Here is a 56,455-nt window from a genome sequence, read left to right on the forward strand (position 1 = left end):
ACTCCAGCAAGGTGATCAAGGACATCCTGCACGCGGCGGGCGCCCAGGACGTGCTGCCGATCCAGCGGTTCGCCCACCTGCCCGGCGGGGCGCCGGTCGGCCACCCCCCCGGCGATCCCGCGGGCGTCGCCCGCCCCCCCGGGCGGTGGGTGCCCACACAGGTTTCCACTGCCGGCCCCCTGCGGCCCTCGCAGCGCTTCCCCACCCCCGCGCCGCCGCCGGCGCCCGAGCGCACCATCGAGATGCTGATCGAAAAGCGCAACGCCGCCGACAACGGCTTCAACCTCTGGACCATCAACGGCACGCCGTTTTCGATGAACGCCAACCAGCCCGTCGTGGACCTGCAGCGCGACAAGCGTTATCGGCTGCGTTTCCGCAACGCCAGCGACGACCTGCACCCCATGCACCTGCACCGGCACACGTTCGAGATCACCCGGTTCGCCGGCACCCCGACATCCGGCGTGCGCAAGGACGTCGCGATGCTGGGCGGTTACCAGACCATGGAGGTCGACTTCGTCGCCGACCAACCCGGCCTGTCGCTGCTGCACTGCCACCAGCAGATCCACATGGACTACGGGCTCATGTTGCTGGTCAACAGCCGCTGACCGTCCATCTACCATGTGCCCATGCCGCTCGAGGCCGGTCACGTGTTCGCCGGTTACACCATCGTGCGGGCGCTCGGCTCGGGGGGAATGGGCCAGGTGTTTCTGGCGACGCATCCGCGCCTGCCGCGCCAAGATGCCCTCAAGGTGCTGCCGGCCGACGTGACGGCCGACCCCCGCTATCGCGAGCGGTTCGAGCGCGAGGCCGAGTTGGCCGCCGAGCTCTCGCATCCCCACATCGTCGGCGTCCACGACCGCGGCGAATGCGAAGGCCGGTTCTGGATCTCGATGGATTACGTCGCGGGGACCGACGTCGCCCGCCTGCTGCGCGACCGATACCCGCACGGCATGCCGGTCGAGGACGCGATGGCGATCATCGCGGCGGTCGCGTCGGCGCTCGATCACGCCCATCGCCGTGGGTTGCTGCACCGCGACGTCAAGCCGGCCAACATCCTGCTCGCCGAACCCGACGGGCAGGCGCCGCGGGTTTTCCTGGCGGACTTCGGGATCGCGCGGCGCATCGACGACACCGCGGAGATCACCGCCACGAGTATGGCGGTGGGCACCGTCGCCTACGCCGCGCCCGAGCAGCTGATGGCCGGTGCTGTCGACGGGCGCGCCGACCAATACGCGTTGGCCTGCACGGCCTTTCACCTCCTGGCCGGCGTCCCGCCCTACGGCGGCCCGAATCTCGCGGTGGTGATCGGCCAACACGTCAGCGCCACCCCGCCTTCCATCGCGGCGCACCGCCCCGAGTTGGCGGCCTTGGATCCCGTCTTCGCGACCGCGCTGGCCAAGGATCCGTCCGACCGGTTCGGCAGCTGCGGCGAATTCGCGGCCGAACTGCGCAGCCACCTCACCGCGGCCGGCGGCCCGCGCTCGTCGCGCCCGGAGCCGCTGCCGGCCCCGGCCCGACGGAGGACGCGGCGGGCCGTGCTGCTCGGCGCGATCGGCGCCACCGCGGCGCTCGCCGTCGCGGGCGTCATCGCGGTTGTCGAACGGACCGGCCGCCCCCACGAGACGGTGGCGGTAGGGCCGCTCACGGGCACCTACCGCACCGATTTCGGCCCGACGATCGCGGTCGACGACGTCCCGGATGCCGGGGCGCCCCCGGCGCAGACGAGCACCTACGGCCTTCGGTCGGTGTGCCGGGCCAGCGGTTGCGTGGCGACGGCGGCGCGCCTGGGCGGCGAGCCGGTCGCGGCGCCGGCGATGGTGTTCGACCAGGTTGGGGGGAGCTGGCTCGCCGTGGCCGTCGCCCCCGACAAGTGCCGCGACACAGACGCCGAGTTCTGGCAGGTGTTCCGGCTGCAACCGCGGCCCGACGGCACCCTGGCCGGCGAATACACCGAGAGTTCCGCGAACGTGTGCGCCGACAAGCGATCCGTGACCTTCACCCGCACGGGTGACGTCGACGCCGGACGGGTTCCCGACCCGGCGACCCAACCGCCGCGGCTGACGTCGTCGGCCCAGGGACTGCACGGCCACTACCGGGTCAGCCGGGCGCTCGCCGACGGCCAGCCGGAACAGCAACTGAGCGCGGCCGTCACCACCGACTGCCTGCGCACCGGCGACCGCTGCATGAGCTACTTTCACGAACCGTCCGGGGACATACCGCTGGTGTTCGGGGGCGGAAGCTGGACCGCCGACATCGACGTCGACATCAGGTGCGTCGGACACGCCGAACCCGTCCGGCTGAAGATGACCGGGCGCTACCCGCTGCCGCAGCCCGCCGGCGATCCCATCCCGCGGCTCACCGGGCACGGGCATCAGCAGCAGGCCGCGCCGTGCCCTCTCGACTCCGATTTCGACGAGACCATCACGCGCACGGGCGATTAGCGCCCGCCTGCGAAAGTGCGGGTACATCCGGTGCCCAGGATCTACCATCGTGGCCATGTCGCTCGACGCCGGTGAGGTCTTCGCGGGATACACCATCCTGCGAAGGCTGGGGGCGGGCGGAATGGGAGAGGTGTATCTCGCATCCCACCCGCGGCTTCCCCGCGAGGACGCGCTCAAAGTCCTGCCGGAGAACCTCACCGCCGACGCGGAGTTCCGGGCGCGATTCCTGCGCGAGGCGGAGCTCGCGGCCGGGCTGACCCACCCGCACATCGTCGGCATCCACGACCGCGGGGAATGCGATGGCCGCCTGTGGATCTCGATGGACTACGTGGCCGGCGCCGACGCGGGACGGCTGCTCAGCGACCACCCGCGGGGGATGCCTGTCGATGAGGTGGCGGCGATCGTCACCGCCGTCGCCGAAGCGTTGGACTATGCCCACCACCGGGGCCTGCTGCACCGCGACGTCAAGCCCGCCAACATCCTCCTCGGCCGGCCCGATGACCTGGAACGGCGAATCTTCCTCAGCGACTTCGGGTTTGCGCGGCACATCGACGATGCCACCGCGTTGACCGCGACCAACATGACGGTCGGCACGGTGGCCTACGTGGCGCCGGAACAGTTGCGCGGCGACCCGGTCGACGGGCGTGCCGATCAATACGGGTTGGCGTGCACCGCCTTCACCCTGTTGACCGGCACGCCCCCGTACGACGACCCCAATCCCGCCGTGGTGATCAGTCAGCACGTCAGCGCCCCCGTGCCCTCGATCGGCGCCCGCCGCCCCGAACTGGCCGGGCTCGACCCCGTGTTCGCCGCCGCGATGGCCAAGGAGCCGGCCGACCGATTCACGAGCTGCGGGGAGTTCGCCGACCACTTGGCCCGGATCCTGGGCCCCGGTTCCGACGTCGCGGATACGGACACCACCGCGGCGCTCGCCGCAACCCGCCCGGGCCGCCGCCGTGTCCTGGTTGGCGCCCTGGCCGGCGTCGGCTTGTTGGTGGTCGCCGGCGGCGTCTTCGCCGGTATCACGCTGAGCGGGCACCCACATCCGGAGACCACCGCAAAGCACACCACCGCCCCCGGGCCCAGCGGCGTGGCCCCCGCGCCCAACACCGGGCCCCTCACCGGGATCTACCGCATCGACTTCGGGCCGGGCACCACGCTCGACGACGTCCCGGGCAAGGGGGTGCCGCCGGTCACGGACACCTACGCGATCCGGTCGGTATGCCGGCCCACCGGCTGCGTGGCCACCGCATCACGCCTCTCCGGTGAACTGAAGCTCGCGCCGAACCCCGTGTTCGACCAGGTCGACGGACGATGGGTGGCCGTCACCATCGGCTCGGACAAATGCCGGGACGCCCCCGCGGAAGTCTGGCAGGTGTTGACCCTGCAGCCGCGGCCCGACGGCGGACTAGCCGGCGAGTACCGCGGGGCGTCCGCGAACGCCTGCAACGAAAAGCGAATGGTGACCGTCACCCGCACCGGCGACGTCGACGTCAACACACTGCCCGACCCGGCCGGCCTCCCGCCTCGGGCGGGATCGCCCGCGGAGGCGCTGCACGGCCGCTACCACCTCACCCGGAAATTCGAGCAGGGGATTCCGCCGCAGCAGGGGGACCAGGCCGTCACGACCGACTGTCTGCGCACCGGCGAGCGGTGCATGAGTTACTTCCACTCGAAAGTCATTGACACCCCGCTGATCTTCGCCGCCGGCGGGTGGACGCTGCACGTGGAGCACGACGACAACGACCCCGGATGCGGCGGACTGGTCTACGCGAAGGCGACCGGAAACTACGCCCTGCCCCAACCCCCGCAGGACCCCATCACCTCGCTCACCGGCCACGACCACCTGGACGAATCGTCGGGCAAGCCGACCTGCATGTGGAGTGTGAACTTCGTCGAAACCTACACGCGCATGGGCGATTAGCTGCCGCCGCTGGGATAGCACGAATCCTTCGCCCGTCAATTCGTTTGCACGTCCGGGTGATTCGCGCAAATCCCGGTGCGTTGCGCCGTTGCCGGGTCCGTGAAGATCCTGCAATCCACCGGTGACTCATTCCCGTTGCCGACCGGTGATGCGAATTCAGGCGACGTGCAACAACCGCGGGCCTTAGAGTGAGGCATGTCGTATCCTTCGGGCCCGGGTATGCCGCCCCCGCAACCACCGCAACCTCCCCAGGGCGGATACCCGCCCGCTCCGTACCAACCCCCCTATCCACCGCCCGGCTACACCCAGCCGCCACAGAACCAGACCACCAGCGGGTTCGCCATCGCGTCACTGGTCCTCGGGATCCTCGGCGGCGTCCTGCTCAGCGTCATCTTCGGCATCATCGCCCTCGGCAGGACCAAGCCCGGGGGCCAGCGCGGCCGCGGAATGGCGATTGCTGGACTCGTGCTCTCGGGCGTCTGGGTGGCCGTCATCGCTGTCGCCGTCGTGTTCGCCGCGCTGTCGCCGAACCACACGGTGAGCGTGCAGAACATCAAGGCCGGCGACTGCTTCGCCGACACCCCCAGCGGCGACCGGGTCGCCTGGGTCAACACCACCAGTTGCGACCGCCAGCACTCGGCCGAGGTGGTCGCCGTGTTGACGATGCCCGACGGGTCCTTCCCGCCCGACTCGGTCTTCGACGACTACCGGCAGCGGTGCCGGGACGCGCTGTCGTCCTACTCGTCCACGGCGATGCAGGACCCCAACGTCGACCTGGCCGTCATGCCGCCGTCGCGGGATTCCTGGAAGCACGGCGACCGGGACATGGTGTGCATCGCCACGTTCAACGAGAAGAGAACCGGGTCGATCAAGGGCTGAGGACGTCACCGAGCGGGTTGTTCGCCCGCACCCCGCCGTACATGCCGCGCCGGACGATCAACGGCATCACCACCCGGTCCACCGCCCACGACGGAAACCGGAACGCGTGACCGGTGGGCAAGAACACCTCCAGCCCATCGGGCTGAGAGCCCAGCACCGACCCCCACCGTCGGGTCGGCGCCCGGTAGCGACGCAGCGGCCGACCGGCAAACTCCGCCAACACATTTCGGGCGACGAGCGCATCCCCGCGATTACGAGCGGAGCTGCGCAGGGGATCGGTGGCCGCGATATCCCCGACGGCGAAGACGCCGCGGTGCCCGGGCACCCGCAGCTCCGGCGTGACGCGGACGAAGCCGCGCTCGTCGAGCAGTTCGGGCGGCAGCCACCCGGTGTTGGGACGCACGCGGCCGATCGCCCACAGCACGGCGTCCGCACGCGCCGGGGGTTGTCCGGTGGACCAGGAGACCGGTTCGCCGGTGACCTCGTCACCCAGGAAGCCTTCCGGCGCGACGGCCCGGTGGCCGGGATGGACGCCGACGCCCAGGCGCTCGAGCCGCCCGTGGACACGGTTCCAGATCCGGGCGTGATACTCGCCCAGCGCACGGTCGCCCGGGAAGTACAGGTCGATCCGCTTGTCCGGCCAGGTGGTCGCCATGTTCACGGCGCTGCTGACCGCGGCCGCCCCGCCGCCCACCACAATCACCGACCGGGCGCTGGCCAACCGGTCGTGCGCCGCGCGCAGCTCGGCCTCCACCTCGGCCGCCGACTGCAGCGTCGGCCTGCGCCAGAACCCGTTGCTGACCCCGGTCGAGATCACCAGTGCGTCATACCCCTCGGCGAACGGTGCCCCGTCGTCGCGCCGCCCGCACACGGTTCGGGCCGCCAGGTCCACGTCCGTCAGCGTGCCCTGCACGGTCCGAACCCCGTCCAGCCGTCGGAACCGGTCGAAGGGGATCCAGTAGTCGCGGGCCCAGTCGTGCGGGCGCGAAAGGCGAATGCCGAGCTCCTGGCCGCTCACCAGCCCCGGCTTGGCGGAGATGCCGACGACGTCGGCGTGGCCCGAGAGACGGATCGCGGTCAAGACGCCGACGTCCCCCAATCCGGCGATGACGACTCGTTTGCGGTTCATGGCTCCGTCCCTGGCTGCTGCCTTCGCCCAACACGCGGTGGAGTTGCGCAAAGGTGGCGAGATGCCTTGCTGGCACAGGTATCGTGCCACGAGAAATGGTTCAGATTCACACGCCGATGAACCCTCGTGTGCACGCCGCGTTGCGCGCGGCCGTTCGGGCGTCGTCGCCCCGCCCCGCCGCGGCCAAGCGGGCCGCCCGGGACTTTCGGCAGCCGTTGTGGTCGGCGGTCGGCGCGGAGATCCGCTGGGCGTTCACCCCGCCGCGCACCTGGTTGATGGGGGTGGTGGCCAACGTGGTCTTCGCGGCGGCGTGGTTGCTCGTGCAGCCGCTGCGTCCACTCGGCCCCCATCACAACGACTGGGTTGTCCTGGTGGGGACGTACTTCTCTTCGTGGGTGCTCGCGGACGTCACCACCACCAACGTCCTGGGCGCCGACCACTACCGGGTTCGGCAAGCGCTGGCCGACGGCGTGCCGTTCTGGCGGATACTCGTGGTCAAGAACCTGGCCCTGCTCGCGATCGTGGGGCTGCCGACGCTCGCCGCGGCGATGGTGCTGACGCTGTACCTGGAAACACCCGCGCGCCTGGGCATCACGGTCCCGACGGTCGCGGTGCCGATCGTCTCCTGGCTGGGCGTGGGCAACCTCGTCTCCGCGCTGCATCCGGTGAGTGCCGAGCCGCTGATCCGGCGCTGGCGGCAGCGCAACGATCGTCGCCGCACGGCGGGGTGGCTGGCGGCCCTGACGCTGCCCTACGCGCTCTACTACGTCGCCGACCCCATGAACGGGGTGGAGCATCGCGTGCTCTGGACGCAGGTGCCCAAGATGATCTGGCCGGTGTTCGGGCGCGACACCAAGAGTTTCGTGCATCTTGCGATCGCCGCCGCGGTGTGGCTGGGCGGAACCGTCGCGGCGGTGGTGTGGGTCCACCGGCGTGGCCGATTGCAATTCGGATGAGGCAGAGCTGGGGGAGTCGCGCCCTGCCGGTGATTCTTCGCCTCACGCGGGGGCGCACGTACCGCAGCGCCCAGAGCGCCCGCGACCATGTCGAGCAGCGGGCGTTGCACCCCCAGCCCTTCGGACCGCCGCCGCGATTGCGGCGTGACGTCACCGTGAGCATGGAACGCCGTTCGGGCTGGCCGGTGTACGTGCTGTCGGCCGAGGGCGCCCAGGCGGCGCACCGCACGGTCGTCTACCTGCACGGCGGCGCCTGGGTCAACGAGATCGCCGTGCCGCACTGGCGGCTGGCCGCTCAGCTCGCGGCCGAGTCGCGGACGCGGGTGGTCGTCCCGATCTATCCGCTGGTGCCGTTCGCCACGGCGGCCGACGTGGTCCCGGCGGTCGCGGACCTGGTGGCCCAGCAGGCGTCGACCGATCACGACGTCTGCCTCGCCGGGGATTCCGCCGGAGGGCAGATCGCGCTGTCCGCGGCGCTGTTGCTGCGCGACGAACACCGCCTGATCCTGCCGCGTACCGTGCTGATCTCGCCGGTGCTCGACGTCTCGCTCAACAATCCCGCGATCGGCGCCGTGCGGGACCCGTGGCTGACGCGGGACGCGCTCTGGGAGTTCGCCCAGCGCTGGTGTGGTGACCTGCCGATGACCAACCCGCTGGTGAGCCCCCTACGCGCCGATCTGGCCGGGCTCGGACCCCTCATCGTCTTCAGCGGCACCCGCGACATCCTCAACCCCGACGCCCGGCTGCTCGCCGAGAAGGCCGCGGCCGCGAATGTCGCCGTCGATTTCCACGAAGCGCCCGGCCTGGTGCACGTCTATCCCCTCACGCCGACGAAGGAAGGCCGCGCGGCGCGCGCCGCCATCGTCGAAGCGCTGGGGGACCGATGATTTCGGATGTGCACGCCGCCGGACGCGACAATGGCGGTTCGGCGGTGTCATGATTATCCGCATCACCTGGGCTGCGGCGCAGCACATTTCGGCTCGGCGAAACCACCCACCTTCAACAGAGAGGGAGAAAGATGACAAATCCAGCTCCGGCGGCCGGTTGGTACCCGGATCCCAACGGCGGTCCCGGGCAGAGGTATTGGGATGGCACCCAGTGGCAGGCTGAGGGTCCGGGCTTTTCCGGGGCGCCGCAGCAGGCGCCGTACCCCATAACGCCTTACGGCGGCGCGCAGTACGGCGTCGACGCCTACGGCAACCCCTTGTCGGACAAGAGCAAACTGGTGGCGGGGCTGCTGCAGATCTTCCTGTCCACCTTCGCCGTCGGGCGGTTCTACCTCGGCTACACGAACATCGCCATCGCCCAGCTCGCGGTGTCCGTCCTCACCTGCGGGATCGGGTCCGTCTGGCCCTTGGTGGACGGGATCATGATCCTCGCCGGCAAGGTGCCCGATTCCGAGGGGCGCACGCTGCGCGAGTGACGCAACGGCCCGTATCCGGAGGCGGTGCCGTCGACTGAGCCCGCCGCAGGGGTGCGACGGGGCCATCCGCCGGCCTTCGCCGTCGGCGATGGCCGCGCGTCCACAAAATGCCGTCCCGCCCCGTGGTCTACAACGCACGACACGCCTTCCTCTGTTGCTAACCTGGCGAAATGGGCGAGTCGAGCGAAAACCCGACGAAGGCGCCGTTGGCGGCCACCAGTTGGGCGCTGCTGGGCATGATGTCCTACGAAGAAGAGGTTTCCGGCTACGACCTGAAGAAGTGGATCGACTGGAGTGTCGACCTCTACTACTGGAGCCCGTCGTACAGCCAGATCTACACCGAGCTGAAAAAGCTTGAGGGCCTGGGACTGGTCACCTCACGCGTCGAGCATGATGAGGGCGCCCGCAGCCGCAGGCTGTACAAGATCACGCCCGCCGGAATGGCCGCCGTGACCGAATGGACCAATGACGCGCCCGTTGACCCGCCGGTGCTCAAACACAGTGTGCTGCTACGGGTTACGTTCGGACACCTCAGCAACCCGGGCCGGCTCAAGGAGTTGCTCCAGGAGCACGTGGCTTACGCCGAAGCGAGGCATCGCAAAGCGGTCGAGGACGCGGACGGTGCCGAGGCTCAACCCGCCTGGGCGTACTCGGTGATCGCGCTTCGTTGGGCGGCCAAGTACTACGCCGCGGAGCGCGAGTTCGCGCTCGAACTCATGAAGGACATCGACGAGGCCGACGCCATCTTGAAGAAGGCGGCCAAAGGGGCAGCCGGGCAACCGCGCCCCATGCCCGGGTATTGGCGCGAAGTGGAGAAGCAGGTCGACGCCAAACGAAAAGGGGACTAGCCGGCGGCGTCCTGAGCCGCGATGTAGCCGTAGACCAATCCCTGTGCGATCGTCGCGCCCGCACCGGGATACGTCGTCCCGAACGCGTTCGCCGCGGTATTGCCGACCGCATACAGCCCTGCGATCACATCACCGTCCTCGCGCAGTACGCGCCCGCGCTCGTCGGCCTTCAGCCCGCCGCAGGTGCCGAGGTCGCTGAGCACCATTTTCACGGCGTAGAAGGGGCCGTTGACCAAGGGACGCAGGTTGGGATTCGGCTTGACGGTCGGGTCCCCGTAGTATCGGTCGTAGGCGCTGCGGCCCCGTCCAAAGTCGGGATCCACGCCGGCAGAAGCGTTTTCGTTGAAGCGCGTCATGGTTCCGCAGAAGTCCGGCACCGGAATTCCCATCCGGTCACCGAGTTCGCCGAAGTCGTCCGCCCGCACCGCAATGCCGGCGTCGTACCAGGCCTGCGGTACGCGCATGCGCGGGAACAGTTCTGCGCCAAAGACGTAGCTATTGCGGTACCGCTGGTCGAATACGATCCACATCGCTTCCACGGGGTCACCCGACCGCTCCAGCTCGAGCAGTCGCTGACCGAACGACATGTAATCACCGGCTTCGTTGGCGAATCGGTGGCCGTGCTGATCGACGATCACGCAGCCCGGCAGCGATCGCTCGGCCAGCATCACCGCCGGCGCCTTGCCCGGCAACGGCGCGATGGCGGGGAACCACCATGCCTGGTCCATCAAGGCGATACCGGCACCGAGTTCCTGCCCCGCACGGATTCCGTCACCGGTGTTGGTCGTGGCGCCGAGGCTGAGGTTGTCGCCCAGCGACTCGGTTTGGAACTTCCGCCGCATGCTCATGCTGTGGTCGAATCCCCCCGTCGCCAGGACAACCCCCCGGCGAGCCGTGACCGTCACTTCGCGTCCGTCGTGGTCGAGGACCGCGCCGGTCACCCGCCCACCGTCGGCTGGACTACTCAACAGGTGCAGAAGGGTCGTTTCGGTCCACACCGGGATCCCCGCGCGCAGCACCCCGGCGAACAAGCCGGCCATCAGGCCCTGGCCGCCCGCCGCGTAGCGCCGACCGATCAGCCTCCCGCCCAGCCCCTGCGCAAGCCGTTTGCCAAACGTCGGAATGCCCTTGCGTGGCACTCGCGCAACCAGATTCATCCACCGGTAGTCGGCGCCCGTCGTCGGGATGGAGACGCCGGCCTCCAGCACGCCAGGTCGTAGCCGGGTGCGGTACGGGCCGAGCACCGACGTGTCGAACGGGTGGCACTCGCAGGTGCGGCCCGCCGCGCTGCCGCCCGGCTCCTCCGGGTGGTAGTCCGAATAGTCGCGGGCCCAGAACAGCCTCAGGGGAGTCATTCGGCGCAGCATGTCGACCATCGCGGGGACGTGCTCGACGAAACCCGCCGATCGCTCCGGGGGCGCGGAGCCCGCGACCACCGAGTCCAGATAGGTGGCGGCGCGCTCGGCGGTGTCCCCGGCGCCGGCCTCGCGCAGCACGGGGCTTGCCGGCAGCCACAGGGCGCCGCCGGAGCGCGCGGTCGACCCGCCCACGTAGGGCGACTTCTCCACCACGAGCACCGACAGTCCGCGTTCGTACGCGGCCAGCGCCGCTGCGAGGCCGGTCCCGGAGCCGACGACCAGCAGATCGACGGTGGTGTCGGCCACGTGAAGCCCGGCCGGAATCGTCGCGCTCTGGGGGGTCACGCCCAGAACGGTATGCCGGGCGCGCCGGGCAACGGAAGAGCCGTCCTGATCAGTGGAACAAGGCGCTCCCGCAGGCCGTGCTCGCGGAGTTTAATCATCCTCATGACGTCGCAGTCCGAGGTCGACGAAGTACGGCAGATCGAAGCGCAGGCGGCGCCGGCGCGGTTCGCCCGCGGCTGGCACTGCCTGGGCCTGATCCGGGAGTTCGGGGACGGCAAGCCGCACACGGTCAACGCCTTCGGGCAGAAGCTCGTCGTCTTCCGCGGGGCGGACGGCCGCATCAACGTGCTCGACGGCTACTGCCGACACATGGGCGGTGACCTTTCGCGCGGCGAGGTCAAAGGCAACGAGATCGCCTGCCCGTTCCACGACTGGCGCTGGGGCGGCGACGGTCGCTGCAAGCAGGTTCCGTACAGCAGGCGCACACCCAAGTTGGCCCGCACGGCGGCCTGGCCCACCCTGGAGCAAGACGGCATGCTGTTCGTGTGGAATGACCCCGAGCGCAAACCCCCGCCGCCCGAGGTCACCATTCCGCGAATCGACGGCGCCACCAGCGACGAGTGGACCGATTGGCATTGGTACACCACCGTCGTGAACAGCAACTGCCGCGAGATCATCGACAACGTCGTGGACATGGCGCACTTCTTCTACATCCACGGGTCCCTGCCCACGTATTTCAAGAACATCTTCGAAGGGCACGTGGCGACGCAGTACATGAACGGCGGCAGCCGCCCCGACATCGGTAGCCCCGAGGGAACCACGATGCTCGGCACGACGTCGGTGGCCTCCTACTACGGTCCGTCCTTCATGATCGACGACCTGACCTACCACTACACAAACGGCGACGCCAAGACGATCCTGATCAACTGCCACTATCCGATCGACGCGAATTCCTTTGTGCTGCAATACGGCATCATCGTCAAGAAGTCGGACTCGCTGCCCGGCGACGAGGCCCTGAAGACCGCGATCGGTCTCGGTGACTTCGTCAAGATCGGGTTCGAGCAGGACGTGGAGATCTGGCGGCACAAGGCGCGCATCGACAACCCGCTCCTCGTCGAGGAGGACGGACCGGTCTACCAACTGCGCCGCTGGTACCAGCAGTTCTACGTCGACGCCGCCGACGTGCAACCCGACATGGTGGACCGTTTCGAATTCGAGCTCGACACCACCCGGCCGTACGAGGCGTGGATGAAAGAGGTCGAGGAGAACATGGCCGCACAGGCCGCGGGCTCTGTCTGATGTCGCTGGATTCTTCTGTGGCAGGAGATAATCGGCTCGATGACATGCCGATGCGACCGGTGGCATGCCGCAGGTGCGGGGCGCGAGTGCTCGCGCGCAAGAGCAGCTGGAATCAGACCAGCGTGCAATGGAATGCCGACGCGACGGCCAAGTGTGCCGAGCGCGCGGAAGCGGGAAAGATTTCGACCCCCGGCGGTCGGGGGGTGTTTCTGATGTGCTCGGCCCTGGGTGAGTCGGTGATCGAAGCGGTACGACGCGGCGACTTGCCCATCGTCGACGAGGCCGACCGCTGACCCGTCCGACGTCGAAATGTTCTGGCGCGAGCCTCCGGCGGCGCCGCGGCACCTGTCACGCCAGCTGGAATGCGCTGATCGGTGCCTCCTCGGGGTAGACGGTGGGTCCACCCAAGTCGAAGGCGGCGTTGAGCGCGTTGATGAATGCCGAGTCGTGCAACGGTTCGCTCGGGATGTCGAGCTTGATGCCCCTCGCGTTGATGTCGTCGACCATGATCTCGATGGCTTTCTCGATCGTCAGGTCGTCGGATCCCTCCATGTTCTTCTTCAGCTCGTCGTAGTCGGTGAACACCTCGGCCGACCAGTGCACCAGGAATCGCAGTTGGTCGGTGTGATGGCGCGCGATCACCTCGTCGCCGTTCTTGAGCAACCATTGGTCGCGATCGGCGGGATCGCCGGTGAAGACGGTGTCGAAGGACAAGCCGGCCGGAATCTGTTGATCCAACGGCCCATTCGCCTCGCCCCGGTGCACCATCATCTCGTTCTGCACCACCACCCCGCGGTTGTTGATCGGGGGCAGCACGCGTTTGGGCGCCTTGAGCGGTCCGTCTGGCCAGTAGGTGAACCCGCTGCCGGCGTCGAGTGAGAACCAGGTGATCACCTGCGCCATCTTGATCAGGTAATCCTTGAACAGGCCCGACTTGCCCATCACGCTCGTGAGCCACGTCGGCGCGTTCTCGTGGCGCACCCCGCGAAAGCTCGGTGAATCCAGGTGTCCCGGATCGCGGTTGGCGCACGGCCCGTTGATGTTGAAGAGCATCATCTGGGGCTTGGCGTACTCCGCTTTCCAGTACTCCTTGGCCAGTTCGAGGAAGTGCGCGTTGTAAAAGCAGTCGTGCAGCTGCGGGTAGAGCAACGCGCCGTAGTTGGCGAGGTAGCCGCGGAACGTGGGCGTGAGGAACAGGTCCAGCGAGGGCGTGAAGCCCTCGGGAAAGAGGCCGCTCATTGTCGCGATCAGTTCGTCGGGTGACGCGAAGTGCTGCGCGATGATCAGCCGCCACGGCCCCTGGGTGCGCACCACGTCGAGCAGGCGCTCGCGTTGGTCGTCGGTGTAGACGTCGTCGATCTGCCGTGGGGGTGCGGCGGGCCGCAGCACGTTCGAAAGCTCCAACCGCCGTTCGTCGGTGAGCATCAGCTGTCTCCTTTTGCAGTTCGTGTCGTCCGATTGTGCGGGTGACGGTTGAGGAACCCAGGCCGGCGGTCCGGTGACCGGGACGTCAAAACGGGACCGGACTGACGAACTTCGCCCGCAGCAGCGCGCCGATCTCGGCAATTGCCAGCCGACCGCGGGCGGTGGCATCCGCACGCATCAGAAAGCCGTGGCACATCCCGGGATAGCGGGTCGCAATCGCATGAACACCGGCGTCGCGCAACCGCTCCGCATACCGCTCACCCCAGTCCCGGATCGGGTCACACTCCGCGGTGACGACGATCGCCGGCGGCAGACCGGAAAGGTCGGACGCGTAGGCCGGAACGAGGTACGGGTCGCGGGGTGGTCCCGCCTCGCCGTCCACAAGGCCGTGCAGGTACTCGATGTCGTCGCGGGCGAGCATCGGCGCATCGCCCAACTCGGCGATCGACGGCACCGACATGTCGCGGTCGAGGCCGGGATACAGCAGCACCTGCGCGAAGATCGCCGGCCCGCCCCGGTCGCGCGCGGCCAGCGCCACGCCCGCCGCCAGCGAGCCGCCCGCGCTGTCGCCGATCACCACGAGCCGTTCGGCATCGACGCCGATGTCTCGGGCGTGCCTCGACACCCACTCCGTGGCCGCGTAGGCGTCGTCGAACTGCGCCGGCGGCGGCGACTCCGGCGCCAACCGATACTCGATGGCCACGACGACGGCTGCCGACGCCGCGGCCAGCTCACGCGCCAACGGTTCGAACGAGCGATTCGACCCCATGACGAGCCCGCCGCCGTGGAAGAACACCAGCACCGGCCCTCCGGTCTCGGCGGTGGGACGGTAGAGCCGCGCCGGGATGTCACCCGCGGGACCGGGTATGGCGACCTGGCTGGCGGCGGCCATCTCGGGCATCGCCTCGGGGGGCGGCGCGGACTCCAGGGCGGAGCGCACGGACGCGAGCCCGCGCTGCCGCATCGGGGGGATGTCACCGAACGAAGCAATACGGGCGGCGGCATCCGGATCGAGCCTGGGTGTCGCCATGTCAGAGCCGGCCGGCACCGAACCGGCGTTCGCTGCGCAGCAGGGGAGGTCGTTGTGAGGCAAGCACTTCCGCGCGCTCGGCCATCGCCGCACCGATCGACTCGGGGTGCGTGAGCAGATAGAACCGGCCCTCGGCGGCTTGCTCGAACAGTGTTTCCGCGGCCGTCAACGGGTCCATCGCCATGGCTTTGATGTCGAGCATCGCCGAGCGATGTGACTCGGCGGCGGCGGCATCGGTGGCGTCGGCGGGGTCCACCCCGCCCGCGGATTCGAAGATCTTGGATACGACCGGTCCGGGCAGCACGGCCTGCACGTGCACGTGGTTGTCGTGACCCGCCAACCGGACCTCGGCGTACAGGCATTCGGTCATCGCGAGCACCGCGTGCTTGCTCACGATGTAGGGCGTCTGCAGCGGCATTGTCACCACACCGCCGACCGACGAAAGGTTCCACACCCACGCCCGCTCGTCGCGGGCGATCATCTCGGGCAGGAAGGCGCGCACGCCATAGAAGACGCCACTCACATTGACGTCGATGATGCGTTGCCAGTTGACGACCGGGGTGTCCCACAGGAAGCCGAACTGCTCGATGCCGGCGTTGTTGACCAGCAACCGCACCGGGCCGATGTCGTTGTAGGTGCGCGCGGCGAGCTGGTGGACGGCCTCGGGATCGCGTACGTCGCACACCATGTCCACCGCCGTGCCACCGGTGGCGGTGATTTCGTCACGTAGCGCACCGACAGCGGAAGCGTCGATGTCCGCCAGCACGACCGTCATGTCCAGCCGGCTGGCGTGCCGGGCGAGGCCCGCACCGATGCCCGAGCCGGCCCCGGTGATCACGGCGACCCCACCGGAGAAGAGTTCTTGCGCGCTCACAACGTCAGGAACCGGCGGCGCTGTCGGCGGTCAGCTCCGACAGCAGGACCGAGTTCGTCGCATCCAGGACGACGTCCATCTCGGTGAATTCCAGCCCATCCGCGCCGCGCCGGACGCCGACGTTGACGACCCCGCTGGACACCGCGAACGGCACGAAGTTGGCGATCTGGTTGACGAGGATGTAGAACCGCGCGCGGGTGACATCACCCTCGACGCCGGTGCGGTGGATGTTGGTGGCGTGGTGGCGCAGCGGGTACGGGCTCTGCTTGCGGTGCTCGGACAGCCAGTCCATGACCGCGTCGCGGCCGATGAGTTCGGGCGACATCAGTTCCTCGAAAGGGCTTGCGCCCGAATCGCTTCTGGTCACGTAGCGCACGTCGTCGGCGTATCTCACCGCCAGCTCGTCGTAATGCGCCTCGTCGTAGTGAAACCAGAACCCGCCGATGAACTCCTGCAGCTCGGGCAGGGAGATCTCGTTGCTCATGGCATCGAATGAAACCCCACCGTGGGCGCGGCGGCACCGCGACCGCCCGATCAGTGGAACACCGTCCGTGTCACTCGGTGATCAGGCCCCACAGGCCCCCGGCGCTCGCCTGCATTGCGGTGTCGGTGACGACGTCGTCCCAGTGACGCATCGAACCGAACTCCGATCGCCACGCGAGCGCGGCCCGGGTGAATTCATGCAGGCGGTGCTCACGGGTGGTGCCGATGGCGCCGTGCACTTGGTGGGCGTTCCTCACCACGACGGATGTCGCGTGGCCCGCACACGAACGCGCGGCCGCCACGAGGAATTCCAGCGTCGGGCTCGACCACTGTGTCGTGACGCCGGCCGTCAACGCCGCCTCGGTTGCGGCCCTGGCGAGCGCGGCCTCGGCGGCAACGTCGGAGACCAGGTGCTGAACCCCTTGGAATTTCGACAGCGGGCGCCCGAACTGGGTTCGTGAGGTGACGTGCTCGATGCAGAGTCGCAGTGTCTCGTCCAGGGCGGCGCACACCTGGATCGCCCGCACCAACCCTGACTTCAGCCGCAGCTGGCGCAACAGGGTCGGGCCGATGGGCGTGCCCTCCAAGCCCGCGAGCTCCGCAGCCACGGTGTCGCGCGGTTCACCGATCACATTGACGCCGGGGGTGATGGTGAGCCTTTCGGGTGCGATGTCGGCGACGTGATATTGCCCGTCGGCGCGCCATACGACCACCACCCGTTCGGCCGTGCTCGCCCACGGCACGTCCGTCGCGACGCCGTGCGTGTCGACCACGCAGACCGTCCGCGCCGCGCCGTCCACGGCCGACCCGCTGGCCTCCAGAAGCCAGCAGGCCAGCAAGTCGTGCTCCGCCAGCGGGATCCGGACACCGCTGCGCACCGCCGCCTGCAGGAGTTCGGCCGCCTCGTACCACCCGGCCCCGCTGCCGCCGTGCTCGACCGCACCGGTGAGGCGCAGCAGACCCAGCTCAGCGAGCTGCCGCCACAGGTCGGAGCGCCGATCGACGATCGTTGCGCCCGAGAGCTTTTCGCGGTGACCGGCAAAGACGGCACCCATCATGTCGGAAAGGGCTTCGTCGACGGACGGCCGGCCGCTCACCGCAGCCCCAATCCGCGGGCGATGACTCCGCGAAGCACCTCGTTGGTGCCGCCGCGCAGGGTGAACCCCGGCCGCTGGTCCACGGCGGCACGCACCAAGTCCTCGAAGATCCGATCGGGGGAGTCCTGCAGGTCGGCGAACTCGGCAATGTCCCCCTCGGCGATGGTGCCGAGCACCTTGACCAGGGCGGCGGGGACGTCGGCCGGTTCGCGCCGTTCCAACGCGCCGGCCACCGCGGTGGACATGTGGTGCAGACCGGTGATACGCGCGACGAGCATTCCCAGATCCGCATTGCGGGGAATGGCATTCGCGGCCATCCGGTCGGCGCAGGCGGCCAGCAGGACGAAGGTCGACAGGTACCGCTCGGGTCCGCTGCGCTCGAAGCTCAGCTCGGAAGTCACCTGGCGCCAGCCGTCCCCGATCTCGCCGAACACCATGTCGTCGGGGACGAACACCTCATCGAGTATCACCTCGTTGAAGTGGTGGGCGCCGTTCATCGAGACGATCGGGCGCACGTCGACGCCGGGCCCCCGCAGGTCGACGATGAATTGGCTCAATCCGGCATGCCGGTGTTCTGGATCCAGTGGAGCTGTGCGGGCGAGCACGATGAACGCGTGCGCGAGGTGTGCGCCCGACGTCCAAAGCTTGGTGCCGGTCAGCGACCAGCCATCGTCGACGCGCAGCGCCTTGGTGCGCACGCTGGCCAGGTCGGACCCGGACTCCGGTTCGCTCATGCCGATCGCGAAGTAGCACTCGCCGCGCACGATCCGCGGCAGGAAAGTCTGCTTTTGGGACTCTGTGCCGTATTTCAGCAACGACGGCACGATCTGCCGGTCGGCGATCCAGTGCGCGGCGACGGGGGCGCCGGCGGCGAGCAGTTCCTCGGTGACGGCGAACCGCTCCAGGAACGAACGCCCGTGGCCGCCATACTCGGCGGGCACCGTCATTCCCAACCAGCCCCGCGCCGCGAGCGCGGCGGTGAAGTTCTCGTCCCATCCCGACAGCCAGGCGTCCACCGACGGGGTGAACGCCCCGGCCGCCCGCTGGTCGTCGAGGAACTGCCGCACCTCGTCGCGAAGGCCCAGCGTCGACAACGGGTCGATCGGGGTAGGGGGCACCAGCCGCGAGAACGCCATCACCGTATCTTGCACCCCACGCGTTCCAAGAGCTTGTCGCCGGTGTCCCGCTGAGTAGACAAGGGCTGCGCGATAGCGCTGGGCCGCGGCGATACTCGGCGCCATGAGCACAGGCGCGACCGCGAGGGCCGACCGCCCCGGCCGGATGGGCGCGGATCGGGACGAACTGCGGGCCAACTTGGTTCGGGCCGACCCCGGCGTGCTCGTCGCGGTGCTGGCGCAACTCACCGGTGACGCCGGGGTGGTCGACCGCTACTCGCCGAAGATCACCCACGTGCCCGACCCGCCGGAGCAGGCGGGCACCACCGATCCGGAGACGAGGGCGGCCATCGTCGAGGCGGTGGTGAGCGCGTTGCAGACACCCCGGTCACTCCACGCCGTCCGCGCGGACGACCCGGACCTGTTCGGGCGCATCGCGCCGGTCGCGCTCGGCGGAACGATCGACCCCGGGTACATCCCGCTGCTGTTGGAGCAGGGCGGATTTCAGCCGCCGCAGCCGGTACTGCCTCGCACCGCGAAGCTCCCCGAGGACTTCCGGGTGGCGATCATCGGCGCCGGTATCGCGGGATTGACCGCCGCGTTGGAATTGGCCGCCGCCGGCGTCGACTACGAGATCTTCGACCGAAACGACGAGGTCGGCGGAACCTGGTACACGACCACCTATCCCGGAATCGGTGTGGACACCCCCTCGGCGTATTACTCGTTGTCGCGCGACATCAACGGCGACTGGTCAAGTTATTACCCGATGGGGCCGGAGTATCAGTCCTACCTCGTGTCGGTGGCCGACAAATACGAACTGCGGCAACGCACCCGGTTCGGTACTGAGGTCGAGGCCCTGTGGTGGGACGACGAGCGTCATCAGTGGGTGATCCGTTCGCGGGGCCCCGGCGGTGCCCGTGAGATCAGCTACGCCAACGTGGTGATCCCCGCCGCGGGCTACCTCAACCGGCCACGCTGGCCGGACCTGCCGGGGCGAGGGACATTCGCTGGAATCGAAATCCATTCGGCGCAATGGGATCCCGGGCTGGATCTGACCGGCAAGCGGGTTGCCATCATCGGTGCGGGGTGCACAGCGGTGCAGATCGTCGACGCGTGCGTCGACCAGGTTTCGCACCTGACGGTGTTCCAGCGTCAGCCACACTGGGTGGCGCCGCGGCGGCGGCTGACCGATGATGTGCCCGACTACCAGCGATGGCTGGGAACCCGGTTACCGTTCTACGCCAATTGGATCCGGCTCAAATCCTACTGGGGAACCGCCGACAACAACTATCCCGTGATCCTCTACGACGCCGAATGGGCGCGTGACCATCTGTCGATATCGCCGGCCAACGACGCGCTGCTGCAGATGTGCCTGAAGTACATCGACGACGTCTTCGGCGCCGGCAGCGAACTGGCGCGGAAGGTGACGCCGGACTTCGCGCCGTACGGCAAGCGGATCATCCGTGATCCCGGCGGATACTATGCGGCGCTGGCCCGCGAGCACGTCGACGTCGAAGCGAGTGAGCCGGCCCGAGTCAACGCCGCGGGCATCGTGACATCCGGCGGCCGGCAGATCGACCTGGACGTCATCATCTACGCCACCGGTTACCATCTGGATTTCCTTGCCACCATGGACATTCGGGGGCGAGGCGGCAAGAAGCTGGCCGACGAGTGGGGGAACCGACCGCGGGCCTATCGCGGTGGGACCGTCCCCGGGTTCCCCAACCTGTTCATATCGTCGGCGCCCAATTACAGCCCGGGGCACGGCGCGGGCCACAATTTCGGCGTCGAGGTGATGGTGCATTACGTCATGGAATGCCTGCAGCTGATGGCACTGCGGAAGGCCTCGGTCCTCGAGGTCACACAACGGGCGTACGACGACTACGTGGCCCACATCGACGCGACGATGCAGGGCACGGTGTGGTGCCACACCCCCTCCGCGCACACCTACTACCGTTCGGGCGGCGGACGGATCGTGACGGCCTTCCCATATAAATTGCTCGACGTATGGCGTGACCACCGCGCACCGGTTGAGGCCGATTTCGAGTTGCGATGAGCGAGTTGCTCTCCGGGCGGACGGCTTTGGTCACCGGCAGCAGCCGCGGCATCGGCCGCGCGATCGCCCGGCGGTTGGCTGCGGAAGGCGCCACCGTGGCGGTTACGGCCCGCTCGCACGCCGCGTCGGCGTCCGTCCGCGCCGGCGCGGCCAGCACGCTTCCCGGCACCGTCGGCGAGACGGTCGGGTTGATCGAGGCCGCCGGCGGCAAGGCATTCGCCATCGCGGCCGATCTCGAAGACGCCGCGCAGCGCGACGGACTGATCGACGCGGTGCTCGATCGCACCGGCCGCATCGACATCCTTGTCAACAACGCGGGTTTCGCGGACTACTCCGTGGTGGAGGACATGAGCCTGGAGACGTTCGATCGCACGGTGGAGCACTACCTGCGCACGCCGTTCGTCTTGACGAAAGCGGCCGGGGCGCAGATGCGCAAGCAGGGAGCGGGCTGGATCGTCAACATCGGCTCGGTGACCGGCGTCGCCCCGGTGCGGCCCTACCGCGACTACAACAAGACCGCCGGCGACGTGATCTACGCATCATGCAAGGCCGCGCTGCATCGCTTCACCCAAGGCGTCGCCGCGGAATTGCTCGATGCCAACATCGCGGTGAACTGCGTAGGCCCATCGACGGCCGTTCGCACGCCTGGCGCGTCCCCGCTCATTCCGAATGGTTTCCCGACCGAGCCGGTGGAGTACCTCGCCGAAACGGTGCTGGCGATGTGTCACCTGCCCGCCGCCGAGCGCACCGGACTCGTCGCGTTCAGCCTGCACTTTCCGTGGGCGCAGCAATTGCCTGTGCACAGCCTGGATGGAACCGCGGTGTTGCCGCCGTTGCCGCCACCGCCGACGGCGAACCCGAATATCCGGGCCGCGGGGGTTTAGGGCGCCGCGTCCACGACTCTCGTCCTCAGTCGAGAACCGGGTCGTGGCAGGCGCAGAAGCTGTGGCAGACGCGGTCGCGGATGATGACGTCGGGACACTCCGGGTCGAACCAGCGGTCCACGACGGCCCAGTGGATCGGGTGCATGAGATACGGGCCCATCAGCCCCTCGACGTCGGAGAACTCTTGCTCGAACACGTGGGTCCAGGCGCAGGTGCCGACGCCCTCGGACACCCGGCTCAGTTGCCAGGCGCGGATGGACGGGACAAAGCGCGCCATCGACGACAGTTCGTGCTCGAAGCGGGCGACGGTGGCCGGCGCGGTCTCGGGTGCAACGCGGAGCAACAGCGTCCGGTACACCGTGCCTCTCGGCCCGCCGGATCCGACGGGCCGACCCGCGTAGTTCGCGCCGTTGACGCGGGTAACCGCCGGGTCGGCCACAGCGGCATCGAACGTCGTTGCCGCACAGTCCCATTGGGCAGGCGTGTCGAACCGCAGGTGCACCAGGACGTCACCGCCGTTGCGCGCGCCCGGCAGCGTCGGCGCCACCACCCAGCGCAGAGCTCCGCTGGCCGTCGCGGCGGTGCGCAGCTCGTCGAGCAGTCGGCCGCGATCGTCCTCGACGATGTCGAGCAACCTCGTGACGCTATACATCGCAGAGATCGTCGACGTCACCGGCGCTCGCCGCGAAGGAACGCGACCGCTCCTGCACGAGTTCGCCGATCCGCGACCACCACTGGGCCAGTGCCGGGTCCGGTCTGCCCTTCCAGGTCATCTCCCACCACGCCCGGACGTCCGGCAGCGTCCAGGTGATGGTGACGGTGTTGACCTCGTCGTCGAACCAGATGGGCGGGCTGACCAACACATCGCGCAACGTCATGCCGCGTTCGCGTGCGCCCGGGGCGTACTCGACAAGGTAGGCGTCGACGAACCGCCGCGCACATCCCGGCCGCGTCACCACCCTGTCGATGACGAAGACGGGGCCATCGGCCATCCCAACCGCCTCAGGCGTATTGCAGGGAAGGCCGCGCCGGACGCAACGGGCGCAGCCGCTGCAGGGTCGGCGCGACACATTGCGGGCCGTCGTCGACGTTGCGCCAGATGCCCATCGCGGTCATCCGCACCGGCGAGGTCAATCGCTGGTCGAACATCATCCGGTTCATCGGACCGCACACCGACACCGCGGCCACCGCCTCGCCCGGCCCCCCGATCGGCGCTGCGACGCAACCGAATCCGAGGAGCGACTCCTCGCGCTCGAAGGCGACGCCGTGCGCGCGCACCTTCGCCAGCTCGACGGCCAACTGGGTGCCGGTGGAGATCGAGTATTTCGTCTTGCGGACCTGCAGATCCAGCTCGGCATTCTCGTCGCGGTAGGCGAGGATGGCCTTGCCGACCGCGGTGCAATGCGCGGGCTGGCGGCCGCCGACCCGGGTGGGAATCCTCTGGTCGCCGATCTTGTCCAGGTACACGACGTCCGGTCCGTCCAGCACCGCGAGGTGCACGACAAGCCCGGTGGCTCGGTGCAATTGACCGAGCAGCGGGCCGGCCGCCCGCACCAGGCGGTCCTGATGCACCGCCAGAGAACCGAGCTCGACGAGGCGCATGCCCAGCTCGTAGTCACGGCCGCTGCGGCGCAACCAGCGCAGCTGTACCAGGCGTTCGAGCATCCGATGCGCGGACGAGCGGGGCAGGCCGGTACGCCGGACGATCTGCGCCAGCGTCAGCCGGCCCGGACCCTCGAACGCGTCGAGAACCAGCGAGATGCGGTCGATGACGGCCGTGGGCGTGGCGGGTTCAGCGATACCTGACATCGATTCTCCAAGTGTGCCTGACCGATATATTCCTAATAGGAATATATTCCTAGCACACCGGCGCGGCGGTTGTCACGCATCACGGACCCGCGTCTGGCGGCGGTGTTGTTGGGGCGAAGACGAGGGGGCGGTGGGCTCAACCGTTGGCGGCGGAGCGGCCCGCGCGCCGGCCGTAGAAGCTGCCGTCACCGAGCGAGACGCCGCTGGCGTAGCCCCAGGCGGCCAGGCCGGCGGTGCAGCGGCCCGCCGCGAAGAGGCCGGGGATGGGCTCGCCGCTGACGTGCAGCACCTCGGCATCCAGGGTGGTGGCCAGCCCGCCCAACGTGAAACCGCCGGTGTTTTCCCGCAGGTCGACGGCGCCTACCGGTGATCCGATCGGCTTCACCCACTCGGGCTTCTTGTGCAGCAGCGGATCCTCGCCGCGCGCGGCGGCTTCGTTTTAGGCGGCCACGGTCGCCTGCAGGCAACCGGCCGCCAGGCCCATGTCACGTTCCAGCTCGGCGACGGTGTCGGCCACCCAGGTCGCCGGCCGGCGCATGAACTTCGGCGACCAAGACGCCATCGCCTCCTGCTGGGCGTCGTCGTCGATGATCAGGTAGGCGACGTTGTCCTGCTGGTAGAGCGTGAGCTGCCCGATGCGGCCCGGGTAGGTGTCCTCCGGGACGTACCGCTGACCGCGGCCGTTCACCAGGATGCCGCGCACGAGCTGCTGCGGGTCGATGAAGATCGCGACCTCGGTGGCGTCCATGTGCGCCAAGTCGGCGCCGAGGGCCTGGGCCATCCGGATCGCCTGCCCGTCGTGCTGCTCGATGGATGCGGCCGGGCGGCCGGCGATCCGGGGGGCATAGCGTGCCACCATGGCGTCGTTGTAGGCGAAGCTGCCCATGGCCAGGACCACCCCGCGCCGAGCCCGGACTGAAATCTCGGTGCCGTAGCGGCGCCCGCGAACCCCGACCACCCGGCCGTCGGCTTCGACGATCAGGCGCTGCACCCGCACGTCGTAGATCGCCCGCGCGCCGGCAGCGGTGGCCGTCTCCACGAGCGGCTTCATCAGCATGTAGCCGGCGCTGGCCTCGCCCTGCTTCTTGTTCGACATCTGCGGGACGTGTCCGCGCGGGGCGGGGGAGGCGATGGTGTTGAAGGGGTAGGCGTTTTCGCCGCCGCTGTACATCAGGCCCTGGTCGCCCATCGGTTCCCAACCCGGTTCGGAAAAGAACTCGGCTTTGAACGGGACTCCGCAGCCGACGAGCCAGTCGAAGTGTGCGACGCTTCCCGCGCAGTAGTCGGCGACCCGCTGGGGGTCGGCACCGGGTCCCATCGCGACATTGAGGAACGCCGCCATGTTGTCGACGGAATCGGTGAAGCCGCAGGCCTTTTGCAGGGGAGTGCCCCCGCCGAGGTAAATGAACCCGCCCGCCATCGCTGCGGCACCGCCCCAGGATCCGGTGCGTTCCAACACGAGCACGTCGGCACCGGAGCGGGCCGCTTCGACCGCCGCGGCGGCGCCGGCCACCCCGTAGCCCGCGATGACGACGTCGGCCTCGTCGTCCCACGAGGCGACCGACGCGGCTTGGACGGGCGTGACGTCCCGGTCGATCGTCACAGGCGCATGGCCGCGGGCATCTCACCGACCCACTGGTGGCCCCAGTAGCTGTCCGCGGTGATTTCTTCTGCGGTGTAATAGGTTTCGTCGACCCGCATGCCGTCGGTGCCGAACTCGATGTCCCAGTCACCGGGGGCGCGGACGTAGAACGACACCATCTTGTCGTTGGTGTGCCGGCCGAGGGTGGACGACAACTGGATTCCCTCGGCGTTGATCCGGTCCAGCGCCTGGCCCACGGCATCGAGGGTGTCGACCTCCACCATGATGTGGACGACACGGGGGTCGCGCAAATGGCCGGCCGGGCAGATCGCCAGGCTGTGGTGGCGCTCGTTGATGCCGAGGAATCGCACGCGCACGGGGCCGAATTCTTTCGGCAGCGGCACCCGGAACGCGCCGCGGGAGCGGAAACCCAACACCTCGGTATAGAAGTCGAAGAGCCCGCCCGGGTCGATGGCCGGCAGCACGACGTGGCCCAGGCCTTGATCGCCGGTGACGAATCGCGCGCCGAACGGGGTGATCACCGGGCTGTGGTCAAGGACCGCGCCGTGGAACACCTCGAGCGAATGGCCCGCCGGGTCGTCGAAGGCGATCACCTCTTCGACCCGTCGTGCCTCGGCCTCGTCGGGCGACAGTTGCTTGACCGCCACGCCGGCCGCGTCGAGGGTCGCCATGACCCGTTGCAGCGCGGCGTGGTCGCGTACCTCCCAGCCTATGGTGCGCAACCTGTCCACCTCGCCGGGCACGACCACGATCCGGGCGGCGCGCTCGTCCATCCGCAGGTAGATCGCCGACGGGTCGGGGCCCTTACCTTCCGCGAAGCCGAGGACGCCGAACGCGAAGTGCCGCCAGCGCTCGATTTCGCTGGTCGAAATCGCGATGTAGCCAAGGCTTTTCAGGTCACCCATCACCACTCCTAGATCAGGGCACGCAGCGGACCCTCGGGCGGATCGATGCCCAGCGAACTCAACGCCGACGCGTGATACGTCGTGCCCGGCATGTGGATGGCGTGCAGTTGGCCGACATGCACGTCGCGCCAATACCGTTGCAGCGGCTTGTCCATGCGGGCCGCGTTGCCGCCCGAGCGGGCGAAGATCTCGTCGACCGCCGCCACCGCGCGCCACACCGCGCGGACCTGGGTGCGCCGGCCGGCTGCGCGGTCGGCGAAGGACACCTCCTTGCCGGCGGCGACCATGTCGTAGATGCGGTCTGCGTTGGCCAGCAGCTCCTGGCGGGCGGCGTTGATGTCGGCGGCCGCCTCCCCGATGGCGAACATGACGTAGGGGTCGTCCTTGATCGCGGTTCCGGTGGCGCCGACGCGCTCGCGCTGGTAGTCGAGGTGCGCGGCCAGGGCCCCTTCGGCGATGCCGATGGTCGCCGCGGAGATGCCCAGCGGGAACATGGTCGACCACGGCATCAGGTACAGCGGTTCGGTCATTCCGGCCTCGCGCTGGGCGGTGCCGTCCATCACCTTCGTCGCATCCATCGTCCGGTAGGACGGGACGAACGCGTCCTTGACGATGACGTCCTTGGAGCCTGTTCCGCGCAGCCCCACCACGTTCCACGAGTCCTCGACGATCTCGTAGTCCTTGCGCGGGAGGATCATGTGCAGCATCTGCGGCGGCATGAGCGGAATGCCCTTGTCGTCGCCCAGCATCGCGCCCAGGATGATCCAGTCGCAGTGGTCGGTGCCCGAGCTGAACTGCCAGCGTCCGTTGAAGATGTAACCGCCGTCGACCGGCTTGGCCACGCCCTGGGGGGCGTAGGGGGAGGCCATCCACGTGTCGACGTCGTCGGCCCAGATTTCGGCGGCGACTCTGGGATCCGCGTAAGCCAACTGATAGGGGTGCACCCCCACCACGCCGACGATCCAGCCGGCGGCCGGGTCGAGCGCGGCGGTGGCCATCGTCGTCTCGGCGAACTCGCGGGGGTGGACCTCGAACCCTTGGTATTGCTTGGTCTGCAGCAGCCGGATGAGCCCCGCCGCCTTCATGAGCTTGACGGTGTCGTCGGTGAGGCGGCCGATCCGTTCGGCTTCGGCGGCCTGGTCGCGCAGCTGGTCGGCCATCGCCACTACCCGGTCGAGTACCCGTTCGCTCATGTTGGTGTCCTTACGTGTGGGGGCTCAGTAATGGTCTACCGCAGTTCGTGCCGGACCCAAAGGCCTTCCCGATGAGCGGACGCAAAAGCGTCGATTCCGCCGCGACCGGAGCGTCCGGTGACCGGGAGGGCGGCTGACCAGCCGGCGCGGTCGTCTCTACCGTCTGTGCACGTGAGCAGAACCCACGAGCAGTCCCTCGACGTGGTCGTCGTCGGAGCCGGGTTCGCCGGCCTCTACGCACTGCACAGATTGCGCGAGCAGGGGCTGGCGGTGCGGGTGCTGGAGGCGGCGCCCGAACTCGGCGGCACCTGGTACTACAACCGCTACCCGGGCGCGCGCTGCGACGTCGAAAGCGTCGACTACTGCTACTCCTTCTCCGACGAACTGCAGCAAGAGTGGAACTGGACGGAGAAATACGCCACCCAGGCAGAGATCCTCCAATACTTGAACTGGGTCGCCGACAAACTCGACCTCCGCCGCGACATCGACTTCAACACACGCGTGACGTCGGCCGTGCTCGACGAAACGACGCTGCGCTGGACGGTCACTACCGACAGCGGGCACGCACTATCCGCACGTTTCTGTGTGATGGCAACCGGCCCACTGTCGGCCGCACTGACACCGGACTTCCCCGGACTCGATTCGTTCGCCGGCGAGGTCTACCACACCGCCGCCTGGCCGCATGAACCCGTCGACTTCGCAGGTAAGCGGGTGGCGGTCGTCGGCACCGGATCGTCTGGTATTCAATCGATTCCGGTCATCGCCGAGCGGGCGGCGCACCTCTACGTGTTTCAGCGCACGCCCAACTACAGCGTGCCGGCGGGCAACAACCCGCTCACCGCACAGGAACTCGACGACATCAAGGCCGGCTACGCGCACCGGCGCCGCCTGTCCTGGCGCAGCGGGGGCGGCTCACCGCACGTCACCGCATCAAAGCCGACCATGGAGTTCAGCCCGGAGGAGCGTCGTGCGGCCTTCGAAACGCGATGGCAGCTGGGTGGCGTGTTGTTCTCCAAGACCTTCCCCGATCAGATGACCGATCCGGCGGCCAACGAAGAGGCACGCAAGTTCTACGAGGAGAAAATCCGGGCAATCATCGACGACCCGGCGCTGGCCGAACTGCTCATCCCCACCGATCATCCGATCGGCACCAAGCGAATCTGCACCGACAGCAACTACTTCCAGACGTTCAATCGCCCCAACGTATCGCTCATCAACGTCCGCGAGAACCCGATCGAATCCGTAGACGCCGGCGGGATCAACACCGCCGCCGCGCACTACGACGTCGACATGCTCGTGCTGGCAACGGGTTTCGACGCGATGACGGGAGCACTGGGCAGGATCGACATCGTCGGCCGCCACGGCGCAAGCCTGCGTGACGCCTGGGCGCACGGTCCACGGACGTACCTTGGGCTGGGCGTCGACGGATTCCCGAACCTCTTCCCGGTCTCGGGCCCGGGTGCGCCCGCCGTGCTGGCCAACATGGTGCTGCACGCCGAGGCGCAGGTGAATTGGATAGCCGACGCCATCGCCTACCTGGACGGCCACGGTTACGCGGCGATCGAAGCGACCGGCGACGCCGTGGACGGCTGGGTCGCCGAATGCGCGAGGCGCGCCGACGCCACCCTGTTCACCAAGGCCGACTCCTGGTACATGGGCGCCAACGTGCCGGGAAAGCCGAGGGGCTTCATGTTGTTCGTCGGGGGGTTCGCGACCTACAACGATATCTGCGCCGAAGTCGCGGAGGCCGGGTACAAGGGCTTCGATCTGGTTAAGATGCCGCGATGACGGGACTGCTCGGCAAGGTGGCGCTGGTGACCGGCGCCGCCCGCGGCACGGGGCGGGTGCACTGTCAGCGATTCGCCGACGAGGGTGCCGATGTGATCGCGCTCGACGCTCCGGCGGTCGCTGATGAATTATGCTCTCTCGCAACCGAACTCCGCGAACGGGATCGTCGCTGCGCGACCGGTGCGGCCGACGTCAGCGACCTCGCGTCGCTGACCGCCGCCATCGATGGCGCCGTCGCCGAGCTGGGCCGGTTGGACGTCGTCATCGCCAACGCCGGAATCCACCTCCCGGGCGCACCCACGTGGGAGATCGACCCGAAGGATTGGCACCGCACGCTCGACATCAACCTCACCGGCGTCTGGCACACCGTCAGGGCGGCCGTGCCACACATCGGCGATCAGGGCGGTTGCATCGTGATCATCAGTTCCACCAACGGACTTCGGGCGACGCGCAATACCGCGCACTACACCGCGACCAAGCACGCCGTGATCGGCTTGGCCCGTACCCTTGCCAACGAGCTTGGGCCGCGCGGCATCCGGGTGAACACCGTTCACCCGGGAGCGGTCGCAACCCCTATGGTGCTCAACGACCAGACGTTCCGGCGCCTACGCCCGGATCTTGACAACCCCACGGCAGCCGACGCCGCCGAGGTGCTCCAGGCGCGCAACCTTCTTCCGGTGCCCTGGGTGCAGCCTGTGGATGTCGCCAACGCCGTGGTATTCCTGGCGTCCGACCAAGCCCGCTACATCACCGGCGCCCAGCTCGTCGTCGACGCGGGCCTCACCCAGAAGACGACATGAGATCGAAGGTGACTGAGAACGCGGGTGAAGACGGACGGATGTACAGCCAGTTGGCCGCATCCGTCCGCCGACTCATCGACGTAACCATCCGCACCGAGGTGGGGGCCGAAGGGATTGCGGCGGCCAAGAGTCACATCGACACGGCCTTAGAGGTATTGAGCCAAGCGCTCATGCCGGGTTCGTTCGGTGTGCGGCATTCGGCCGACGGACAACCGGTGGCCTCGGGGAACGTCGTGATCGGCGCCCGCAACGCCATCGCGCCCCCGCTCGTCATTCACCGCGACGGCGATGGCGCGGTGTGGACGGACTTCACCCTCGGCGCCGCCTACGAAGGGCCGCCCGGTCATGTTCACGGCGGGGTGTGCGCTCTGATCCTCGACCACGTCCTCGGAGCCACCGCCCACAAGCCCGGCTGCCCGGCCTACACCGGCACGCTCACCCTGCGCTATGTGCGGAGCACCCCCCTGGGCCCGCTGCGCGCCGAGGCGCACGTCGATCGCATCGAGGGCGTCAAGACCTTCGCGGTGGGTCATCTCGGTGACAGTCGCGGAACCACGGTCACCGCCGAAGGGGTCTTCATCACCCCATCGAAGCCGCCGCAGTGACCAGGCGGCCTTCCTGAAGCAGGCGAGAATGAGGAGCACCAGCATGACCGATCTCGACGACGTGGCGGCGCGACTGCGCCGACTCGAGGACGACCGCGACATCAGGCAGTTGATCGCTTCCTACGGCCCGGCGGTGGACGCTGGGGACGCCGATGCCACCGCGCGGCTCTGGGCGAGCGACGGCGTCTACGACGTCGACGGCTGGCGCATGGAGGGCAGGGACGCCATCCACGCCATGGTGAGCTCGTCCGCCCACCAGAAGCTGGTGGCCAAGGGATGCTGTCACTTCCTCGGGCCCTGCGTCGTGACCGTCACCGGGGACGAGGCGGTCGCGGTGTGCGAATCGCTCGTGCTCGTCCGCGACGCCGACAACGACGCGTACCGCGCCTGGCGCGCGACCGCACACCATTTCGCGCTGCGGCGCATCGACGGCCGCTGGCTGATCACGACCCGCACGAGTCGCCTGCTCGACGGCAATCCCGACGCGCACGCGTGGTTGATCAAGGGCCTCGCGGGCGCCCGGTAGCAACGGCGCCAGATCGACGTGGTGTCAGCGGGACAGGAACGCCAGCACGGTGCTCTCGAACGCCGCCCGGGCCTCGATCATCGCCCAGTGCCCCGAGTTGGGGAAGATGTGCAGCTCGGCGTTGGGGATGGTGCGCATCGGGATCAGCGCCATGTCGGGCGGGCTGACGCGGTCGTCGCGCCCCCAGGTCAGCAGCGTCGGGGCGGCCAGCTTGTGCATCACGGCCCACGGCATCGGCCGGTCCGAGGCCGCCATCGCCGCCGTCATGCCCGCGAACGCCGCCTTCCCGTACATGCGGCGCGCGGCGGCCAGCGCAACGGGATCGGTGGCCAGCGCCCAGCGTTCCTCGATCAACTCCTCGGTGATCAGAGCCTGGTCGTACACCATCGACTTGAGCCAGTCGACGAGCCGTTGGCGCGTCGGGTCCTCGACGAACTCCTGCAACAGGCGGATGCCCTCACTCGGGCTGGGACTGAAGACGTTGGTGCCGATTCCGCCGATGGTGACCAGCCGGCCGACGCGCTGCGGGTTGCGGATCGCGAAGTTGACGCCCACGCCGCCGCCCATCGAGTTGCCGATGATGTGGACCTTCTCGACCCCGAGGGCGTCGAGGAAGGGCGCCACGGCGCCCTGTGCGTCGACCATGGGGTGGCCGCCGAAGTCGGGACTGACCCCGAAGCCGGGGAATTCGAGGACCAGGCAGCGGTAGTGCGCGGCGAAGGTGGGCAGTAATCCGCGGAAGTTCCGCCAGCCGGAGACCCCGGGACCCGAGCCGTGCAGGAACAGCAGCACCGGCCCGGAACTCGGGCCGCAGTCGTAGTAGCGCAAAGCGCCCTTGGCCGTTTCGGTTTCGCGCAGGTCTTGCTCCACCAGCTCAGTTCCGTCCGTCACGCTCCCCACCCTGCCATGCCGCCACGCGGCTGGGAGCGGGGTGTTCCACCGAGCGGTCGACTACAGTCCTGACGCATGTCGGGCGAGAGCCGCATCCTCATGACGGGCGTCGACGCGGCGGGGAGGTCGTGTGCGGTGCGAAACGATGCCGTGGAACTGCAGGGCGCCGACGGGCTCGGCCTCCTGTTCTCGGTCCTGCATGCGGTCCCGTCGATTCCCGCGATCGCGGCGGGCGACGGCCGCGCGGCCGATTTCCTCGACCTGGCCGTGGCGCCGGGCGCCCTACGGTGGACGGCGATCGAGTACCCGCCCGGCGCCGAATTCGCCCCGCACCACACCGACACCATCGACTTCGACGTGGTGCTCGCGGGCTCGGTCGAATTGATCCTCGACGACGGCGCACACACGCTGACGGCGGGCGACAGCGCGGTGATCACCGGAGTGGATCACGGCTGGCGCGCCGGCCCGAACGGGTGCCGGCTCAACGTCCTGACGATCGGGGTGGCGCCGACGGCCTGAAAGGCGTTGCGATAATGCACATTACGCGGAATCGCAGCAGGCCATTAATTCCTTGAGTGCCGCCGGGAACGCGTCCGCCAGCTCCCACAGGTCCGGTACGAGGTCGGGGCAGGAGATGAGGCCGACGCCCAGTTGGCCGTTGAGCGACATGACGGTGACGTTGAGCCCCGCGCCCGCGATGATCGGCCCGAGCGGATACATGCCGCCCACCCGGCATCCCATGAAGTACAGCTGCTCCTGCGGACCGGGGACGTTCGACAGCACCAGGTTGTGGGGGAGGATGTCGCCCAACGGGATTCGCGGCAGCAGCTTCATCGCGGCGCCGAACATCGTCTGACCCGCCACCTGTGTCCAGTCGTGCAACAGGGTGGGGCCCATCGCGCCGGCGTGGTCCTTGGCCGCCGCGTTGCCCTCGGCGATGCGGGTGAGCCGCTCGCACGGATCGTCGATGTGCGTTGCCAGGCGGCACAGCATCCATGTCGTCTGGTTGCGTCCGGGCCGGCCCGACTTGGAGTGCACCGACACCGGCACGCTCGCCACGAGCGGCGTGGCTGGCAGTTCGCCCCGGTCCAGCAGGAACTGCCGCAGCGCGCCCGCGCACAGGGCCGTCACCACGTCGTTGACGGTCACCCCGAAGGCGTCTTTGACCGTCTTGACGTCGCCGAGGTCCACATGGGTGAGGGCGACGTTGCGGCGGCGGGTGAACGGCCCGGTGAATGCCGTCGGCGGCGCGACGAACGGGGCGGCCATCGTGGGGCCGCCGCTGCGGGCGCGAAGCACCGTCTGCACGAGGGTGATCGCGGTCGCCGGCACCACGCTGGCCAGTCGCCACGGCCGCAGCGCGGCACCGATCAGTCCCGACGCCGCGATCTGCAGCGGACCGGGCCTGGCGGCGCGGGCGGCGGGTTCCGGGGGTGGCGCGTCCGGAGATGTGCTGCACAACTGCGCCAACAGGTTGGCGCCGCCCACCCCGTCGACCACCGCGTGATGGGCCTTGAGGACGACGGACAAAGCCTCGTCGCCGCCGAATCCTTCGACCACCCACATCTCCCATAACGGGCGATCGCGGTCGAGCGCCAGGCCGGCGATGTGCCCGCAGATCTCAGCTAACTCGCGGGGACCGCCGGGCGACGGCAGGGCAACGCGGTGGAGGTGCCGCGCCAGGTCGAACCGTTCGTCGTCGACCCAGACGGGGTGGTCGAAGTTGAGCTGGTTGTCGGCCAGCTTGAGACGGAATTCGCGGACGGCGTCCACCCGCGCCCGCAGCGCGTCGCGGAAGCCTTCGAATGTATAGCCTCCGGGCATCGTGGCCGGATCCAGCTCCAGCACGCAGCAAACGTTGAGGGGCTGCGTCGGCCGTTCCAGATACAAGAAGAACGCGTCTAGTCCGCTAAGCCGTTCCATCTCACTCGTTCCGTGTTCCGGCACCGTGACTACTGGTCATTGCGGTCGGGGGCCACACAAAGCCTCGCCCGACCGGCGGACCGGCACGGTAGTCGTCTGTTGGGTGTGTCCTAGAGCAGTAGCCGTTGGGCGGGGTGCGGCAAACCTGCCGGGGGGATCAGCCGCCGGCGGGCCGCCGAGCCATCGCGGAATCCCCGGACGCCCAGTCCGTCGTCACCTTCCGGCGCGCGATGAGCCACCCATCGCCGATCGGAACGAGGGTGTCGCGATAGCGGCCGCAGTGGTCGAGCCCCAGGTTGGTCACCACCGTGAAGTACGACCTGACCTCGGCCCGCTCGGGGGTCAGTTCGTCGAACAGCACGTTGGTGACGTTGTGGCGAACGATCGCTTTGTCGCCCGCGCCGGCGGCGGCGGTCGCCGTGACGCCGCCGAGGAACGTCGCGATCGCCGACCGCCCCTGCAGCGGTTCCATGCCGCGTATCTCGAGAACTCCGTCGGGGCAGAAGGTCTGCGTGAGGTCCTCGAGTCGACCGGCGTCCCCGGACCAGTTGTAGCGGGCCAAGGTGTCGCGAATCCGCTCGCGCGCCACCAATTCCCACATCTGCACCGCCGCGCCTCCTCACCATCAGCGCCGCGCTCACCCTGCATGTCGGCAACTTCTCGTGTTGGATTACACGGTAGGCGACTCCCCAAGGAGTTCCGGCACGGATGAGGGGGCGGATATCAGCACAGCGGACTTCAAGCGCGGCGTCGGGGCGGAGATCGAGGTCGAGGTGACGGCGCCGACGACGCTCGACTTCCAGATCGCCGTCGCGGCCCACCCCGGCGCCGACGTCAGCGAGTCCCTGTCGATCACCTTGAACGGCAACACGGTCCAGCCGCGCGAGATCGCGGGGGAGCATGGGACGCGGATCCACACCCTGAAGGTCGACGAGGGGCTGGTGGCCGTGTCCTACTCGGCCACGGTGGCGGGTGAGGCGGACCCACCTCCGGTGACCGACATCGACGTGATGACGTACCTGCGGCCGAGCCGCTACGCCGAGGCGGACAAGTTCTTCGGCTTCGCGGCCACCGAGTTCCGCGAGTACGGCACGTCGAGGGCGCTTCTCGAGAAGGTGTCGTCGTGGGTGGGCACGCGGCTCGATTACGTTCCGGGATCCAGCGATCCGATCGACGGCGCTACCGACACGTTGCTGGCCGGCTCCGGTGTGTGCCGCGACTACGCCCACCTGGTGATCGCGCTGCTGCGCGCCCTGAACGTCCCGGCCAGGCTGGTCTCGGTGTACGCGCCCGGCTGTCAGCCGATGGATTTCCATGCGGTGGCCGAGGCGTTCGTGGACGGCGGATGGCGCGTCGTCGACGCGACCTGCCTGGCGCCCCGGCAGTCCATGGTGCGCATCGCCACCGGCCGCGACGCGGCCGACACCGCCTTCCTGGACAACCACGAGGGGGCGATCACGCTGAAGAACATGACGGTTACGGCGGTCGTCGACGGCGAGCTGCCGAGGGACTCGGTCGATCAGCTGGTGACGCTTCGGTAGTCGCGATCGCGAGCGCGGCGTACGCCGGGCGAGGCGGGTCGCGACCATCGGGCCAGCTGGGTGTGGCGGAGGCTACTCCTCACCACCGTTTCGCCGCGGCGGCGGCTGGCAATACGGGAGACCAGTACGCACGACACACGAGGAGAACTGATGTCGGACAAGAGTGGTCCCCAGGAAGCCGTCGAGGGAATCGTCGAGGGCGCAAAGGGCAAGGTCAAGGAAGTCGTCGGTGCGGTCACCGGCAGCAACGACCTCCTGCGCGAGGGCCAGGCCCAGCAGGACAAGGCGGACGCGCAGCGCGAGGCGGGCAAGAAGGAGGCCGAGGCCGAGGCGGCCCGAAAGGCGGCCGACGCCAACGAGGCTCGCCAGAAGGCGGAGCAGGACTAGCCGCAAGACTCTTGACGAGGGGCCCGGTCACATCGGTGACCGGGCCCCTCGTCGTGCCGCTTGGGAATGAATCGCCGCCCCCCGGCGTCACCCCACGCATGAAACTCAACGACGCAGCCCGCGAGCTCATCGGCCGCGGCGCCGACGCCACCCTGGTGACCCTCAACCCCGACGGCAGCCCTCAGATCAGCCTGGTGTGGGTCGCGTTGCAGTCGACGCCCGACGGTGACGAGCTCGTCGCCGCGCACCTCGCCGAGCACAAGAAGGTCCGCAACGTCCGCAACGACCCGCGCGTGGCGGTGACGATCGTGTCGCCCGCCGACGCCGCCCAAGGCATGCGGCCCTATCTCTCGATCACCGGGACCGCCCGCATCGTCGAGGGCGGGGCGCCCGAACTGCTCGAGCAACTCGCCCACCACCTGTTGGGCCCGGACGCCGGGTTCCCGCCGAAGGGCGCGCCGCCGGGCTACCTCACCCGCATCCGCATCGACAAGGTCGGCGGCATCGGGCCGTGGGCATCCTGACCGCCGGACCCTTCCGATACGAGCGGTAGCGGAATACAGTGGGCGGGTGACGACCGGCGAAGACGGCAGGCACGTGCGCACCTGCCCACTGTGTGAAGCCATGTGCGGCTTGGAGATTCACGTCGAGGGCGGAAAGGTCACCGGCATCCGCGGCAATCGCGACGACGTGTGGAGCCGCGGACACCTCTGCCCGAAGGGCGTCTCACTCGCGGCGCTGCACGATGACCCGGACCGCGTCCGCCGGCCGCTGATCAAGGTCGACGGCCAATTTCACGAGGTGAGCTGGGACGCGGCGTTCCGCCGCTGCACCGAACTGCTGGCACCGGTGATCGAGAAGTACGGCATCGGGGCGGTCAGCGCCTACACCGGCAACCCGTTGGCGCATTCCTTCTCGCTGGCCCGCTACGCCGGTGTGCTGATGGGCATGTCCGGGCTGCCGGTGACGTATTCGCCCGGGACGGTCGACCAGTGGCCGAAGAATCTCTCGTCGCACCTCATGTATGGACTCTGGTGGAACTTCCCCGTGCCCGACATCGAACGCACCGACCTGATGGTCATCATGGGCGCCAACCCCGCCGCCTCGCAGGGATCGCTGCTGGCCGCGCCCGACGTCATGGGGCTGATCGACGGAATCCGCAAGCGCGGCAAGGTGATTGTGATAGACCCCGTGCGCACGCAGACGGCGGCCAGCGCCGACGAGTGGCTTCCCATCGTGCCGGGCACCGACGCCGCCCTGCTGCTGGCGGTGGCGCACACCCTGTTCTCCGAAGACCTCATCAATCCCGGCCCCCACGTCGACGGCGTCGAGACCATGCGCCGAATCGCCGCCGACTGGCCGCCCAGCCGGGTCAGCGCGGTCACCGGGATCGACGCCGAGCGCATCCATCGCCTGGCCCGCGAACTCGCCGGCACCGAGAGGTCGGTCGTCTACGGCCGAATCGGCCTGTGCAATCAGGAGTTCGGCAGTTTGGCCAGCTGGCTGGTCGACGTGATCAACATCCTGACGGGTCATTTCGACACACCCGGCGGCGCCATGTTCCCGCGGCCCGCAGCCTGGTCGATCACGACCCAGCCGCTGCCCGGCCTGGAGGGCGGCAAGCCCGAATTCGGCCGGTGGCACACCCGGGTCCGCGGCGCGAAAGAGGTGCTCGGCCAGGCGCCGGTGTCGTGCATGGCCGAAGAGATCGCGACCCCGGGCGACGGACAGCTCAAGGCGCTCATCACGGTCGCCGGAAACCCCGTGCTGTCCACACCCGGCGGGGACAAGCTCGACGAGGTCCTGCCCATGCTGGAAGCGATGATCTCGGTGGACCTGTGGATCAACGAGACCACGCGCCACGCGGACGTGGTCCTGCCCGGGCTCTCGCCGCTCGAGCAGCCGCACCACGACGACCTGATCCTGCTCTTCGCGATCCACAGCATCGCGAACTACTCGGCCCCGGTGTTCGACCCGGGAGACCGGCCGCACGAATGGGAGATCCTGATCCGGCTGACCGGGCTGTGCACCGGCACCCCCGCCGAGGACGTGGACGTCGCCGCGATCGACGACGGGTTTTTCGACTACCTGGCGTTCACCCGGGGCCTCGACGGGGCGGAGATCCGCAAGCTGTACGACGAGACCGGTTTGAAGGGCGGCCCCGAACGGATGCTCGACCTCACGCTGCGCACCGGTCCCTTCGGGGACCAGTACGGCAAGAATCCGGGCGGCCTCACGCTGGACCTGCTCAAGGCCAACCCGAACGGCATCGACTTCGGGCCGATGGTGCCCCAGTTGCCCGACATCCTCGAAACCCCGGGCAAGAAGATCCAACTGGCGCCGCAGTACCTGCTCGACGACCTGCCGCGGCTGGCCGCCCGGCTCGAGCGGCCGCCCGAACCGCTGGTGCTGGTGAGCCGCAGGCACCTGCGGTCGAACAACTCGTGGCTGCACAACGTGCCGGCGCTGATGAAGGGCAAGGACCGGTGCACGCTGTTGATCCATCCCGACGACGCCGCCCGCTGCGGTGTCGCAGACGACGACGTCGTGACGGTGAAGTCGGCGGCCGGGGAGATCAAGGTGCCCGTCGAGGTCACCGACGCGATCAAACCGGGCGTCGTGTCGATGCCGCACGGCTGGGGGCACGGCAAGCCCGGCACCCGCATGTCGGTCGCCAACGGCTCGCCCGGCGCCAACACCAACGTCCTGTCCCCGCCGACATTTCTCGACGAGCCGTCCGGCAACGGCGCCCTCAACGGCATCCCGGTGACGATCATCGGCGAGGGCGCGCGCTACCAGCCGGATGCGGGGGCCGTTCTCACAGCGGATCGATAACCGCGTTCCACACCGCTCCAAGGATCCCGGCGCAGAAATAGGGGATGAACAAAGCACCCGACAGGCAACAGCCTTCGCCGCGATCGCGAATCCGCCTGCGACACATGGCGCTTGCGGGCGCGGCGACCATCGCTCTGCTGCTGTCGATCGCTCAGGGGGCAGCCGTCGCGTCGGACCGGGCCCACGCGGGTCATGTCGCGGGCTTCGCCGCCGACGGCGACGACGACGAGGCTCAGCTGCAACAACAACTCGCTCTGCAGCAGATGCAGCAGGCCGAGCAGCAGGCGGAGCAGCAAGAGCAACTGGACCTTCAGCAGGCGCAGCAGGCCGAGCAGCAGGGCTTGTTGACCGAGCAGCAGGCCAACCTGTCCGGCGGCTGACCCGCGAAGCGGCCAAACCCTCAGTGGCGCAACGCCATTGCGGCGTCGAGGAACGAGATCATGGCCCGCGCCGCCTCATCCTCACCGCCCAGGAAGGCCGCGTAGTGCCCGCCGGGAAGGCGGGCGAGCCGGCCGTGCGGCGCGCGCGCGGCGGCGCGCCTCGCCGGCCCCGGGGGCGCGACCCCGTCGTCGTCGTAGGCGACCACCAGCAGGGGGCGTCCGATCCGTGACGCGACGCGGCCGGGCCGGTAGAAGCCGACCCGCAGCGCCGAGCAGGCGGCCACCGTCTGTTCCCAGTGCGGGTAACGATTCTGCGGGTTGAGCGCCGCCGTGCCGTTGCGGGAGTCGGGCGTGGTGAGCGCGGCGACGTCGCCGCGCTCGCCCGCGAGCGGCACGAGCAGGGGGTCGCGGGCAAAGAGACCGCCCACGGCGTCGGCGGCCGCCCGTGCCATGAGCTTGGCCAGCGCCGGTAAGGTGATGTGCGGCAGAGCGTTTCGCATCGCATCGAGCCCGTCGACCAGCGGGGAGTGGGCGATCGCCGCGGCGACGCCCGGGTTGCGCGCGGCGATCCGGAGCACGTGGCCGCCCGAGACCGAGAATCCCCAGATCGCGATCTTGTCGGGTGCGACCCCTGGAAGCGACGCGGCGAACGCGATGGCGGCATCCCAGTCGTCCAGCTGGTCCTTTATGCGCACGAGCTGCCTTGGCGCGCCGCCGCTTTCGCCGAGGTTTCGGTAGTCGAAGGCCAGCACGCTGTAGCCGGCCCGGTGGAAGCGGCGGGCGAACAGGTCGGTGCCGGGCTCCTTGATCACGCCGAGCCCCGCGGCCATGATCACGCAGGCGCCGTTCTCGCCGGGATAGTGCCAGGCGGCGCAGTGGCTGCCGCCGCTGGGAAAGTCCACCCTGGTGCGTTGATCCGTCGTCGGCATTGCCGTGTCCTTCCCGTCGAAGGTCGATGTGCGCGCGCTGGCGAGTCGATGCGCTGGGCGGCCACCGGGGGATCGATGATGGACACCGGAAGAGCTGCCAACCGCTCGTCACTAACCTACATACTGTATGCATGAAGATACATACAGTATGTATGAAAGGCAAGGTGCCATGCGGCCCCCTCGGCGCACCCAGGCCGAACGCGCGGCCGACACCCGCGAGGCGCTGATCGCCGCCGCGCGGCCCTTGTTCGGCGAGCACGGCTTCGCCGATGTCGCGCTGGAGGCCGTCGTGCGCGCGGCCGGGGTGACGCGGGGCGCGCTCTATCACCATTTCGCCGACAAGACAGAGTTGTTCGCGGCGGTGTTCGAGCGCGTGGAGGCCGAGGTGGCCACCCGCATGGGTGAAGCCATAGCGGCCAGCGGGCAAACCGACCCGGTCGAGATCATGCGGCTGGGTGCGGCGTTCTGGCTCGACGCCAGCTCCGATCCCGAGGTGCAGCGGATCGTGCTGGTCGACGCCCCCGCGGTGCTGGGATCCGCGCGGTGGACCGAGATCGGCAACCGCTACAACCTCGGCCTGGTGCGCGAATTGCTCTCCGGCGCGATCGAGTCCGGCCGCATCCCGCCCCAGCCGGTCGAGGCGACGGCCGTGACGGTGCTCGGTGCGATGCGCGAGGCCACGCTGTACATCGCGAGGGCCGACGACCACGTCCAAGCTCGTCGGGACGCGGGCGCGGTGATGAATCGGGTGATCGAGGCGCTGGCCCTCGCCTGACCCCGATCAGGGCGCGACGGGCCGGTTCGTCCAGTCCCGGCCGGGCCGGCGCGACGATCGATACCACCCGCCCGCGGCGCCCGTGCCGCCGTCGGTGGGGATGGTGTGGCCGGTCACGAACCGCGACAGGTCGGACGCCAGGAAGAGGATCACCCGCGCCTGGTCCTCGGGCAGCCCCATCCGTCCCACCGGCACCCAGCGGGGCCACTGGGCCTGCTCGTCGGCGGACAGCCATTGGGAATAGGGCACCTGCAGCGACTCGGTGACGTCGGGACCGACGCCGTTGACCCGCACGCCGTCGTTGCCCACCTGGACCGCCAGGCTGCGGGTGAAGTGAATGACGGCCGCCTTGAAGGCGGCGTACACCGGGTCCTCGGGGTAGCCGCGCAATCCCTCGACCGACGAGACGTTCACGATCGCGCCGGAGTGCCGGGCGATCATCGCCGGCAGAAACGCGTGGGTCACCAGGAAGACATGGTGCAGGTTGACCCGGTACAGCTCGTCCCACAGTTGCGGATCCGTGTCCACGAAGTTGCCCGGGTGGCGCAGCCAGTGGCCGACGTTGTTGACCAGGACGTCGACGCGCCCGAAGCGGTCCAGCACGGACCGCGCCAGCCCGTCGACCCGGTCGGGGTCGCGGACATCGGCGACTTCCGCCACGGCCGATCCGCCGGCGGCGGTGATCTCGGTGGCGGTCCGCCGGGCCAGCTCCTCGTCGATGTCGGCGATCACCACCCGCGCACCGTGCTCGGCGAACATTCGCGACGTGGCCGCGCCGATGCCCCCACCGCCGCCCGTCACCACCGCGACCCGATCGACCAGCAGCATGGCAGCGCTCGTGTCCATGCTCATCATCTTGGGCCATCGACCCGCGGCCAGGTTGCGCGGCCAGTACCCCGCATTTACGCCGCGAAACGTGACGAAGGCGACATTCGCGACGGATTTACTCGTCGTTTTCCAACCCGTCGAGCGGGTATTCGGTCCGAACTTAGGAGCTGATGCCAATGCCGACGACAGATCCATACCCGCATCCCTTATTGCCCAGCCGGGCGATGACGCGGAGAATCCACCATCGCCACAGCCCGCAGTCTCTCGCCGTGTCGATGGCAAGCCGGTTGATCGTCAAGAACGCGGTTCGTGCATGGGCTCTACAGCCCAACTTCCACTGGCCCCTGGCGCAGATCGACGGGCTCGTCGGACTGTTCCCGAAGTTCGGCTCCTCGGCGCACATCGAGCCGGTCCGGCTCGACAGCTGCGCAGCCGAATGGGTGCGCGCGCCCGGCGCGTCGGCGAAGCGGGCGATCCTCTACCTGCACGGCGGGGCATTCTTGACGTGCGGCCTCAACACCCACCGCTCACTGGTGGTCCGCTTGTCGAAGGCCGCGGACGCCGCTGTGCTCACTGTCGAATACCGCAAGCTGCCCAACCATCAGATCGCCGACGCGATCGAGGACGGTCTCAATGGGCTGCGCTGGCTGCAGGACCTCGGCTACCAGGGCCACGAGATCGTCGTCGCGGGCGACTCGGCCGGCGGCTACCTCGCGTTCATGACCACGCTGGCCGCGATCAAGAACCGCTTTGACCGGCCGGCCGGCGTCGCGACCATTTCGCCGTTCACGGACGCCGACCCGGTCCGCAAGCTCAAGCACCGCAACGCGCGCAAGTGCTCCATGTTCACCCGCGGGGCGCTGTCGATGTTCGCCCGATACCTCAGCAATGTCCACCTCCCGGGCGAGGCGGGCCGCGTCGTGTCGCCCGTCGACGCCGACCTCTCCGGCCTGCCGCCGGTCACCATCCACGCCAGTTCCGACGAGTTGTTGCTCCCCGACGCCGAACTCATGGCGCAGCGGCTCGAGAAGTCCGGCGTTCGCTGCGACCTGCACCTGTGGGCCAAACAAATTCACGACTTCCCGCTGGCGGCCGACATCCTGCCCGAGGGACGCCGCGCGATCCACTACATCGGGGACTTCGTCAAGCGGGTGACCGCGGTCGGCGCCAGCCCCTGGCACGGGATCACCGCCGCCGCCGGCTAGCGACTCTCTGAAGAGATTGGCGCGCAACGCTTTTCGCGGGGCGCGCCACTTCCGTGTCGACCCGCCCTTGCTGCGCTTCGGCCATAGGCAGAACCGGCATGGGCGCATCGCCCCCAAGCGGCGCCGCTGCCGATACAGTTACTTCTGATGAGCCGACCAGTCCCCCCTGTGCTGACCGTGCGGTACGAGGGATCCGAGCGCACGTTCGCACCAGGCAACGACGTAGTCATCGGGCGTGACCTTCGCGCCGACGTCCGCGTCGCGCATCCCCTGATTTCCCGGACGCACCTCATCGTGCGGTTCGACCAGGGCCGATGGATCGCCATAGACAACGGCAGCCTCAACGGGCTGTACGTGAACAACCGCCGGGTGCCGGTCGTGGACATCCACGACGGCATGCGGGTGAACCTCGGCAATCCCGACGGTCCCGCGCTGACGTTCGAGGTTGGCCGCCACCAGGGCTCGGCCGGGCGCCCCCCGCTGACGACGTCGATCCCGATCTACAACGCGCCGAGCGGGCCCAGCGCACAGGTGCCGCACGGCCAACCGCCGACGGCCGGGCATTGGCCAGGCCAGGCGCAGCAACCGTCGACCGCGTCGCTCCGCCCGCCGCAGCAGGCGCCTGCCGGGCCGCAGCAGCCGATGCACCCGCCCAGCGGACCCCAGGCGAGCCATCCGCCCAGCGGGCCGCTGCCCAGCCCGCCCTCCGGCCCGCAGCCGCGGCCACCGACCGGCGCACAGAACTTCGGCCAGCCCAGTGGGCCGCAGCAGGCGCCCCACATCTACCGGGCCCCACCGGCGAACGTGCCGCCGGCCCATGTCGCCGAACCGGAGACCGGCCGCTTCGGCGGTGACTCGTCGAACATCGCGACCTCGATGATGAAGATCCTCCGGCCGGGCCGAACGGCGGTGGAGTCGACGCCGGGCGCCATCAAGATCGGCCGGGCCAATGACAACGACATCGTCATCCCGGAGGTCTTGGCGTCCCGCCACCACGCCACCCTGATCCCGACGCCGCACGGCACCGAGATCCACGACAACCGCAGCATCAACGGCACGTTCGTCAACGGGTCGCGGGTCGACACCGCGGTGTTGCGAGACGGCGACGTCGTCACGATCGGCAACATCGACCTCGTCTTCGCTGGCGGCACCCTGGTCCGCCGCGACGAGAGCGCCACCTCCACCCGTGGCGGCGGCCTGGACGTCCGGGGCGTCTCGTGGACGATCGAGAACAACAAGACGCTGCTCGACGACATCTCGCTCACCGCGCAGCCCGGCACGCTGACCGCGGTGATCGGCCCCTCGGGCGCGGGGAAGTCGACCTTCGCGCGGTTGGTCGCCGGCTACACCCACCCGACGAAGGGCACCGTGTCCTTCGAGGGCCACAACGTGCACGCCGAATACGCGTCCCTGCGCAGCAGGATCGGCATGGTGCCGCAGGACGACGTCGTGCATGGGCAGCTGACGGTCAAGCAGGCCCTCATGTACGCCGCGGAACTGCGGCTGCCGCCGGACACCACCAAGGAGGACCGCGAACAGGTGGTGGCCCGGGTGCTCGAGGAACTCGAGATGACCAAGCACCTCGAGACCCGCGTCGACAAGTTGTCGGGTGGTCAGCGCAAGCGCGCATCGGTGGCCCTCGAGCTGCTGACCGGGCCGTCGCTGCTGATCCTCGACGAGCCGACGTCCGGCCTCGACCCGGCGCTCGACCGGCAGGTCATGACGATGCTGCGCCAGCTGGCCGACGCCGGCCGTGTGGTGCTCGTGGTCACCCACTCGCTGACCTACCTCGATGTCTGCGACCAGGTGTTGCTCCTCGCCCCGGGCGGTAAGACCGCGTTCTGCGGGCCGCCAAGCGAGATCGGTCCGGCCATGGGCACCACGAACTGGGCCGATATCTTCAGCTCCGTCGCGGGGGACCCCGACGGGGCCAAGGCCCGTTACCTGGCGCGGACGGGACCGCCACCGCCGCCGCCGCCGGCCGAGCAACCCGCCGACATCGGCGACCCCTCGCACACGAGCCTGCTCCGGCAGTTCTCGACGATCGCCAGGCGCCAGGTCCGGCTGATCGTCTCCGACCGGGGCTACTTCATCTTCCTGGCGCTGCTTCCGTTCATCATGGGCTCGCTGTCGATGTCCGTGCCGGGAGATGTTGGCTTCGGCAGGCCGAATCCGATGGGCGCCGCTCCGACGGAGCCGGCACAGATCCTGGTGCTGCTCAATGTCGGTGCGGTGTTCATGGGCACGGCACTGACCATCCGCGACCTGATCGGTGAGCGGGCCATCTTCCTGCGGGAGCAGGCGGTGGGCCTGTCCACCACGGCGTACCTGCTGGCGAAGGTGTGCGTGTACACGATCTTCGCGATCGTCCAGTCGGCGATCGTTAGCGTGATCGCGATCTACGGCAAGGGCGGGCCGACTCAGGGCGCCGTGGCGCTCGGCAGTCCCGAACTGGAGCTATTCGTCGACGTCGCCATGACCACGGTCGCTTCGGCGATGCTCGGTCTGTTGTTGTCCTCCATCGCCCGGTCCAACGAGCAGATCATGCCGCTGCTCGTCGTGGCGGTGATGTCGCAACTGGTGTTCTCCGGCGGGATGATCCCCGTCACCGCGAGAGCCGGGCTCGACCAGATGTCCTGGGTGACACCGGCCAGGTGGGGCTTCGCGTCGTCGGCCTCCACCGTCGACTTGCTCAGCCTGCAGGACAAGGTCCCGCAGACGCCGCACGACTCACACTGGCGTCACACGGCCGGCGCGTGGTGGTTCGACATGGGCATGCTGGTGCTGCTCAGCGTTTGCTATCTCGGGTTCGTGCGCTGGAAGATCCGTCTGAAAGGCGGCTAGGGGCGATCGCAAGCGCGGCCGCGGCGATCGCAAGCGCGGCGTAGCCGCGCGATGGGGGTCGCCGCCGAAGGCGAAGCCGGGCGCGGCGGGTCGGCACCATAGGAACGGCTAGGCGCCCTTGCGGACCGCCGCTTCCGCGGCGGCGCGCATGCGGTCGGACAACTGCAGGAGCCCGTGCTCGCCCACACCGTTGGGCAGTGTGTAGGCCAGCTGCCGCAGTTCGATGGCACAGTCGCGCAATTCCTGGCGGAGGCGCGTCTCGTTGGTGGGCATCTTTCCCTCCCTGGGGCCGGGGCGTCTGACCGTGCGACCAGCCGATTGGCCAATGGTCCCAGCCCAGGCCCTCAATCGCGACGGGCCCGGTGCGGTTTAACGGGAGTTTGACAGCGTGTTTACAGGGAGCCTGTTTAGAGCGCCGTGAGTGAGTTGCTTTCGGCCGGGAGAGTGGCCTTTCATCGGGGCATGGTCACGGAAAGCGGGGATGTCACGGAAAGCGGGGAAACCGCCGGCGTCGGCGCGCTGCGCGAGCGCATGGCGGCGCACCGCGAGGCCGGCGACCTGGCTGCCGCCGTCGCCGTCGCGCGGGAACTGCTGGCCGACTGCGAGGCACGGCTGGGCCCCCGCCACCCCGACAGCCTCGCCCTCGCCCTCGCCATCGCGAACTGGCGGCAGCATCTCGGCGACATGGCCACCGCGGCCGACGACCTGGACCGGCTCATCCCGCTGCTCGCCGCCGAGTTGGGCGCCGAGCATCCCGACACCGTGACCGCCCGCCACATGAGGGCAAGCTGTCCCGACCCCGACGTGGATCCCGTCGCGGCGGCGGTCACCTGGTTCGAGTTGTTCGCCGACGAGCAGCGCGCCCTGGGCCCCGACCATCCGACCTCCCTCGGCGCCCGGCACAACGTGGCGGTCTGGCGCCGACAGCTCGGCGACCTGATCGGCGCGATCGACGAGATGGATCACGCGCTCGCGGCGCGCGCACGGCTCCTCGGGGCCGAACATCCCGACACCGTCGCCAGCCGGTCGGCGCTGGCCGCGTGGCGGGCCGAAGCCGGCGAAATCGCCTGAGGGTCAGGGTCGGCGGTCGCGACCGCGAGCGTAACGTCATGGCGAAACGGCGAGCGGACATCCGCCGTGGCGTTACGCTGGCGGCGCTCACCGAGACGGCTGGCACGATAGAGGGGCCGGAATGGACTTCGAACTCGACGCCGGCCAGCGCGCCTGGCTGGCCGAGGTCCGAGAGTTCCTCCACGACAACGTCACCCCGGAGCTGAGGGCCGAACTCGCCCGCCACGACCTGGAATTCCCCGGCGGCGAGGTCGCGCGGTTCCGCCGCAAGATCGGCGCGAAGGGATGGTTCGGCCTGAACTGGCCGCGCGAATACGGCGGGCTGGACCTCGGGGCCGTGCACCTGCACCTGTTGATGAGCGAATTCGAGTACTGGGGTGTGCCGGGACCCGACCTGACCGTCACCTCGGTGGCGCCGATGATCATGCGGCACGGCACCGAGCGCAACAAGCGGGACTGGCTCCCACGGATCGCCCGCGGCGAGATGATCTGCGCCGTCGGATATTCGGAGCCGGAGGCCGGCACCGATCTGGCCGCCCTGCGCACCCGAGCCGTCCGCGACGGCGACGACTGGGTGATCGACGGCACCAAGATCTGGAACAGCGGCGCGCAGCGGGCGACCCACGAATGGCTTTGCGTGCGCACCGATCCCACCGCCCCGCGGCACCGGGGCATCTCGGTCGTCATCGTCCCGATCGACACCCCCGGCGTCGAGATCCGCCCGCTCTACGCGTGGTCGGGCTACCGCACCAACGAGGTGCGTTTCGACCGGGTGCGGGTGCCCGTCACCAACCTCATCGGTGAGGTCAACCGCGGCTGGACCTACATCACCGGCGCCCTAGACCTCGAACGGGGCGCCCTGACCAACTCGGGCGACCTGCGCCGCTCGGTCGACGAGCTTCGGGAGCTCGCGCGACGCCCGCGCCGCGACGGATCCGTGCCCGCGGACAGCCCGGCGCTGCGCCGGCGGCTGGCGCAGGCCGAGGCCGACGTCGAGGTGGCCACCCTGATGGGTTACGAGGCGGCGTCGATCCTCGACAGCGGCGTCATCCCCACCGTCGAGGTGAGCGTGGAGAAGATCTTCACCAGCGAACTGCGCCAGCGCATCGCCGACTTGGCGCTCGACCTGCTGGGCCCCGACGGGCTGCTGGCGCATCGCAGCGAAAACGCCCCGCTGGCAGGCAAATTCGAACGCCTGTACCGAGCCGCCCCGCTGATGCGTTTCGGCGGCGGCACCAACGAGGTGCTGCGGGACATCATCGCGCAGCGCGGCCACGGGATGCCGTCGTATGGACGCTGATCGATGAGGGCAGTGCTCACCGCCGAGCAGCGCGAGCTCGCCTCGATGGCCCGCGCGCTCCTCAGTGCGGAGAACCCGGTCAGCCAGGTCCGCGCGCTGCGCGAACCCGGCGCCGACCGCGACACCCCGACCCTGTGGAAGGCCCTCTCCGGCGCCGGGATCTTCGGGCTGGCGATCGCCGAGGAGTACGGCGGCTCCGGCGGATCCCTCGACGACATGGCGGTCTTCGCCATCGAGGCGGGCCGCGCGCTCTGCCCGACGACCGTGCACAGCAGCATCCACGCCGCCCTCGCGGTCGACCGGCTCGGCACCCCGGAGGCCAGGGCCGCGTGGCTGCCGCCGCTCGCGCGGGGAAGCCTGCGCGGCACCACGGCGTTGTCCAGCGCTCGCGACGCCGCGATCGTCGCGCCCTCCCTGCGCGCCGAGCGGGCGCCGACGGCGGGCTGGCGGCTGACCGGGACCGCCGACTACGTCGCCGACGCCGACGTCGCCGACGTCATCGTGGTGTCCGCCGCGGCGGGCGACGAGACGCTCGGCTTCCTCGTCGGGCCACGGACGGCCGGCATCAGCGTGGAACCGCTCGACATCGCCAGCGGCCACCGCGCATTCGCCGTCCGATTCGACGGCGCCGCCGTGGGCGCCGACGCGCTACTCGGCACCGTCACCCCGGCGGACCTGCGCGCAGTGGCCAACACGGGTGTGGCGCTCGGCTCGCTCGACCTGGTCGGCGTCGGGCAGGCCGTGATCGACCGCACCGTCGAATACACCACGATGCGCCACCAGTTCGGGCGACCGATCGCCTCGTTCCAGGCCGCCCAGCACCTGGTCGCCAACATGCACATCGCCGTCGCCGCGGCGCGCCTGGCGGCACACTCGGCGGTGTTCTGGCTCGCCCGCGGCCACACCGCCACGCGCGAGACGGCCATCGCGCGCATGCACGCGGCCACCGCGGCGCGGCTCGTCACGCTGGACGCCCACCAACTGCACGGCGGCATGGGTTACGTCCTCGAGACCGACCTGCACCTGTGGTCGGAACGGGCTCGGCTGTTTTCGACGCTCGGCGGCGGTGCGGACGTCGCCGCGGCGTGGCTGGAGGAGAGCCCGGAAGGGAGCGCCGGTGAGTGAGGACACGCTGATCGACGCCGAGGCCGCGTCGCGAGTGGGCACCGTCGCGGCGTCGGCCACCGGGGAGGTCAACCGGCGCGACTGGCAGCGCTGGGCCGCGGCCGTCGGCGACCACAACCCGCTGTGGTTCGACCCGGAGTACGCGCGCGCCAACGGTTTTCGCGACATCGTCTGCCCGCCGCTGTTTCTGCAGTACGCCGTCCTCGGCGTCACCCACCTCGAGGCGCTGCGGCCCGACGGCTCCTCGGGCGCCGCCTCGGGTGGCCTCGCCTTTCCCCGGGCCCCCAAGCGGATGGCCGGCGGGGAGAGCTTCACCTTCCACCTGCCCGCCTACCACCGCGACCAGATCGACATGGTGCGCACCATCGACTCGATCGTCGAAAAGCATGGCCGCTCGGGCAGATTCGTGTTGGTCGCGTGGCACACCGTCTACTCCAATCAGCACGGCGAGCTGGTCGCCGAGGCCTCGACGTCGATGATCGCCCGCCCCTAGGAGCCCCATGACCGGCCACCAGGTGTTCTTCGAAGACGTCGCCGAGGGCGAGCAGATCCCCGCGCTCACCGTCACCGTCGACGAGACCCAGATGTTCTTCTTCAGCGCCGCCACCTACAACGGCCACCGCATCCACTACGACAAGGAGTGGGCGCGCACCGTCGAAGGCTACGACGACGTGCTGGTGCAGGGGCCGCTGCAGGCCGCCCTACTGGCGCGCGCGCTCGGCGACTGGATGGGCGGGCTCGGGCGCCTGGTGTCCTTCTCGGTGCAGAACCGCGGAGTCGCCCACCCCGGCCAGCGCCTCACCTTCGGCGGGACCATCACCGGCAAGCGCCTCACCGACGACGGGGCCGGGCTGGTCGATCTCGACGTCGCCGGGCGCCGCGACGACGACGTGCTCACACCCGGGACGGCCACCGTCCGGCTGCCCCGGCGCGGGACGCCGTCATGACCGGACTGCGCGGGGAGGCGGCGATCGTCGGGATCGCGGAGCTGCCGGCCGAACGGCGCCCGACGCGGCCGGCGGCGTTCACCCTCGACCAGTACGCGCTGCTGGCCAAGATGGTGGTCGAGGACGCGGGCGTCGACCCGGCGCGCATCAACGGCCTCATCACCCACGGGGTAGCCGAGTCGGCCATGTTCGCCCCCGCCACGCTGTGTGAATACCTCGGCCTGCCATTGGATTTCGGCGAGCGGGTCGACCTGGGCGGCGCCACCGCCGCCGGGATGGTCTGGCGCGCGGCGGCCGCCGTCGAACTCGGCGTCTGCGACGCGGTGCTGGCCGTGGTGCCCGGGTCGGCGAACGTGCCGCATTCCGAGCGCCGACCCGCCGCCGCGCCGAATTGGTATGGGGCGTCGTCGAACAACTACGGGTCGCCGCAGGCCGAGTTCGAGATCCCCTACGGCAACGTCGGCCAGAACGCGCCTTATGCGCAGATCGCCCAGCGCTACGCGGCCGAATACGGGTACGACCCCGCGGCGGTCGCCAAGATCGCCGTCGACCAGCGTGCCAACGCGTGCGCGCATCCCGGCGCGGTGTTCCACGGCGCCCCGATCACCGTTAGCGACGTGCTCGCCAGCCCGATGATCGCCGACCCCATCCACATGCTGGAGACGGTGATGCGGGTGCACGGGGGAGCGGGTGTCCTGGTCGCCAACGCCGACATCGCCCGCCGGTCTCGCCACCGGCCCGTGTGGATCACCGGGTTCGGCGAGCACATCGCCTTCAAGACCCCCACCTACGCCGACAACCTGTTATCCACCCCGATCGCGCGGGCCGCCGACCGGGCGTTCGCGATGGCCGGGCTCGGGCGGGCCGACGTCGACGTCGCCTCGATTTACGACTGCTACACCATCACCGTGCTGATGACCCTCGAGGACGCCGGATTCTGCGCGAAAGGGAAAGGGATGGGGTGGGTTTCGGACCACGATCTCACCCATCGCGGCGACTTCCCACTCAACACCGCCGGCGGTCAGCTGTCCTTCGGCCAGGCGGGCATGGCGGGCGGCATGCACCACGTCGTCGACGGGGCCCGCCAGCTCATGGGCCGCGCGGGTGACGTGCAGGTGCCCGACTGCCACACCGCGTTCGTCACCGGCAACGGCGGCATCATGAGCGAGCAGGTGGCGCTGCTGATGAGGGGGGACTGATCGTGACCGTCCCCCTTCCCGTTCCCGAGCCGACACCGGTGTCGCGACCGTTCTGGGACGGTCTGGCGCAACACCGCATCCTGGTGCAGTACTCGCCGTCGCTCGGGCGCCACGTGTTCTACCCCCGCACCCTGGCGCCGGGCACCCTGGCCGACGACCTGGAATGGCGCGAGATCGACGGCGCGGGAACGCTGTACACGTTCACGATCGCCCGCCGCCCGACCGGGCCGCCCTGGGTGGACGCGGTGCCGCAACTGCCGGCGGTGGTGCAGTGGGATGCCGGCCCGCGGGTGAGCACCGAGCTGGTCGACGTCGTCCCGGACGACGTCCGGATCGGCATGCGCGTCGCGCCGGTGTTCTACGATCTGCCCGAAGCGGGGATCACCCTGCTGAAGTACCGGCCGGCGTGACCCCGACGGAGGCCTCCATGGACGACCCCATCCAGGGCGATGTCCGGGCGGTGCTGCGCGAGTTGCAGGCCGGCTTCCCGCGCGTCGAGACCATGACCGCCGCCGAGGCCCGTGCCGCGGTCGCCGAACGCCGGTTGCCGACCCCGAACCTCGACGACGTCCGCGCCACCGAGGACGTCGCCCTGCCCGGGCCCGGCGGTGCCATCCCCGCACGGATCTACCATCCGCACGGCGACCCCGGCCGCAGCCGGCCGGGGATCGTGTTCTGCCACGGTGGCGGATTCGTGTTCTGCGACATCGACTCCCACGACGGCTTCTGTCGCGCCCTGGCCCGCGGCGCCGACGCGGTCGTCGTGTCGCTCGGCTACCGCCTGGCCCCGGAACACCCCGCGCCGGCGGCCGCGCTCGACGCCTACGCGGCGTTCGGCTGGGTGGCCGGGCACGCGGCCGACCTCGGGATCGACCCGGCGCGGATCGCCATCGCCGGTGACAGCGCGGGGGGCAACCTCGCGGCGGTCACCGCGATCCTGTGCCGGGATCGAGGGGCCGGCGCGCCCGCCGCGCAACTCCTGCTGTACCCGGCGATCGACCCGACGTTCGACACCGACAGCTACCACCGCTACGCCACCGGTTACTTCAACACCCGGGCCGCCATGCAGTGGTACTGGCGCCAATACCTCGGCGGCGCAGGGCCGTTCGAGCCGCCGTACCTGGTCGCCCCGTCCCGCGCGGATTCCCTCGCGGGCCTGCCGCCCGCCGTCGTCGTGACCGCGGGCCTGGACCCCTTGCACAGCGAGGGCTGCGACTACGCGCGCCGCCTGGGCGAGGCGGGCGTGCGCGTCCTGCACCGGGATTTCCCCGGCCTGTTCCACGGCTTCGCGACCATGCTGTCCATCGCGGCCGCATCATCCGCCCTGACGCTGGTGTGCCGCGACCTGCGGGGGCTGCTCGCCCCGGTCGCCGTCGGAAGCGCGCCGCGGTGACCGACGTGACCGACGTGATTGTCGTAGGCGCCGGGTTCGCCGGCCTGTACGCGGTGCACCGGGCCGCCTCGGCGGGAATGTCTGTCGTCGGCGTCGAGGCCGCCCCCGACGTGGGCGGCACCTGGTACTGGAACCGCTACCCCGGCGCGCGGTGCGACGTCGAAAGTGTCGACTACTCATACTCTTTCGACGAGGAGCTGCAGCAGAGCTGGACGTGGACCGAGCGGTTCGCCGCGCAGCCGGAGATCCTGGCCTACCTGCGGCACGTCGCCGACCGCTTCGACCTGCGCCGCCACTACCGGTTCGGCGTCGACGTGGTCGGGGCCGACTTCGACGACGGCCGCTGGCATGTCCGCACCGCGAGCGGGGACGTTTTCGGGGCGCGGTTCCTCGTGTGCGCGACGGGCTGCCTGTCGGCGGTGAACCGGCCCGACATCCGCGGCGCCGACGAGTTCGCCGGCGAGGTCTACTTCACGGCCGCCTGGCCGCGCGAGGACCCCGACCTGCGCGGCAAGCGCGTCGGGTTGATCGGCACCGGTTCGTCCGGGATTCAGGCGTTGCCGATCGTCGCCGCACAGGCGGCCGAGGTGGTCGTCTTTCAGCGGTCCGCCAACTACAGCATCCCGATGCCCAACCGCCCGTGGACGCCGGACGAGCAGCGGCAGATCCGTGAGCAGTATCCCGAACGCCGCCGCGCGTCCGCCTACGCGTCGGCGGGGACGCCGCACGGCACCTATCACAAGAAGGCGGTCGACACCGCGCCGGAGGAACGCGCCGACGCCCTGTGGCGGCGCTGGCGCGAGGGGGGCGTGCTGTTCGCCAAGACCTTTCCCGACCAGAACAGCGACGTGGCCGCCAACGACATCGCCCGCGAGTTCGCCGAGGAGCGGATCCGCGAGATCGTCACCGATCCCGCCGTCGCCGCCGACCTGATCCCGGTGGACCACCCGATCGGGGCCAAGCGCATCTGCACCGACGCCGGCTACTACGCCGCCTTCAACCGGGACAACGTCCGGCTGGTGAACCTGCGCCGCGAGCCCATCGACGCGATCACGGCGCGGGGCGTGCGCACCGACCGCATGACCTACCCGTGCGACGTGCTGATCTTCGCGACGGGCTTCGACGCGATGACCGGCGCGCTGACCCGGATCGACCCGCGGGGGCCCGGGGGTGAACGGCTGCGCGACATCTGGGCCGAGGGCCCGGTCACCTTCCTCGGCCTGATGGTTCCCGGCCTGCCGAACCTCTTCACGATCAGCGGGCCCGGCAGCCCCTCGGTGCTGGCCAACATGGTGCTGCACGCCGAGGTTCAGGTCGACTGGGTCACCGAGCTGATCCTGACGGCGCATGAGCTCGGCGTCTGCGAGATAGAACCGCGTCGCGACGCCGCCGAGGCCTGGACCGAGCACGTCGCGGTCGCCGCCGACCAGACCCTGTTCACCAAGGCGGCGTCGTCGTGGTACCTGGGCGCCAACATCGACGGCAAGAAGCGGGTCTTCATGCCCTTCGCCGGGGGATTCGGCACCTACCGGCGCCACTGCGAGGGCGTGGCGCACGACGGCTACGCCGGTCTGGTGCTGACCGCGCGGTACGGGCCGGGAACCTAGTGCCCGAAACCGTCCAAGAGCTGCTGCGGCAGCGGATGCACGACGACACCCCGGCGGTCGTGTGCGGCGACCAGATGTGGACCTGGCGCGAACACCTGGCCGAAGCCGAGGCCGAGGCGGCCGCGCTCATCGCGCTCGCCGACCCGGCCCGTCCGCTGCATGTCGGTGCGCTGCTGGGCAATTCGCCGGCGATGCTGCGCGCGATGGCCGCCGCCGCGCTGGGCGGCTACGTGCTGTGCGGCATCAACACCACGCGGCGCGGCGCCGGGTTGCTCGCCGACGTCCGGCGCTCCGACTGTCAGATCCTGCTCGTCGACGGCGAGCACTCGGAACTGCTGAACGGCTTGGACCTCAACGGGATCCAGGTGATCGACGTCGGCTCCGAACGCTACGCCGACGCGGTGGCCGGGGCGCCGCCGCTGACCGCCCACCGCGAGGTGACGGCCGCCGACACCCTGATGATGATTTTCACCTCCGGCACCAGCGGCGACCCCAAGGCGGTCCGGTTCGCCCACGGGATGGCGATCATGTGCGGGGCCAGCCTGATCTTCCAGTACGACGTGACCGCCGACGACGTCTGCTACCTGTCGATGCCGCTGTTCCACTCCAACGGCATCGCGGCGGGGTGGGCGGTCGCGATCGGCAGCGGCGCCACCATGGTCCCCGCCCGGTTCTCGCCGTCGCGCTTCGGCGACGACCTGCGTCGCTACGGCGTCACGTACCTCAACTACGTGGGCAAGCCGCTGGCGTTGATCCTGGCCACGCCCGAGCGCCCCGACGACGCCTGCACGACACTGCGGATCGCGTTCGGCAACGAGGCGACCGACCGCGACATCGCCGAATTCGCAAGGCGTTTCGGCTGCCGGGTGGTCGACAGCTTCGGGTCGAGCGAGTTCGCCGTCATCGTCGTCCGGGAGGACGGCACCCCGCCCGGGTCGATCGGCAAACCGTACCCGGGGGTGAGCATTCTCGACCCGGTCACGCTGCGCGAGTGCGAGCCCGCGCGATTCGACGAGCACGGCGCGCTGGCCAACTTCGACGAGGCGGTCGGCGAACTGGTCAACACCCACGGCGCGGGGCCGTTCGCCGGCTATTACAACGATCCGGCCGCGACGGCCGAGCGACTGCGCCACGGCATGTACTGGTCGGGTGACCTGGCCTACCGCGACGCCGACGGCTGGATCTACCTGGCCGGGCGCACCGCCGACTGGATGCGAGTGGACGGCGAGAACCTGGCCGCGGCGCCCATCGAACGGATCCTCGAACGGCTGCCGCAGGTCAGTCAGGTCGCCGTCTACGCCGTGCCCGACGAGCGGGTCGGCGACCAGGTGATGGCCGCCTTAGTCCTGCGCGACGGGCAACGCCTCGAACCGGCCGGCCTCGAGGCCTTCCTGGCTGCGCAGCCCGATCTATCGCCCAAGGCGTGGCCGCGGTACGTCCGCATCAACGACGACCTGCCGGCGACGGCGACGAACAAGATCCTCAAGCGCGCGCTGATCGCCGCGGGAGTCAGCGCGCAGGGCGGCATCCTGTGGACGCGCCCCGCCCGGGGCACGGCCTACAGCGTGGTCAGAACACCTAGCTGACGGTTTCGTCGGTCGGCTGAGGCGCCTCGCCGAACCGGGCCAGCACCAGTGTCGCGCACACCGCGACGAGGAAGCCCGTGACCACCAGCCAGCCGAGTCCGTCGCGAGCGCGGTCACCGAGCCACACCGCTCCGACGAAGGCGGGCGCGATCGTCTCACCGACGACCATCCCCGCGACCGCCGTGGTCACCGAGCCGCGGTGCAGGGCCGAGGTGAGCAGAAGGAAGCCCGCGACACCGCCCGCGGCCGCCGCGTAGAGGGCCGGGTTCGTGTAGAAGGAGCGCTTGGTGGGATCGATCACCTCGATCAACCGCACACCCACCTCGACGACGCCGAAGCCGGATCCCGCGGCGAACCCGAGCGCGAGCGCGCGGGGACGGTCGGGCAGCCGGCCCGCCACGGCCCCCGCGACGAAAATCGTTGCCACCACACCCAGCAGCGCCCACCCGAGGCCCGCCGGCGCCCGACGGAAGTGGCCGGGCCCGGCGGCGAGCGCGAGGACGACGAGGCTGGCACACACCACCGCCACCGCCGTCCATTCCGCGCGCGACAGGCGCGCCGACAGCATCCAGGCCGCCACGATCCCGGTGACGGCGATCGAGGCCGCGAGCGCCGCCGCCACCACATAGATCGGCACCAGGCGTAGGGCGGCCACCTGCAGGAGAAACCCGACGCCGTCCAGGCTTACGCCGGCCAGGTAGCGCCACTGGCGCGCGGCCCGCATCAGCAGCACCGTGTCGACGCCGGAACCGCTGCCCGCCTCGACGGACCGCGTCGCGGCGGCCTGCAGGACGGAAGCCGTGCCGTAACAGACCGAGCACCCCAGCGCGAGCAGGAAGCCGACCAGCACATCGAAGACTTTAGGGTCCGCCGACGACGGCGAACACCATCGGAGATGTTTGGGCAACACCGATGTGGGGCACGTCACAAGGGGCAGACGGGGCGGACTGGCCA

Annotated in this window: 54 protein-coding genes and 2 pseudogenes; 35 read left to right on the forward strand and 21 right to left on the reverse strand. The window is 69.5% G+C overall.

The window, feature by feature from the left end; translation table 11 throughout:
- From GPY60_RS26980 to GPY60_RS06735, 4 genes are all read left to right on the forward strand, one after another.
- Window positions 1-605: multicopper oxidase domain-containing protein (locus GPY60_RS26980; RefSeq protein ID WP_231639411.1), on the forward strand; the 605-nt coding region annotated here is incomplete at its 5' end.
- 21 nt (window positions 606-626) lie between these two features.
- Window positions 627-2,441, forward strand: a complete 1,815-nt coding sequence (locus GPY60_RS06725; protein WP_156686869.1) for a serine/threonine-protein kinase — start codon at window positions 627-629, stop codon at window positions 2,439-2,441.
- 55 nt (window positions 2,442-2,496) lie between these two features.
- A complete protein-coding gene (locus GPY60_RS27510) occupies window positions 2,497-4,365 on the forward strand; it encodes a serine/threonine-protein kinase (protein WP_197283568.1) in 1,869 nt (622 codons plus the stop codon).
- 195 nt (window positions 4,366-4,560) lie between these two features.
- A complete protein-coding gene (locus GPY60_RS06735) occupies window positions 4,561-5,244 on the forward strand; it encodes a DUF4190 domain-containing protein (protein WP_231639413.1) in 684 nt (227 codons plus the stop codon).
- Here GPY60_RS06735 and GPY60_RS06740 read toward each other — a convergent pair.
- Complete coding sequence (locus GPY60_RS06740; protein WP_156686870.1) at window positions 5,234-6,373, reverse strand: FAD-dependent oxidoreductase; 1,140 nt, start codon at window positions 6,371-6,373, stop codon at window positions 5,234-5,236. The genes GPY60_RS06735 and GPY60_RS06740 overlap by 11 nt on opposite strands.
- 116 nt (window positions 6,374-6,489) lie before the next feature.
- On the opposite strand from GPY60_RS06740, the gene GPY60_RS06745 reads away from it, so the two are divergent.
- The 4 genes from GPY60_RS06745 to GPY60_RS06760 all read left to right on the forward strand — a co-directional run bounded on the left by GPY60_RS06745 (window position 6,490) and on the right by GPY60_RS06760 (window position 9,600).
- Window positions 6,490-7,329, forward strand: a complete 840-nt coding sequence (locus GPY60_RS06745; RefSeq protein WP_156686871.1) for a hypothetical protein — start codon at window positions 6,490-6,492, stop codon at window positions 7,327-7,329.
- A complete protein-coding gene (locus tag GPY60_RS06750; RefSeq protein WP_156686872.1) occupies window positions 7,326-8,216 on the forward strand; it encodes an alpha/beta hydrolase fold domain-containing protein in 891 nt (296 codons plus the stop codon). The genes GPY60_RS06745 and GPY60_RS06750 overlap by 4 nt, the downstream gene beginning before the upstream one ends.
- Window positions 8,217-8,347: 131 nt before the next feature.
- Entirely contained in the window at window positions 8,348-8,752 is a 405-nt protein-coding gene (locus GPY60_RS06755; RefSeq protein WP_156686984.1) for an NINE protein, read from the forward strand.
- Window positions 8,753-8,922: 170 nt separating this feature from the next.
- Entirely contained in the window at window positions 8,923-9,600 is a 678-nt protein-coding gene (locus GPY60_RS06760; RefSeq protein WP_156686873.1) for a PadR family transcriptional regulator, read from the forward strand.
- On the opposite strand, the gene GPY60_RS06765 is transcribed toward GPY60_RS06760, so the two are convergent.
- Complete coding sequence (locus GPY60_RS06765) at window positions 9,597-11,303, reverse strand: 3-ketosteroid-delta-1-dehydrogenase (RefSeq protein ID WP_156686874.1); 1,707 nt, start codon at window positions 11,301-11,303, stop codon at window positions 9,597-9,599. The genes GPY60_RS06760 and GPY60_RS06765 overlap by 4 nt on opposite strands.
- A 102-nt stretch (window positions 11,304-11,405) precedes the next feature.
- Here GPY60_RS06765 and GPY60_RS06770 point away from each other — a divergent pair, with 102 nt between their 5' ends.
- Both GPY60_RS06770 and GPY60_RS06775 read left to right on the forward strand, forming a co-directional pair.
- Window positions 11,406-12,542 carry a Rieske 2Fe-2S domain-containing protein gene (locus tag GPY60_RS06770; RefSeq protein ID WP_156686875.1) on the forward strand — a complete coding sequence of 379 codons (1,137 nt, stop codon included), beginning with the start codon at window positions 11,406-11,408 and terminating at the stop codon, window positions 12,540-12,542.
- A complete protein-coding gene (locus tag GPY60_RS06775) occupies window positions 12,542-12,835 on the forward strand; it encodes a ferredoxin (protein ID WP_156686876.1) in 294 nt (97 codons plus the stop codon). Before GPY60_RS06770 ends, GPY60_RS06775 begins: the two co-directional genes overlap by 1 nt.
- Before the next feature lie 55 nt (window positions 12,836-12,890).
- Here the strand turns inward: GPY60_RS06775 and GPY60_RS06780 are convergent, their stop codons facing one another.
- From GPY60_RS06780 to GPY60_RS06805, 6 genes and pseudogenes are all read right to left on the reverse strand, one after another.
- On the reverse strand, window positions 12,891-13,967 hold the full coding sequence (locus GPY60_RS06780) for a hypothetical protein (protein ID WP_156686877.1): 1,077 nt from the start codon (window positions 13,965-13,967) through the stop codon (window positions 12,891-12,893).
- Window positions 13,968-14,036: 69 nt separating this feature from the next.
- A pseudogene (locus GPY60_RS06785) lies at window positions 14,037-14,997 on the reverse strand (alpha/beta hydrolase); the annotation flags it as partial.
- 1 nt (window position 14,998) lies between these two features.
- Window positions 14,999-15,871, reverse strand: a complete 873-nt coding sequence (locus GPY60_RS06790) for an SDR family NAD(P)-dependent oxidoreductase (protein ID WP_156686879.1) — start codon at window positions 15,869-15,871, stop codon at window positions 14,999-15,001.
- A 4-nt stretch (window positions 15,872-15,875) separates the two neighbouring features.
- On the reverse strand, window positions 15,876-16,355 hold the full coding sequence (locus tag GPY60_RS06795; RefSeq protein ID WP_156686880.1) for a nuclear transport factor 2 family protein: 480 nt from the start codon (window positions 16,353-16,355) through the stop codon (window positions 15,876-15,878).
- A gap of 70 nt (window positions 16,356-16,425) precedes the next feature.
- Complete coding sequence (locus GPY60_RS06800; RefSeq protein ID WP_156686881.1) at window positions 16,426-17,451, reverse strand: acyl-CoA dehydrogenase family protein; 1,026 nt, start codon at window positions 17,449-17,451, stop codon at window positions 16,426-16,428.
- Window positions 17,448-18,587, reverse strand: a complete 1,140-nt coding sequence (locus GPY60_RS06805; protein WP_156686882.1) for an acyl-CoA dehydrogenase family protein — start codon at window positions 18,585-18,587, stop codon at window positions 17,448-17,450. Before GPY60_RS06805 ends, GPY60_RS06800 begins: the two co-directional genes overlap by 4 nt.
- Window positions 18,588-18,690: 103 nt before the next feature.
- On the opposite strand from GPY60_RS06805, the gene GPY60_RS06810 reads away from it, so the two are divergent.
- Entirely contained in the window at window positions 18,691-20,622 is a 1,932-nt protein-coding gene (locus tag GPY60_RS06810) for a flavin-containing monooxygenase (RefSeq protein WP_156686883.1), read from the forward strand.
- Entirely contained in the window at window positions 20,619-21,506 is an 888-nt protein-coding gene (locus GPY60_RS06815; RefSeq protein WP_156686884.1) for an SDR family NAD(P)-dependent oxidoreductase, read from the forward strand. The genes GPY60_RS06810 and GPY60_RS06815 overlap by 4 nt, the downstream gene beginning before the upstream one ends.
- A 25-nt stretch (window positions 21,507-21,531) precedes the next feature.
- Here the strand turns inward: GPY60_RS06815 and GPY60_RS06820 are convergent, their stop codons facing one another.
- The 6 genes and pseudogenes from GPY60_RS06820 to GPY60_RS06845 all read right to left on the reverse strand — a co-directional run bounded on the left by GPY60_RS06820 (window position 21,532) and on the right by GPY60_RS06845 (window position 27,016).
- Entirely contained in the window at window positions 21,532-22,158 is a 627-nt protein-coding gene (locus tag GPY60_RS06820) for a Dabb family protein (RefSeq protein WP_156686885.1), read from the reverse strand.
- Entirely contained in the window at window positions 22,151-22,498 is a 348-nt protein-coding gene (locus GPY60_RS06825) for a hypothetical protein (protein ID WP_156686886.1), read from the reverse strand. The genes GPY60_RS06820 and GPY60_RS06825 overlap by 8 nt, the downstream gene beginning before the upstream one ends.
- A gap of 10 nt (window positions 22,499-22,508) precedes the next feature.
- Window positions 22,509-23,306 (reverse strand): IclR family transcriptional regulator, encoded by a 798-nt coding sequence (locus tag GPY60_RS06830; RefSeq protein ID WP_156686985.1) that lies wholly within the window; start codon window positions 23,304-23,306, stop codon window positions 22,509-22,511.
- A gap of 145 nt (window positions 23,307-23,451) precedes the next feature.
- Window positions 23,452-24,918, reverse strand: a pseudogene (locus tag GPY60_RS06835) (FAD-dependent oxidoreductase).
- Window positions 24,915-25,823 carry a biphenyl-2,3-diol 1,2-dioxygenase gene (bphC, locus tag GPY60_RS06840; protein WP_156686887.1) on the reverse strand — a complete coding sequence of 303 codons (909 nt, stop codon included), beginning with the start codon at window positions 25,821-25,823 and terminating at the stop codon, window positions 24,915-24,917. The pseudogene GPY60_RS06835 and the gene bphC overlap by 4 nt, the downstream one beginning before the upstream one ends.
- An 8-nt stretch (window positions 25,824-25,831) precedes the next feature.
- Window positions 25,832-27,016, reverse strand: coding sequence for an acyl-CoA dehydrogenase family protein (locus GPY60_RS06845; RefSeq protein WP_156686888.1), 1,185 nt, complete (start codon window positions 27,014-27,016; stop codon window positions 25,832-25,834).
- A 171-nt stretch (window positions 27,017-27,187) separates the two neighbouring features.
- Here GPY60_RS06845 and GPY60_RS06850 point away from each other — a divergent pair, with 171 nt between their 5' ends.
- From GPY60_RS06850 to GPY60_RS06865, 4 genes are read left to right on the forward strand one after another with little or no spacing between them, the layout of a single operon-like run.
- Complete coding sequence (locus GPY60_RS06850; protein ID WP_156686889.1) at window positions 27,188-28,804, forward strand: flavin-containing monooxygenase; 1,617 nt, start codon at window positions 27,188-27,190, stop codon at window positions 28,802-28,804.
- Complete coding sequence (locus GPY60_RS06855) at window positions 28,801-29,604, forward strand: mycofactocin-coupled SDR family oxidoreductase (protein ID WP_156686890.1); 804 nt, start codon at window positions 28,801-28,803, stop codon at window positions 29,602-29,604. Before GPY60_RS06850 ends, GPY60_RS06855 begins: the two co-directional genes overlap by 4 nt.
- Entirely contained in the window at window positions 29,601-30,209 is a 609-nt protein-coding gene (locus GPY60_RS06860; RefSeq protein WP_156686891.1) for a PaaI family thioesterase, read from the forward strand. Before GPY60_RS06855 ends, GPY60_RS06860 begins: the two co-directional genes overlap by 4 nt.
- Before the next feature lie 43 nt (window positions 30,210-30,252).
- Complete coding sequence (locus GPY60_RS06865) at window positions 30,253-30,735, forward strand: nuclear transport factor 2 family protein (protein ID WP_156686892.1); 483 nt, start codon at window positions 30,253-30,255, stop codon at window positions 30,733-30,735.
- A 24-nt stretch (window positions 30,736-30,759) separates the two neighbouring features.
- Here GPY60_RS06865 and GPY60_RS06870 read toward each other — a convergent pair whose 3' ends face one another.
- Window positions 30,760-31,626, reverse strand: a complete 867-nt coding sequence (locus tag GPY60_RS06870; RefSeq protein ID WP_231639417.1) for an alpha/beta fold hydrolase — start codon at window positions 31,624-31,626, stop codon at window positions 30,760-30,762.
- Between the two features lie 75 nt (window positions 31,627-31,701).
- Here GPY60_RS06870 and GPY60_RS06875 point away from each other — a divergent pair, with 75 nt between their 5' ends.
- Entirely contained in the window at window positions 31,702-32,145 is a 444-nt protein-coding gene (locus GPY60_RS06875) for a cupin domain-containing protein (RefSeq protein WP_156686893.1), read from the forward strand.
- A gap of 21 nt (window positions 32,146-32,166) precedes the next feature.
- Here GPY60_RS06875 and GPY60_RS06880 read toward each other — a convergent pair whose 3' ends face one another.
- Together GPY60_RS06880 and GPY60_RS06885 are read right to left on the reverse strand one after the other, a co-directional pair.
- Window positions 32,167-33,549, reverse strand: a complete 1,383-nt coding sequence (locus GPY60_RS06880; RefSeq protein WP_156686894.1) for a WS/DGAT/MGAT family O-acyltransferase — start codon at window positions 33,547-33,549, stop codon at window positions 32,167-32,169.
- Between the two features lie 157 nt (window positions 33,550-33,706).
- Entirely contained in the window at window positions 33,707-34,156 is a 450-nt protein-coding gene (locus tag GPY60_RS06885; RefSeq protein WP_156686895.1) for a nuclear transport factor 2 family protein, read from the reverse strand.
- Window positions 34,157-34,271: 115 nt separating this feature from the next.
- Here GPY60_RS06885 and GPY60_RS06890 point away from each other — a divergent pair, with 115 nt between their 5' ends.
- The 5 genes from GPY60_RS06890 (at window position 34,272) to GPY60_RS06910 (ending at window position 38,692) form a co-directional block, all read left to right on the forward strand.
- Window positions 34,272-35,090, forward strand: a complete 819-nt coding sequence (locus tag GPY60_RS06890; protein ID WP_156686987.1) for a transglutaminase-like domain-containing protein — start codon at window positions 34,272-34,274, stop codon at window positions 35,088-35,090.
- A gap of 150 nt (window positions 35,091-35,240) precedes the next feature.
- Complete coding sequence (gene mbp1, locus GPY60_RS06895) at window positions 35,241-35,477, forward strand: microaggregate-binding protein 1 (protein WP_156686896.1); 237 nt, start codon at window positions 35,241-35,243, stop codon at window positions 35,475-35,477.
- A gap of 98 nt (window positions 35,478-35,575) precedes the next feature.
- Window positions 35,576-36,001, forward strand: coding sequence for a PPOX class F420-dependent oxidoreductase (locus GPY60_RS06900; RefSeq protein WP_156686897.1), 426 nt, complete (start codon window positions 35,576-35,578; stop codon window positions 35,999-36,001).
- Between the two features lie 46 nt (window positions 36,002-36,047).
- Window positions 36,048-38,312 (forward strand): molybdopterin-dependent oxidoreductase, encoded by a 2,265-nt coding sequence (locus tag GPY60_RS06905; RefSeq protein ID WP_156686898.1) that lies wholly within the window; start codon window positions 36,048-36,050, stop codon window positions 38,310-38,312.
- A 44-nt stretch (window positions 38,313-38,356) separates the two neighbouring features.
- Entirely contained in the window at window positions 38,357-38,692 is a 336-nt protein-coding gene (locus GPY60_RS06910) for a hypothetical protein (RefSeq protein ID WP_197283569.1), read from the forward strand.
- A gap of 20 nt (window positions 38,693-38,712) precedes the next feature.
- On the opposite strand, the gene GPY60_RS06915 is transcribed toward GPY60_RS06910, so the two are convergent.
- Window positions 38,713-39,621 (reverse strand): alpha/beta hydrolase, encoded by a 909-nt coding sequence (locus GPY60_RS06915; RefSeq protein ID WP_156686900.1) that lies wholly within the window; start codon window positions 39,619-39,621, stop codon window positions 38,713-38,715.
- Between the two features lie 169 nt (window positions 39,622-39,790).
- Here GPY60_RS06915 and GPY60_RS06920 point away from each other — a divergent pair, with 169 nt between their 5' ends.
- Entirely contained in the window at window positions 39,791-40,396 is a 606-nt protein-coding gene (locus GPY60_RS06920) for a TetR/AcrR family transcriptional regulator (protein WP_156686901.1), read from the forward strand.
- A 6-nt stretch (window positions 40,397-40,402) separates the two neighbouring features.
- Here the strand turns inward: GPY60_RS06920 and GPY60_RS06925 are convergent, their stop codons facing one another.
- The gene (locus GPY60_RS06925; RefSeq protein WP_370462663.1) at window positions 40,403-41,242 is read right to left on the reverse strand and encodes an SDR family NAD(P)-dependent oxidoreductase; all 840 of its coding nucleotides are present in this window, start codon (window positions 41,240-41,242) and stop codon (window positions 40,403-40,405) included.
- Between the two features lie 158 nt (window positions 41,243-41,400).
- Between GPY60_RS06925 and GPY60_RS06930 the strand changes: the two genes are divergently transcribed.
- A complete protein-coding gene (locus tag GPY60_RS06930) occupies window positions 41,401-42,429 on the forward strand; it encodes an alpha/beta hydrolase (protein WP_156686902.1) in 1,029 nt (342 codons plus the stop codon).
- A 147-nt stretch (window positions 42,430-42,576) separates the two neighbouring features.
- Window positions 42,577-45,273 carry an ATP-binding cassette domain-containing protein gene (locus tag GPY60_RS06935; RefSeq protein ID WP_197283570.1) on the forward strand — a complete coding sequence of 899 codons (2,697 nt, stop codon included), beginning with the start codon at window positions 42,577-42,579 and terminating at the stop codon, window positions 45,271-45,273.
- Between the two features lie 108 nt (window positions 45,274-45,381).
- Here GPY60_RS06935 and GPY60_RS26565 read toward each other — a convergent pair whose 3' ends face one another.
- Window positions 45,382-45,546 carry a hypothetical protein gene (locus GPY60_RS26565; protein ID WP_197283571.1) on the reverse strand — a complete coding sequence of 55 codons (165 nt, stop codon included), beginning with the start codon at window positions 45,544-45,546 and terminating at the stop codon, window positions 45,382-45,384.
- Window positions 45,547-45,735: 189 nt separating this feature from the next.
- Here GPY60_RS26565 and GPY60_RS06940 point away from each other — a divergent pair, with 189 nt between their 5' ends.
- The 10 genes from GPY60_RS06940 (at window position 45,736) to fadD1 (ending at window position 55,501) form a co-directional block, all read left to right on the forward strand.
- Window positions 45,736-46,344 (forward strand): tetratricopeptide repeat protein, encoded by a 609-nt coding sequence (locus GPY60_RS06940; RefSeq protein ID WP_156686903.1) that lies wholly within the window; start codon window positions 45,736-45,738, stop codon window positions 46,342-46,344.
- 121 nt (window positions 46,345-46,465) lie between these two features.
- Window positions 46,466-47,644: an acyl-CoA dehydrogenase family protein gene (locus tag GPY60_RS06945; protein ID WP_156686904.1), complete on the forward strand. Its 1,179-nt coding sequence runs from the start codon at window positions 46,466-46,468 to the stop codon at window positions 47,642-47,644.
- 3 nt (window positions 47,645-47,647) lie between these two features.
- Window positions 47,648-48,769, forward strand: a complete 1,122-nt coding sequence (locus GPY60_RS06950) for an acyl-CoA dehydrogenase family protein (protein ID WP_156686905.1) — start codon at window positions 47,648-47,650, stop codon at window positions 48,767-48,769.
- Window positions 48,762-49,262, forward strand: a complete 501-nt coding sequence (locus GPY60_RS06955) for a MaoC family dehydratase (protein WP_156686906.1) — start codon at window positions 48,762-48,764, stop codon at window positions 49,260-49,262. The genes GPY60_RS06950 and GPY60_RS06955 overlap by 8 nt, the downstream gene beginning before the upstream one ends.
- 7 nt (window positions 49,263-49,269) lie before the next feature.
- On the forward strand, window positions 49,270-49,716 hold the full coding sequence (locus GPY60_RS06960) for a MaoC/PaaZ C-terminal domain-containing protein (RefSeq protein WP_156686907.1): 447 nt from the start codon (window positions 49,270-49,272) through the stop codon (window positions 49,714-49,716).
- Window positions 49,713-50,915, forward strand: a complete 1,203-nt coding sequence (locus GPY60_RS06965) for a thiolase family protein (protein ID WP_156686908.1) — start codon at window positions 49,713-49,715, stop codon at window positions 50,913-50,915. Before GPY60_RS06960 ends, GPY60_RS06965 begins: the two co-directional genes overlap by 4 nt.
- 2 nt (window positions 50,916-50,917) lie before the next feature.
- Window positions 50,918-51,325 carry a Zn-ribbon domain-containing OB-fold protein gene (locus tag GPY60_RS06970; RefSeq protein ID WP_197283572.1) on the forward strand — a complete coding sequence of 136 codons (408 nt, stop codon included), beginning with the start codon at window positions 50,918-50,920 and terminating at the stop codon, window positions 51,323-51,325.
- Window positions 51,326-51,342: 17 nt separating this feature from the next.
- Window positions 51,343-52,308 (forward strand): alpha/beta hydrolase, encoded by a 966-nt coding sequence (locus tag GPY60_RS06975; RefSeq protein WP_156686910.1) that lies wholly within the window; start codon window positions 51,343-51,345, stop codon window positions 52,306-52,308.
- The gene (locus GPY60_RS06980; protein ID WP_156686911.1) at window positions 52,305-53,915 is read left to right on the forward strand and encodes a flavin-containing monooxygenase; all 1,611 of its coding nucleotides are present in this window, start codon (window positions 52,305-52,307) and stop codon (window positions 53,913-53,915) included. Before GPY60_RS06975 ends, GPY60_RS06980 begins: the two co-directional genes overlap by 4 nt.
- A complete protein-coding gene (fadD1, locus tag GPY60_RS06985) occupies window positions 53,915-55,501 on the forward strand; it encodes a fatty-acid--CoA ligase FadD1 (RefSeq protein ID WP_156686912.1) in 1,587 nt (528 codons plus the stop codon). The genes GPY60_RS06980 and fadD1 overlap by 1 nt, the downstream gene beginning before the upstream one ends.
- Here fadD1 and GPY60_RS06990 read toward each other — a convergent pair.
- Window positions 55,494-56,351 carry a DMT family transporter gene (locus tag GPY60_RS06990; RefSeq protein ID WP_156686913.1) on the reverse strand — a complete coding sequence of 286 codons (858 nt, stop codon included), beginning with the start codon at window positions 56,349-56,351 and terminating at the stop codon, window positions 55,494-55,496. The genes fadD1 and GPY60_RS06990 overlap by 8 nt on opposite strands.
- Window positions 56,352-56,455 lie beyond the last annotated feature (104 nt).

It is taken from the genome of Mycobacterium sp. Marseille-P9652 (assembly GCF_902652685.1).
Classification (GTDB): domain Bacteria; phylum Actinomycetota; class Actinomycetes; order Mycobacteriales; family Mycobacteriaceae; genus Mycobacterium.

What these genes read in the sequence shown, in the direction of transcription:
- GPY60_RS06855 (WP_156686890.1), top strand. Translation starts at nt 28,801, where the DNA reads ATGACGGGACTGCTCGGCAAGGTGGCGCTGGTGACCGGCGCCGCCCGC.
- GPY60_RS06940 (WP_156686903.1), top strand. Translation starts at nt 45,736, where the DNA reads ATGGTCACGGAAAGCGGGGATGTCACGGAAAGCGGGGAAACCGCCGGC.
- GPY60_RS06925 (WP_370462663.1), bottom strand. Translation starts at nt 41,242, where the DNA reads ATGGACACGAGCGCTGCCATGCTGCTGGTCGATCGGGTCGCGGTGGTG.
- GPY60_RS06745 (WP_156686871.1), top strand. Translation starts at nt 6,490, where the DNA reads ATGAACCCTCGTGTGCACGCCGCGTTGCGCGCGGCCGTTCGGGCGTCG.
- GPY60_RS06820 (WP_156686885.1), bottom strand. Translation starts at nt 22,158, where the DNA reads ATGTATAGCGTCACGAGGTTGCTCGACATCGTCGAGGACGATCGCGGC.
- bphC (WP_156686887.1), bottom strand. Translation starts at nt 25,823, where the DNA reads ATGGGTGACCTGAAAAGCCTTGGCTACATCGCGATTTCGACCAGCGAA.
- GPY60_RS06845 (WP_156686888.1), bottom strand. Translation starts at nt 27,016, where the DNA reads ATGAGCGAACGGGTACTCGACCGGGTAGTGGCGATGGCCGACCAGCTG.
- GPY60_RS06915 (WP_156686900.1), bottom strand. Translation starts at nt 39,621, where the DNA reads ATGCCGACGACGGATCAACGCACCAGGGTGGACTTTCCCAGCGGCGGC.
- GPY60_RS06735 (WP_231639413.1), top strand. Translation starts at nt 4,561, where the DNA reads ATGTCGTATCCTTCGGGCCCGGGTATGCCGCCCCCGCAACCACCGCAA.
- GPY60_RS06950 (WP_156686905.1), top strand. Translation starts at nt 47,648, where the DNA reads ATGAGGGCAGTGCTCACCGCCGAGCAGCGCGAGCTCGCCTCGATGGCC.
- GPY60_RS06975 (WP_156686910.1), top strand. Translation starts at nt 51,343, where the DNA reads ATGGACGACCCCATCCAGGGCGATGTCCGGGCGGTGCTGCGCGAGTTG.
- GPY60_RS06910 (WP_197283569.1), top strand. Translation starts at nt 38,357, where the DNA reads ATGAACAAAGCACCCGACAGGCAACAGCCTTCGCCGCGATCGCGAATC.
- GPY60_RS06760 (WP_156686873.1), top strand. Translation starts at nt 8,923, where the DNA reads ATGGGCGAGTCGAGCGAAAACCCGACGAAGGCGCCGTTGGCGGCCACC.
- GPY60_RS06825 (WP_156686886.1), bottom strand. Translation starts at nt 22,498, where the DNA reads ATGGCCGATGGCCCCGTCTTCGTCATCGACAGGGTGGTGACGCGGCCG.
- GPY60_RS06945 (WP_156686904.1), top strand. Translation starts at nt 46,466, where the DNA reads ATGGACTTCGAACTCGACGCCGGCCAGCGCGCCTGGCTGGCCGAGGTC.
- GPY60_RS06750 (WP_156686872.1), top strand. Translation starts at nt 7,326, where the DNA reads ATGAGGCAGAGCTGGGGGAGTCGCGCCCTGCCGGTGATTCTTCGCCTC.
- GPY60_RS06920 (WP_156686901.1), top strand. Translation starts at nt 39,791, where the DNA reads ATGCGGCCCCCTCGGCGCACCCAGGCCGAACGCGCGGCCGACACCCGC.
- GPY60_RS06740 (WP_156686870.1), bottom strand. Translation starts at nt 6,373, where the DNA reads ATGAACCGCAAACGAGTCGTCATCGCCGGATTGGGGGACGTCGGCGTC.
- GPY60_RS06815 (WP_156686884.1), top strand. Translation starts at nt 20,619, where the DNA reads ATGAGCGAGTTGCTCTCCGGGCGGACGGCTTTGGTCACCGGCAGCAGC.
- GPY60_RS06875 (WP_156686893.1), top strand. Translation starts at nt 31,702, where the DNA reads ATGTCGGGCGAGAGCCGCATCCTCATGACGGGCGTCGACGCGGCGGGG.
- GPY60_RS06725 (WP_156686869.1), top strand. Translation starts at nt 627, where the DNA reads ATGCCGCTCGAGGCCGGTCACGTGTTCGCCGGTTACACCATCGTGCGG.
- GPY60_RS06755 (WP_156686984.1), top strand. Translation starts at nt 8,348, where the DNA reads ATGACAAATCCAGCTCCGGCGGCCGGTTGGTACCCGGATCCCAACGGC.
- GPY60_RS06900 (WP_156686897.1), top strand. Translation starts at nt 35,576, where the DNA reads ATGAAACTCAACGACGCAGCCCGCGAGCTCATCGGCCGCGGCGCCGAC.
- GPY60_RS26565 (WP_197283571.1), bottom strand. Translation starts at nt 45,546, where the DNA reads ATGCCCACCAACGAGACGCGCCTCCGCCAGGAATTGCGCGACTGTGCC.
- GPY60_RS06935 (WP_197283570.1), top strand. Translation starts at nt 42,577, where the DNA reads ATGAGCCGACCAGTCCCCCCTGTGCTGACCGTGCGGTACGAGGGATCC.
- GPY60_RS06805 (WP_156686882.1), bottom strand. Translation starts at nt 18,587, where the DNA reads ATGGCGTTCTCGCGGCTGGTGCCCCCTACCCCGATCGACCCGTTGTCG.
- GPY60_RS06810 (WP_156686883.1), top strand. Translation starts at nt 18,691, where the DNA reads ATGAGCACAGGCGCGACCGCGAGGGCCGACCGCCCCGGCCGGATGGGC.
- GPY60_RS06930 (WP_156686902.1), top strand. Translation starts at nt 41,401, where the DNA reads ATGCCGACGACAGATCCATACCCGCATCCCTTATTGCCCAGCCGGGCG.
- GPY60_RS06780 (WP_156686877.1), bottom strand. Translation starts at nt 13,967, where the DNA reads ATGCTCACCGACGAACGGCGGTTGGAGCTTTCGAACGTGCTGCGGCCC.
- GPY60_RS06965 (WP_156686908.1), top strand. Translation starts at nt 49,713, where the DNA reads ATGACCGGACTGCGCGGGGAGGCGGCGATCGTCGGGATCGCGGAGCTG.
- GPY60_RS27510 (WP_197283568.1), top strand. Translation starts at nt 2,497, where the DNA reads ATGTCGCTCGACGCCGGTGAGGTCTTCGCGGGATACACCATCCTGCGA.
- GPY60_RS06880 (WP_156686894.1), bottom strand. Translation starts at nt 33,549, where the DNA reads ATGGAACGGCTTAGCGGACTAGACGCGTTCTTCTTGTATCTGGAACGG.
- GPY60_RS06770 (WP_156686875.1), top strand. Translation starts at nt 11,406, where the DNA reads ATGACGTCGCAGTCCGAGGTCGACGAAGTACGGCAGATCGAAGCGCAG.
- GPY60_RS06795 (WP_156686880.1), bottom strand. Translation starts at nt 16,355, where the DNA reads ATGAGCAACGAGATCTCCCTGCCCGAGCTGCAGGAGTTCATCGGCGGG.
- mbp1 (WP_156686896.1), top strand. Translation starts at nt 35,241, where the DNA reads ATGTCGGACAAGAGTGGTCCCCAGGAAGCCGTCGAGGGAATCGTCGAG.
- GPY60_RS06775 (WP_156686876.1), top strand. Translation starts at nt 12,542, where the DNA reads ATGTCGCTGGATTCTTCTGTGGCAGGAGATAATCGGCTCGATGACATG.
- GPY60_RS06860 (WP_156686891.1), top strand. Translation starts at nt 29,601, where the DNA reads ATGAGATCGAAGGTGACTGAGAACGCGGGTGAAGACGGACGGATGTAC.
- GPY60_RS06865 (WP_156686892.1), top strand. Translation starts at nt 30,253, where the DNA reads ATGACCGATCTCGACGACGTGGCGGCGCGACTGCGCCGACTCGAGGAC.
- GPY60_RS06960 (WP_156686907.1), top strand. Translation starts at nt 49,270, where the DNA reads ATGACCGGCCACCAGGTGTTCTTCGAAGACGTCGCCGAGGGCGAGCAG.